This window comes from Rhizobium sp. R693 (genome assembly GCF_002211315.1).
In the GTDB taxonomy this organism is placed as follows: domain Bacteria; phylum Pseudomonadota; class Alphaproteobacteria; order Rhizobiales; family Rhizobiaceae; genus Rhizobium.
Genome location: NZ_LOKY01000001.1, coordinates 1 through 55,478, shown reverse-complemented (window position 1 = coordinate 55,478; position 55,478 = coordinate 1). Strand labels below are relative to the sequence as shown.

The window sequence follows — 55,478 nt, the reverse complement described above, 5'->3', positions numbered from 1 at the left end:
CCTAAGGGCCGATATTCCCAGCCGCAATTCTTCCAGCCCAGTAAGGACGGCAATGCGGAAGGCTTCGCTCTTGGATCGAAAGTGCCCGTAGAAGGCACCGTTCGTCACTCCTGCTGCCTTTGTCAGCGCGTCGATGCCCGCGCCACCATATCCTTCCTTACGAAACATCTGCCCAGCAGCTGCGATGACTTTCGCCTGGGTACGCTTCTTATGTTCAGCGGTGTAGCGCATTTAGACCTCATAAAGAGCAGGCACTCTTTTTATCTTGATTAGAGAGTTTTCACTCTCTATCAATAGAGAGCGTCCGGTATATATCGCACCCGGACATCTCTAAAACAAGGAGAGACCATGCCCATCACACTGACCATACCGGAAGGCCTGCTGTCGCCTGCCGCGCAGGCGGAGGCCTTTGCAGGGCTGACAGAGGCCGTTCTTGAGGTCTCCGGCCTCAACGGAAATGTGTTCATGACTTCGAATGTGGTCGGCTCGATAAACGTCCTTCCTAAAGAGCACGTGCTTGTGGCCGGGAAACCAGCAGAAGCAGCGTTCGTCGAACTGAAACTGCCAGAGATCGCACTGGCGGCGCCGGAAGCTAAGCGAGCCTTTATCGAGAAAGCAACCGATGTGGTCGAACGAGCCGCAGGCGGGCGGCTCCGACGCGAACATATTTGGTCGAACATTACCTATGCACCTGACGGAGCTTGGGGGATTGCTGGCCGCAGCTATGACAACGATGACCTTATACGCGCCATCACTGGGTCGGCTACGTAACCACATTGGACATTCAGAAGAAAAGCCGGGCCAGAAGGCCCGGCAGCAGTAGGAATTTGAACTATGCAACTGGCCAACTATCTCTTCTTCACCACGCAGTGTGATGCTGCGCTCGCCTTCTATGCGGAATGCGGTCTTGGTGGGGTAACCATGTTGATGCGCCACGGAGATCACGGCATTCCACTTGCCAGCGAGGGGATGAAGGGTAAGGTGATGCATGCCCGTTTCGAGGGCCCAGGAATTTTGTTCTTCGCCTCGGACAATCACGACGCCGAGCCGATGAGAGGCTCGGCTCATATTCTCATCATGGACGATCGCGGTCGGACTAACGACCTGTTTGCGAAGCTGGCGGCTGGCGGTAAGGTGACGACACCGCTCGCGATGCAGCCTTGGGGGAGCTACTATGGCAAGCTCACGGATAGGTACGGGGTTCAGTGGATGCTGGATTGCAAAGTTTAGAGTCTTCAAAGCGATAGCGCTGGACGATGCTGGTCACTGTATTCTTGCTGATGCCGAGATCGTGAGCGATCCAGCGGTAGCTGCGGCCTTCTGCGACTAGCGACAATCGGGATGCCAAGACGACATGTTCTCACCGAGCGACAGCGCTCAGCGCTGTTTGATATGCCGACCGATGAATTGTCACTATTTCGGCGTTACACAGTGGGCGACGATGATCCGGCTTACATCGCCGCGGGCCGGAAAACAGGTTGGGGTGCGCCCTGCAGCTTTTCGCATTGCGATATCCGGGGCGCGCGCCGGCTCCGGGCGAAGTGATCCCGCATGAGGTTCTGTGGTTCATCGGGGCTCAACTCGGCGTCTCGGCTGATGCGCTCCTCACCCATGCCGCCCGGCGGCAGACCCGCCAGGAGCATATGGAGGCGTTGCGTGACAACGGACATCAGGGCGGTGAGCACGCTGTGAAGAAAATGAGATGTCAGAACCCGTTTCCCTTAGTCGGCGGAATGAATAGATCCCGATATCCAAGTTTGGGTGGTTTCTTTTGCGATTGGGCACTGACGACCTGGCTTTGTCCACGCGTCTTTGCCACGACGGTATAATCAACAAGAACCGTCGCCGCGATCGCAAGGCATATCACAGAGATCTTTAGCATTGCCGGCTCCTTTCCTATTTCGCCAGGCATCCTTCATCCAATGAGAACTTTGTTCATTGCGCTGGGTCAAAATGGCTCGGGTATATTCGTGAAGCAGCGGGTTAAGACCGGGCGACTTTGCTGCACCATCGCCCAGTGCGAGACGAGCCCTATGTCCTTCAGCAGGTTATGCCGTCTGGAGATCCTCCTGTCCCATCCGGCACAGATCGATCCGAGTCGAAGCCGGTGTGAGTAATCTCAATATGACATGGATCGTGTGCAGGCCGCCCTTGCCGTTCTATTGTGATGATCCTTCAGGCGCGGAAATTAAGCGCGCCGCGACCATTGTTTGGTGAATTGGCCACCCAACGAGCGCGCGGCCTAAGTTGGTCAATGGCGCGGATTGACGTGGCGAGGTCATTGCTTTGAAGGCGGCCGGATGGGCGACATAGCCCGAATGATCACGATCAATGCAAGTCATTGTCGGCTTTTATCGCGCTTGTTCATCCAGGCTGATGAACAACGAGCAACAACACTTTGACGCATATCAAGGTAACCCTTTCAGAACGCGATAGCCTTGTCCCATATGACCGGGAGGTTAGTGCCATGAGCATCAAGACCGTCATGTGTGTCTTCAGCGTCGACCGCTGGGACCAGGACATCAAGTCTGCCATTGAGTTCTGCGAAGCGCAGGGAGCGCACATGACCGCGATGGTAATCTGTATGTGTTCCGTTCCGCCAGTCTCCGTCTACCCCGTGACGATCACCTGGCTCGACGAGCAGCAGAGCCAGATCGATCGTCTCGCCGAAGAAGCGGACGCCATTCAGAAGATACTGGAAAGCACAGAACTGTCCTTCGACATAGAGGAAGTCTACACGGAATTCGCGTGGGCAGACGATGACATTGCGCAGCATGCCTTCTACGCCGACCTCGTTCTGGTCGGAGCCCAAGCTGCCGGCGATGAGGATCTCCAACGTAGGATCATCGACGGGGCCCTGTTCCAATCTCCGACACCAATCCTCGTCAACCCCCGCATGCAGGCGGTCGCGTCATTTCCGAAGTCCATACTTCTCGCTTGGGATTCCAGCGGCGAGGCGGCGCGTGCCACCCGCCAATCCCTGGAATTTCTCAAAGGCTGCGACGCGGTGCACGTGACGCTCGTAGATCCTGTCGCCAGGAGCTATAAGAACGGCGAAGAGCCGGGCGCCGATATTGCGATGTTTCTCACTCGGCATGGCGTGAAAGTGGACGTCGACCAGCTGGCAAGCGGCGGGCGGCGTGTGGACGAGGCCCTGCTGCAACATGCGAAAGACGTCGCTGCCGACATGATCGTCATGGGTGCCTACAACCATCCACGGCTCCAGCAGCGGCTTTTCGGCGGCGTTACGCGCTTCATGCTGAAGAATTGCAATGTCCCCCTTTTCCTATCGCATTGACGAGGCAGCCGGACGCGAATTCTTTCGCGATCATTGAGAACGACATCAAGTTCCCTTCATCAGGGAGCAAACCTGCCGCGAGCCTCTCCGCTGCGCGAAGCGACCGCCATGAAACCGCCGATACGCATACGCCACCCACGAGCTACCGGAGCCATCGCAAGCGAGATCACCGAAGGCATATGCGGCGACGGCTTCTGATCGCCTCGCACCGCGCTCTTGGTGAACGCAACCAGCCTCGTCGAAAGTGGCGGCCTGAAAGCGGTTGTCAGCGATCTCGATCCTGCGTGAGGCAAATCGATACGACGTGAGAAGCACGACCTTTTACGCGTCAGCTAAACAGGATGAAGGCGAGGTGCTTTGCTAATGGTGCTGCGCCTTGATGTAGGCCACGAGATCAGCAATCTCTGAGCGTGTCAGTGAGAGGTTGGGCATTCGTGAGTGCTGGGGAGATGTCAAGAAGTCCGACAATCGCGTCTCGTTGAAGTGCTCGGATCCGCCAATCTGAGCGAAAGTTGGCACGGAATCCGAGCCACGAACCTGTCCGGGAGCAACGACGTGGCATTCACCACACCAGCGTAGAGCGATGCCGCGTCCGCGCTCAAGATCGGCCGTAACGCCCTCATCAAAGAACGCCAAAACGAGAGCAACGGCGAGCGCCCCTGATAAAATGCCTGTTCGGGTCATGGGTCGCGCTTTCCTCCGCTTGGCTCGTCGAGCGAGGCAATACTTCGTGAAACCAGCTATCCATCGGCACCTTGCTGGGCGCCGAGGACCGCTTGAACTCCCTGAAAACTTTACAGAGAGTTGGCCCAGACATCTTTGATGCTAATCAATGCATTTGCGCTCTTGTCCGGTTTCGGACCCGAACATCATAAAAAGGGGCCGCATACGGCTGGCTGCGCATTTCGGCGAGGCTGGAATCGATTGCCAGTTGATGCCGGCAGTCGGCCCCTCAGACTGCGAATTTTTGACCTGAAGCGCGCTAGCGCTAGCGCGAGCTTTGTCTGGTCCTGGGCCGCGGCTTTTCTATGTTCGCATACTCTGGCCGCTGAGCCCCAGGTGATGGGTATTTTGCACGTGGCATCGATGGTGTTGGCGATGACTGGATGAACGATCGCGGCGTACCAATGCTCCACGGGTATTGGCGCCGATCCTCAATCGCTTCTCGTATGTCCTTCGAAGATCGCGACGCTTATCGCCGTTGAGCTTCTCCCGGCCGCGGTCGATAGATCGGCAGGTCACCTCTGGCGAGCACTTGAGGGCCTTCGGACGTCGGCCCTTGCCGCGCGTCTGGGCAAGGGTGGCATGAACTTTGGGTCACGACGATAGGCAAGAAGCCCTTGCGACAGGCTTTGTGTCGGTCTCTGCCAAGTCGCCATCGCCTCGTCGACAGCAGCTGCAGCGTTGCAATCCGCGGCATGCCGCGGCGGGTCTGTCACAGACAGTCACAAACTGAGACCAATTGGCACGGAAGTGGCATCGGGATGTGACATTGCGATCGTCTACTGCAAACTTCATGATTGCAGGGAGCATATCATGTTCGCGAACAGTCTCAATGTCCGACCCCTGTATGCAGAAGCCAACCCGGTAGGCGAGCAACGCGGCCTCGGCGCGCTTTTCGACCATAGTCCGTTAGAGCGCGCGACGGCGGGACAGATCGTATTTTTTGAAGGCGACCCTGCCCTCCATGTTTTTGCCATCCGCGAGGGCAACCTGCGAATCTGTCGGCAGCTTCACGACGGACGTCGCGTAATTACGGGTTTTCTTGCGAAGGGCGACATCGTCGGGGTCTCCTTCAAGAATCGCTATCTCTATAGTGCCGAAGTATTGGACGATGTCGCGTTCCAGCGGCAGACTAAGGTGGCATTCGAGAAGCAACTTCTCGCCCGCCCGGATTTGCGACCCGTACTACTCTCCCAACTTTGCGACGAGGTGGCAGCAGCGCAAGATCAGATGGTGCTGTTGTCATGCAAGAGCGCCGAAGAACGTTTGTGCAGTTTCCTCTTGGCCCGGTTGCAGAAAAGCATGGCTCAAGGTGGTGAAGCAAACGTGGTCAATCTGCCCATGACCAGGCTTGATATCGCCGACTATCTGGGCCTGACGATCGAGACAGTCTCGCGCACGGTTACGAAGCTGGCGGGGCAGGGTATTTTATCGGCCGGCCGCAGGCATGAAATTCTGGTGCTGAAGAAGTCGGCACTTGTGCAGCGGGCCGGCGAAGACGAAACGGACGATGATGACAGCCTCGAGGGTATGCAAGAGTACTATCATCACTAGAAGGCAAGCCGCGACAAACATTGCGATACCCCCTTTGGCCGGATCAACCAGGGTCGCGGCAGCCTCAATGATTGTAAGCCTCCAACCGCGTTTCGATTTCATGGACAGGCATCTTCGTGAAGTCTTTGGCGATTTCTCCGACAATTACATTCTTGGGGGCGGACGTAAGGCTTGCTCGCAGAATGCCCAGCGCGCGAGGAGGGGCAACCAGTAGCAACCGCTGCAGGGCGCCCCGGGCAATGTCTTTCTCCACTTCCCTCGCCACGCCGAGGAGGAAATTCTGTTCATCGCGCTCGTGCAGGTCCGGCGTCTCGACAGCGCTCCGCGCGCCGCCGGCCGTTCCGTAGACGCGACCTGGCCGATCGTCTCCCAGGTCGCGCGTCGGTGCGCCCTCGTTGCTCGTCGTGCGGATTTCGACGAGGTTCAAGTTTTGCGCGTCTCCATCGTTGCATAAAAGGAGCGCCTTTGACCCATCGCAAACAAGGATCCAGTCCTTCGCGCGAATCCGTATTTTATTCATTTTCGTCGTCCTCCTTCACAAAGGCAGGCAAAAATGCGGGATCGCATGACCTGCCTCTTGACTTGACAGACCCAATCTATGGTTTGGCCGGACGGCCTGCATTGCACTGGATCAAACTTGCCTCCTTTGCTCGCGGTCGCCAGAAATCTTGATGCTTGCGCCTGCGGGCAGGCGGCGACCCGTCTCGATCGTCGTCGGCCACCGGTGACAGGTCCGGACGGTGCCGAGACAAGGGATGCTCCCTTTGGTGTCGCCAGTCTCCAAGGGTGATTTGGCATCCGACATCAAATCCGTCCGATGGTTTATCGCTTGACGACGAAGAAGCTTCTGTGACCGTCCCTGAAGATGCCGAGAAGCAGAAGGTCTGTCGAAGCCTTCGATAGCTCGACCACCATCTCGGGTGTCGTTGCGTTCGTCTGATTAACGCTGGTGACGATGTCGCCGGGCTGCAAGCCGGCAGCGGCAGCCGGGCTATTGTCTGAAATCGAGGATATCACGGCACCTTGGACCTTTCCGAACGCCTCGGATGCGGCATCAAGGGTTTGCAGCGTTACCAGATCGAGCAACCCCTTTCCTTCGACATAGTCGACAGTTTCGACCGGAGGCTCTGCCGCGGCGGCGGCGGCGAGCGTCGCTTCAACCTCGACATTGCCGCTACGTCGCAGAAGCGTGAGCTCGACGACCGTTTCTGGCGCAAGAGCCGATATGCGCGCCCGTAGCTGGGTTGATCCCGAGATTGGAACTTCGTCGAGCGCAGCGATGACGTCACCAACAACGATGCCGGCCTTGGCAGCGGGGGATTGAGGGCGCACTTCGTTTACCAAGGCTCCCGTCGAGGTGCTCACTCCAAGGGCCTTTGCAAAATCTGCACTGTTGTCTTGAACCTGCACTCCAAGCTGGCCGCGCCGGATCTCCCCCTGCGCAACGAGCTGCCGCATGATCGCGCTTGCCGTATTGATCGGGACTGCAAATCCGATCCCTATGTTTGCTCCCGATGGTCCAAGGATCGCGGTGTTGATGCCCACCACCTTGCCCTCAAGGTTGACGAGGGCGCCTCCGGAATTGCCAGGGTTCAAGGATGCATCGGTCTGGATGAAGCCCTCCTCGGACACCAACCCCAGCCCCGATCTGTCGAGCGCGCTGACGATGCCGAACGTCGCCGACTTCCCCAGGCCGTATGGAGTACCGATAGCGACCACATAGTCGCCGACTTTCAACGAAGCGGAATCTCCCAGCACTGCCTGGCTCAGTCCGACCGCCCTGATTCTTATGACAGCCAGATCGGTCTGGGCGTCGGCGCCGACAGCGATCGCGTCATAACTTTCACCACTGGCAATCGTCACTTTGATGGACGTTGCGCCCTCGATCACGTGATTGTTCGTGAGGATGTAGCCATTGCGCGCATCCGTTATGACCCCGGTTCCTGCCGTCTCCGAGATCTGACCTGCAACCGTATCGCTCGGGGACAATTTGTTTTGCGCGCCGGGCGTCAGGTAGAGGGTGTCGTCCTGCTCGTCGCTCGATTTTCCGCGCACGGATATGCTGACGACCGTTGGGATGACACGGCTGAGCATCGGTGCCAGCGACGGGGTTACCGATTGTCCTGCGTCGGCCGCCTCGAGGGACCCGATGGCGAGCCCGAGTGCGCCAATGACAAATGCCATGCTCCTCAAGCCATCAAGGAAATTGCTGCCAGCCATGCCTCGCCTCCTTTGTCACCAGCGTGTGCAGGACCAGATTGTGGAGAAGGAGTTTGAGCGCATTGATTAAGCGCAAATTTGCCGGAAATTGCGCAAGACTGGCGGCTCTACAAGAGGCGGGCGGGCCGCTCTGACAGAGCAGGAGTTACCATCTTGGTTCCGGCGGATGGTCACCATTTCAGGGCGCACACCGGAGAAAGCCCGCGACCGTCAAACTCGCCACAACACAGAACAGACGCGACACCACATTTCCTCGTGGAAAAAGTCCCGTCAGAGCAATCATTTGGCGATAAAATCTAAATTGCAATGTGAATGTATGGATTGCGATCTAGCGGTGGAGGGACACGGGTTTTGGGTGCTGATCGGCGAAAATTATCTCGAAGACGTGCCCCAGCCTGGAAGTGGATTGGCGAAGCGAGCCCCGGTGCAGTTCTGCTATCCGTCTGACGATCTTCAAACCGATGCCCAGACTGTCACTGCAAGAGGACGCGCTGGCTCGCCCCCGCAGACCACCTGGATGGCGATCCTCGACACGAACCATATTGCTGCCTGCATATACGACGATACCAGTGCCAGACGGCGTATGACGCACGGCATTTTCGACAAGATTGCGCAGGGCATCCTTCAGTAGCGTCGGTGCTCCCTGAATAAAGGCGGTTTCGACTTGGGGGCAGAACTCCAGAGAATGGTTGTTCTCATAGACCCATGGCGCAAGTTGTTCGACGACTGAGGACGAAAGTGCGACGAGGTCGACGGCCTCGAAGATCCCATGGTCGAAGCTGTCAAGTCGGGCCAGAGCCGTCAGCTCGGCGACGAATCGTACGAGGTCATCCAGATCGGCTTCGGCCTTTCGCGCCCGTGGATGGTCGATGTTTCCGAGCTCAAGCTTTATTGCCGCAAGTGGCGTGCGGATTTCGTGAGCTATGCCTGATGTAAGAACCTTCTGTGACGTCATCAGCTCACCGACGCGCTCGAAAGCGCGATTTATTGCAATGGCCAGATGGGCAACCTCGCGCGGCATCTCGTCGAAATTCAGGTGCGAACGTGCGTCCATCGGATCGATGTTGTCAGCCGCGTCAGCTGCGGCACGCACCGGCTTCAGTGCCTGTCGCACCGAGAGCAGGGTCGCACCGAGAACCAGGACAAGCAGGATGCTCATTGGCACCAGCATATGCTCGATGACTTCCTTCCAGAAGACTGAGGAAACGACATTTTGGGGATCGTCGATTGTTGCGACGTCGACGACGAACCGTCGATTTCCAACCGCGAACGCGCGGCCGCCGACCAGGGTCAACGGTTTTCCGGGCTTCAGCGATCTCAGCCAAAAATCCGGCGGATTGACATCGGCTGGGAGAAACCGGCTTTCGCAGGCGTCGTCGCAGGACTCAAACACAAGTGCACCAGTCGCATCGCGTATTCTCGCAACGTAGCCCGACGCTTTCTGCTGATAACGCTCCTTGACACTGTCAGGAAGCTGGTATCGGACGCCTTTCCCATCCACGGTTATGCCAGAGGCCAGACGCTCGGTTTCCTGCTCGACAAACAGACGCGATAGCTCGCCGACATTCCAGTAGTAGTCGGAGAAAATCACGAAGAGTTGCAGGACCATTGCGAGCACCGCAAAAAACGCAATCCGTCTGGTCAGGATTTTCCCGAGGGTAGGATGTGAGCGGCTCACGCGCTCTCCTCTCGCATCATGTAGCCGACGCCTCGGACGGTTTCGATCGAAGAGCCGGTCGGATGCCCTTCAAGCTTCTTGCGTAACCTCGAGATCGCCAGCTCGACAGCATTGCTGCTTCTTTCGTCGCCGAATTCCGAAAATGCATGTTCAATCCTGACCTTGGAGACCACCTTGCCGCCATTGCGCATCAGAAGTTCGAGCAGGTCCTTTTCCGAAGGGGCGAGCGCGATTTCGGCGCCGGCGCACGTCACACGTCGCGAAGCGATATTAAGTTGGAGGTCGGCGAACTCCAATGTCGGCATCATGGTGAGGGGAGCCCGTCGCATCAGCGCTCGAATGCGCGCGATGAGTTCGCCATTGTGGAAGGGCTTGGCAAGGTAGTCATCTGCGCCTGCATCCAGACCAACGATACGCTCATCGATCGCACCGCGCGCCGTCAGCACGAGAACGGGCGTCTGAACCTTTGCACTTCGCAGTGATTTTAGGACATCGATCCCGTCCTCATCGGGCAGGCCGAGATCAAGAAGGAGAAGATCGTAGTCTGCGCCCTTAAGCGCGAGACGTCCTTCCTGCGCGGTCGCGAAGGCGTCGATTTTCCAACCGGCGCTCCTGACGGCTTCGCAAAGCAGGTCGCGAAGCCGCGAGCTGTCCTCGATCAGCAGAATTCTCATGCTTTCTTCCGACCAGTAACCATCGACCAGACCAGATTTTCCCTGTGCCTCCAACTTTCGACGACGGCGGCACCGGCATGGATGGAAGCGAGGACCATGATGCTGTTGGCGATTGCGCCATGCAATTCTTCCAGCCACTTTTCTCCCCAGAAGGCGTCAAGCGTCGTCATCCAGCCCGTCAGCGCCGTTGCCGCCAGCAATGCCATTAGGCTGAGCATCATGACCGAAGCCAAAGGGTTGTGGCCGATGTAGCGCTTTTCGTTGCGATCAAGGATATCCTGGATGTGGTCCATTACCTTCGAAGGCGTTGGCAGGAAATCATCGAAGCGGGAGTGTTTCGTGCCGATGAATCCCCAGACAATACGGACGGCGATGGCGGTGACAACGACGTATCCTGTGACGCGGTGCCAATACTTTCCCTCCTCAAGCACGAAGAGATTGAGCATGCATGCCATAACCACCGTCCAGTGAAACAACCGGACGACAGGATCCCACACCTTGATCGTGCGCAGGGCAGTGGTGGAGGGCGCTAAGCCCTCCTTTTGCGATGAGACCATCGTCATCTCAATCTCCCTTCTGGACAACGGCGCCAGAAACGGGGTTGAAATAGACCTCGGCGCGAGCGCCGTCTTTGTCCTTGCCGTAGATTTCGTAGCAATTGCCCGTCACCTCGAACGTCTTGACCTTGTAGCCCATGGCGTCGATCTTCGCCTTCATGGCTTCTTCGCTCATCCATTTGGACTTCGGTTCACCGGTGCAGCTCGGGCTTGCGAGCGCCAGGGCGGGCGTTGCGGAGACAATAGCGATCGCGGCGATAAGTTTCAGCGTCATGAACAATATCCTCTGTTAGCACCCGTTGCGGGCGACAGCGACATCGATAAGGCTGCGAAGCTGTCGGTTTGCTGTCCGATGCTGATGATCTACCCAATACCGTATTGGCCTTTGCGCCAGTGCGGGCGATGCGGTCGCCAGCCCGCGAACGGCAATGCCAGGGCGGCGAGCTTGAAAATTCGACCGCCAGGCCAGGTTCGATCTCGTCGCCGATCTCAGGCCACCAACGTATAACTGAGGCTTCGATAAAGCATGTAGGCGGCAACAACGAAGATCAGGATGGCAAATAGGCTGTTCAAAAGCCCTTTGCGCGGCGAAAGATGGCGGGCGAGATTGGCGCCAACCAATCCTCCGATCACGCCGCCGGCGATGAAGACGGCTGCGAGCAACCAGTCTACATAACCGGACAGCGCATAGTTGAGCGCAGTCGTCAATCCGAATGCCGTGACGGCGACGAGTGATGATCCGATCGCCAAAAGGATCGGCATCCCGGTCGAAGCGATCAGGCCCGGAACGATCAGGAAGCCACCACCAATACCGAAGAAGCCGGAAAACACACCGGTCAGTCCGCCAAATCCGACGACCTTGTGAATGTTGTCTCGTGAGCATTGCGCTTGCTCGTCGCCTTCGTCCGTGCGCTTGCGCAGCATCAGGAAGCCGACGACGAGCATGAGAAATGCGAAGAATACAAGCAGCTTCTGTCCGTCGATCATCTTGCCCACCGTCGATCCGACGAAGGCGCCTGCGATGCCCGCGACACTGTAGAGGGCCGCGCATCGCCATTTGACATTGCCGAGCTTCGCATGCCCGAGGAGGTTTGCGAACGCATTTGCGGCCACTGCAAAGGCGCTCGTCCCGATTGCCAGGTGAGCGCTCGGAACGCCGACGAAGTAGACCATGAGGGGAACGGCAAGGATCGAGCCGCCCCCGCCGAACATCCCAAGCGTGAAGCCTACAAGTCCGCCGGAAACGGCCCCAAGTATATATTGCATTGGATCGAGGTACATGGCGATGGTTTCGGGCCGCCGCGCGGCCTCCTCATGCTCAATTAAGGCGAAGCGGCGCGCTTTGCCCGGATTGGGCTTTGCGGTAGGCGAACATGCCGGCAATCATGGCCACAGCGAACAGAACGGTCTCCCAACGGCCGATGACGAGTGATGCGATCGCTGGGCCGGGGCAGAGACCGACCAGGCCCCATCCCAAGCCGAAGAGAACTGCGCCGGAAACGAGCCTGGCGTCTATGGAGCGGCTGGTCGGAACATGAAATTCCGTATCGAAGACAGGGCGTGAGCGATATTGCTTGATCGCATAGGCTAACGACGACGGGATCAATGCGCCGCCCATGACGAAGGCGAGGGACGGATCCCAGTCTCCGGCGACGTCGAGGAAGGCGAGCACGCGAGCCGGGTTGATCATGTCCGATACGACCAAGCCAATGCCGAAGAGAATGCCGCAGAAGATCGAAGCAAGGATACGGTTGGTCATCACAGCCCTCCGATCAGATGGCGCATCAGGTAGACAGTCGCTGCCGCAACAGCCATGAAAGTCGCCGTGGCAACGAGCGAACGCGGCGACAATCTTGCCAGACCGCAGACGCCGTGACCGCTGGTACAGCCCGAGCCCAATCGTGTGCCGAAGCCGACGAGCAAGCCGCCGGCAATCAGAAGCATCGGCGACGATACGATCGTCAACTCGGCATGCCGAATATATGTGAATGCGATGGCGGCGCCGCCGACGATCCCGCCAATGAAGCCGATGCCCAGAGGACTGACGCCCGCACCCGTCCAGCCGAAGGCAGAGGCGGTCAAGCCGGATATGCCTGCGATGCGGCCGTCGAGTAGCAGGTAAAATGCTGCTGACAGGCCGATCAGAAGGCCGCCGGAAAGCGGCCAGATGTAGTTCAAGTGAGCCATGTGTGCCTACAGTGCGTTGATGGGAATCTTCAGATAGTGAATGCCATTGTCCTCGGCCGGCGGCAGCTTGCCCCCACGCATGTTCACCTGCACCGAGGGGAGGATCAGCTTCGGCATGGCCAGAGTGGCATCGCGATCGTTGCGCATCTTGACGAACTCGTCTTCGGTCACTCCCTCATGCACGTGGATGTTGCCTGCGCGTTCGGCGCCGATGGTCGTCTCCCAGGCGTAGTCGTCGCGATCCGATGCCTTGTAATCGTGGCAGATGAACATGCGCGCCTCGTCGGGAAGCTGGGTCAGGCGCTTGATGGAGCGATAGAGCACACGTGCGTCGCCGCCGGGAAAGTCGCAGCGCGCGGTTCCGTAGTCGGGCATGAACAGAGTGTCGCCGGGAAAGACGGCGTCACCGATGACGTAGGCCAGACAGGCGGGTGTGTGGCCGGGAACGTGAAGAACCGTCGCATCCAGCTTGCCAATCTTGAAGCGGTCGCCGTCCTGGAAAAGCTGGTCGAACTGGCTGCCGTCTCTTTGAAATTCCGTGCCGGCATTGAAGATTTTGCCGAAGACCTCCTGGACGCGAACGATCTCGCGGCCGATGGCGAGCTGGCCGCCGAGTTCAGCTTGCAGGAGCGGCGCCGCCGACAAGTGGTCGGCATGGGCATGTGTCTCGAGAAGCCAGTGAACTTCCAGACTTTGTGATCTTACGTAGTCGATAAGGGCGCGAGCAGATGAGTGCGTCGTTCGCCCGGATGCCGGATCATAGTCGAGCACACTGTCGATGATGGCACAGGCCTTCGAGTTCGGATCGCGGACGACATGGCTGACCGTAAAGGTCGCTGGGTCGAAGAACGATCGAACGGCAGGCCGCTTGGAATGATCCTGAAGAGCTTGTCGGACTATCCCGGAAGCGTGTGAAAGGTGGGTGTCGATAGCCAAACTAGGCATAATCTTCTCCGTTTGATATCGCTAAAATACATATTTACATTAAATGTGCAAGTGTGTATTTTGATGTCTGGCGGCTTTGCTATGTTTGCCGGCGGACAAAGTTTGGAAGGGACGCGATGACTGAAAATTTGGCGGCCGCGCCAGCGGCCTTGCGGATCAATGACAAGGCACCTGGTTTTGCCGCCCGCTCGACTGCCGGGGAAGTGTCCCTCTCGAGCTATCGAGGACGATGGCTCTTGTTCTTCTCTCACCCGGCTGACTTCACCTCGGTATGCACCAGCGAGTTCATCGCGCTCGCTCGCGCCCATGAGAGCTTTTCTAAACTGAACTGCGATCTGCTTGGTCTGTCGGTCGACAGCCTTTATGCGCACGTCGCCTGGCTGCGTGACATTGAACGGAGCTTCGGCGTCAAGGTGGCGTTCCCCCTGATCGAAGATTCGGCGATGGTGATCGCCAAAGCCTACGGGATGCTGGACAATTCTGCCGACAGTAGCGCGACGGTGCGCGCGACCTACGTGATCGATCCGAAAGGTGTCATTCGCGCAATCGTTTGGTATCCGATGAACGTCGGCAGATCGGTTGGCGAACTGTTGCGTCTTGTCGAGGCGTTGCAGACGTCGGAAAGGGAAGGGGCTCTCGCTCCGGAAGGGTGGACACATGGGGATGCGCTGCTTGAGCCGGCTGCCGCTTCAATGGAGGACGCCTGTAAACCTTACGAAGGCCAATCCTGGTACTATCGGGAACGGCGCGGATGAGTAGCGCTCTGTCTTTTGAAGAAATGCAGGACAAGGCGGTTGAGGCTGCCGATTTCATGCGGCTGTTTAGCACGCCGAGTCGGCTGATGCTCCTTTGCTTCATCGCGCAAAGAGAGCGCTCCGTCGGTGAAATCCAGGAGGAGCTGGGTTTCAAGCAGCCGGCGCTTTCGCAACAACTTGCCGACCTTCGCCAGGCGGGTCTGGTCGAGACCCGCCGCCAATCGCGCCAGGTCTACTACTCTATCTGCGATGGGCGCGTCGCGCTCGTCATGAACACGCTGATGCAGATCTTCTGCGAGGCTGCCCCGACAATTGACACGCCCATCGCTCTTACCGGTTCCGTCACACTGCAATCGGGCGGGGATGCTGGATCTGTTATGCTCGGAGAAATGGCGCGCTGGGCGCGACTGGACAAGATGGACTGAATTTGGAGGAAGGCCGGATGCAGAGACCTGTAGCCGATAGGTGTTGGCGCGCGGATCTCTTTTCGAAGCGTCACTCTCCCCTCTCCGGTCCCGTGCTGGCGGCCAAGGGTGCAATTTCGCAGCAGGACTGCAAAGGCATTCTGCACCCGATCCGCCGTTTGCGGCCTGTTCAGCGGCAATGATTCGGAACCGGTGATGACTATGGGCTCTCCAACAGAAACGCAAATCCTTGTTGTCGACGACGATCCGCGCATCCGGCAGATGCTGCAGCGGTACTTCGAACACGAAGGTTACAAGGTCACCTGCGTCGCAAACGGCAGTGAAACGAGATCGGCGCTGAGCGCCAAACCTTTTGACATCGTGCTTCTTGACCTCGTCCTTCCTGACCAGGACGGGATAGATCTGGCCCGAGAAATACGAAGGGTCTCCAACGTACCGATCATGATACTAACGGGACGCGGGGACGTCGTTGACTGCGTGGTCGGCCTTGAGGTCGGCGCCGACGACTATGTCGTAAAGCCCTTCCACCTGCGTGAGGTTCACGCGAGAGTGAAGTCGATCCTGCGCCGCTACCAGACACGCAACAAACCGGCCGCAAACCCAGATCGTGTCTTGGTGTTCGAAGGCTGGCGCCTCGACAGTGACAAGCGAAAGCTTCTTAACCCTGACAATGTCGAGGTGGAGCTTTCCACCGGGGAGTTCGAGATGCTGGACGTTCTTGTCCGGAACGCAGGCCGGGTTCTGAGCAGAGACCTATTGATGGATCTCACGCGACACCGGCAGCGTGGTCCTTTCGACCGCTCGATCGACACGCAGATTTCCCGGTTGAGACGAAAAATCGAAATCGATCCGGCACGACCGAAGCTCATCAAGTCCGTTCGTTCGGTCGGCTACGTCTTTACCGCCAGGCCGGCCTGATCGGTTTTGGACCCACCCGATAAATGAGTCCATGATCCCAGCGGCGAAAAAGATCGGGATCTTCCAGTTCTCGCAGGCTGCCGGGTAGGTTGTTCCAGACGCGCATGAACTGGCATGCAGTTGCCTGGGCCTCAAGCGATGAAAACAGGCTCTCGGCGATCTCATGGTGATCTGCAGCACTAAGGGCGATGAAGATCGGCACATCCATCAGCAAGCCCACCTCCGGGTGCCTCAGAAGCCTGAAGACGGCCAAGCCTCTCACGCGCCCGGCCAGATCGGTAGCGCTGATGCAACGCCAGTTCCGGCTGACGTCGAACACGGCCGCCCAGTCCTTTTCGTCGAAGGTCGGCGCCACGCTGCAGACAAGGGCGAAGGCCGCAAGCTCGTTATCTCGCCGCAATTCGCCGACGACATAGCCGTGTTGCATGGTGTCCTCCCGATACGGGGCAATCGAACGCTATTTGTCCCGCCGATGACATCCCTGTTCATTGTCATAGATCAATGACGACGACTTCGCTTATGCGACGTTTTCTACCAGCGCTGCTTTCAAGGAAGGAGAAGCGGCATGCAATCACTGGAAGCGGCACCGACCTACAAGAGGTCTGCGTCCACAGTCCGCGCGAAGTTCCTTGTCGAGCGCTATTGGCCGCTTGTGCTGTTTTGCGCTGCTCTCGCATTCTTGACGAGCGGCCTTATCCTTAAACAGCTGGACGTTCGCTTTGTCGCAAACAGTCTCCTTGTTTCAAGCAACGTCATCGTCCTCTGCAGCCTGCTGTTTGAAATCGTTTCGAAGCTTCGACGTCGCGAGTTTGGACTTGATCTCATCGCTGCCTTGGCCATGGCCACGGCGCTGTGGTTCGGCCAATACCTCGCTGGCGCGATCGTTTCGGTCATGTATGCCGGTGGCCATTTTCTCGAATTCTACGCGCATCGGCGCGCCGAAGGCGGTATGACTGACCTTCTTTCCCGAGTGCCCCGTAGCGCGCTGCGGATCAACGACGGCGAGTTCACAGAGGTGCCGATCGATGTGATCGCGCCCGGTGACCGCCTCCTCATTCGGCGTGGCGATGTCATTCCCGTCGACGGAACCGTGGATGGGCGTACAGCCGTCGTCGACCAGTCCGCACTGACGGGAGAGCCGCTGCCCGTCCGCTTTTTCCAGGGCGAGGTCGTCTCAAGTGGCGCATCCAACGCCGGCGACGCATTCGACCTGATTGCCTCGAAGACCGCCAAGGACAGCACTTATGCGCATGTTCTGCGGCTGGTCGAGCAGGCCAAGCAATCCAAGGCGCCAATTTACAGGCTCGCGGACCGGATGGGGCTTTGGTTTCTGGGGCTCACCCTCCTCGTCGCGGCAGCTGCGGTGGCTTTGTCGGGAGACAGCGTCAGGCTCCTGGCGGTCCTGGTCGTGGCGACGCCCTGTCCCCTCATCCTGGCCGTTCCTGTGGCGCTGGTAGCGGGAATATCGAAGGCGGCCCGCAAAGGAATTCTGATCAAGGGCGCGGGTGTGCTCGAAGCCCTGTCGACGATCGACATAATCGTTTTCGACAAAACGGGAACCTTGACGATCGGGCAGCCGATGGTTTCTGCCGTTCTCGGCACGCACGAGCCCGACGCGCTGTTGCGTCTGGCCGCATCGGCAGAGCTGGCATCGGCTCACCCCTTGGGCCGGGCGATCGTCAAGGAAGCGCAGGGCCGGCACCTTTCGCTCTGCAAGCCGGAGCAGGCGGCCGAGGTGGCGGGAGAGGGTGTCGAGGCGATGATCGAAGGGCGTCGTGTTCTCGTCGGAGGGCCGGCCTTCGTCAGGTCAAAGGGCATAAGAGCGCAGATGTCGGGCGCCGACGCCTGCGCCAGTGCGCTTGTCTGCGTGGATGAACAGGTTTTTGGGGCAATATGTTTCGAAGACCCACTGAGAGGGGATGCGGCTCATGCGATCGACGATCTGCGCAAGCTGGGCATAAAACATATTTCGCTCGCAAGCGGCGATCGGCTCGAGGTCGCAAAGGTAATCGCGGACCGTCTTGGAATGGACGCTGTCGAGGCAGATCTCAGTGCGGCAGACAAGGTCGAAATAGTTGGTAGGACGAAGGCGCTCGGAAGCGTGATGATGGTGGGCGACGGTGTCAATGACGCCCCGGCACTTGCAGCGGCAAATGTCGGACTGGCGATCGCCCGCGGCAATTTGGCCGCGGCAGCTGAGGCCGCGGATGTCGTGCTTTTGCAAAGCGGATTGAACGGTGTCGTGGCCGCGTTGGAAGTCGCCCGCCGGTCGAAGCTGATAGCACTCCAGAGCGTGGCAGTTGGCATTGGCCTTTCTACCGTCGCGATGGCGTTCGCCGCAGCAGGGCTTTTGCCTCCGGTTCAAGGCGCTCTGATACAGGAGGCGATTGATGTCGCAGTCGTCTTGAACGCGCTTCGAGCTCTCACCTAGTGGGATAGCAGGGTCGGAATTAGGAGGTTGTCGATCAGACCGCGTGTCACTCCGCCAAAAAGGGTTTCGCGCAGTTTGGCGTGCCCATAGGCACCAGCGATAAGAAGATCTGCATGGCCCTCGATGGCGGCGTCCTGGATGACGCTCGTAACGTCTTCCCCGTCGCTGTGCACAGCCGCCAACGCAACTTCGAGCCCCGAATGCTTCAGCGCCTCTACGTAGCGATCAAGCAGATTGTCGCTGCGCGGTGCCGCAACACGCGCACATATCACAGTCGCTTTCGTAGCCGATTGGATCATCGGATATGCGTTCGACGCGGCGCGAGCGGCCGTTGCACTCCCGTCCCATGCGATTGCGATATTGTCGATGCGACCGTAGAAATCCCCAGGCGGCAGCAAGAGCACGGGACGGCCACTGTCAAAGAAGAGACTTTCAATGAGCGGCCTCGCAAGCTCGGTGTTTTCCAGGATCGTAACATCGTAGGCGCGGGCAAGCTCTGCTGGCTTGATTGTGGCCGACATTGCCTCGGCGTCGGCCGCGACAAGCCTTACATCAAGACAGACCCGTTCGGCGCGCTCGCGCAAATGTCTCACAAGCTGGGCGGCGACGTCCCGGTCAAAGCGCTCCGCCTGGAACACGTCGTCGTCTGAATAGGTCTCGCCCGCTTCGTGACCATGGCGCCGCCCGGCATAGAGGCTGGCGACAAGATCGGCGCCCTGATGCAACGAAAACTGGATGGCGTTCTCGATTATCGCGAACGAACTCGCTTCCGGATGCGTGGTCAATGGCAGATGGAACTGTGGCTTCATGACGTCCTCCGAAGGCAAAAACGCGACGCGGTCGTTGCTTCCAGCGGCCAGGCCGAACGGCGGTGCCGCTGGACGTTTGCATTTATCGTGACAGGAGGAGCGGAACCTGGCTGTCCTTCAGCATCGAACGGGTGACGCCCCCAAACAGGCGTTGCTGTATACGCGGGTGGTTGTAGGCACCCATCACGACCATGTCGGCTGCCACGTCCATCGCATGCTGACGCAAGGTTTCGTCCACGCGGCGCCCGCCGCTGGCCACCCGATCGACCTCGACCTTCACACCGTGCCGAGAGAGGAACATGGCGATGTCGGATCCGGGCTCTTCGCCGTTCTCCCAACTTCTGGCGACAGGGTCCACAATCGTGACATGCACGCAATCGCAGCCCTTCAGGAATTCTATCGACTGGCGGGTGGCCCGCGCTGCCTCGTCGCTCGAATCCCAGGCGAGCAGGATAGACTTTGGAAAGGCGCTGACCGCCTGCGTACGCGGGTTGATCAGGATCGGCGTCGGAGATTGGAACAGCGCGCCATCGATGATACGTCGCTGAAGATTCTCGTTGCCAGCAGCTTGGGCGCCAACAAGGACGATATCTGCGTAAAGAGCATGCTGAGCGATGTCTCCCTCAGCCCATGCGAACTCGGTATAGATCTCCTGGACGTCGAAGGAGAGCTCGGTCCTTTCCAGGATCTCTTGTACTGCCTTCGTCTCCTCCGCGAGACGGTCGATTTCCCTTTGTTGGCCTTCGAGCCAGGTGGTGGAAATCGCTTCGTATGTGGCGATGGCCGGAACGGCCCCCATACAGATAACAAGCGCGGTCATATGGGCGCCCTGTGTTTGGCAAAACTCTATTGCCGACTTGACGTCCTGGTCCCAGCGCTCGACGTCAAAGACGCACATGACGGTTTTGATGCTCATCGCACTGCCCTCCTTGTTGATGGCCGCGATTGTATCGCGTTCCTGGAAGGTTTGTTTGATGTTCGTCAAAGTCGAGGCGATCCGTATTCGGATTGATCGGTGCCCGAACGTCGTTCCCAAATATGCGCTAAAACTCGCGGTTTGAGGGAGCAAGCAGCATCGCGTGAAGGACTATGCGTATCCTGCAGCGAGGCGGTGCACTATCTCGAATGGTTGCGGATGTCCGCAGACTGTCCGACGAGGGCGATCAGCATGCGCTGACCCTGGGGTGGGCATGGGATGGACGAATTCGGGCGCGGCCGAACCTGCCCCAGCTCTTGGTGAAGTACCGAGCATGCGCGAGCGCGGTCAGGCGCTAAAAGACATCCATTCCGCCAAGACCGGCGAACTCCGTCCTGAACCCCTGGGCGCGAGCCTGCTTTAACAGCCGGTCGGCGCTCATGATGTCGAGCCGCATGCTTCCGGCAAAGCAGGGACGAAGCGGACAGCAGAGCTCTCTTGTCGCCCAGTCGAGAGCCCGCGGCGAAATCATCGTGACGACCCAGTGGTCGTTATCCACGCGTTCGAGCAGGACGTCGCCTTCGTTTCTTCTGGCGGGAGGCAAGGATGTGCAGGCTGCAAACGCCGATCCGTCCTTGTCCTTGGCGCTGGTGACTATATGGTTCATCCTGCTACCCTCCTCGTTGTTGCGGCCACCATGACGTGGGAACCGAGCTGAGCTTATCTGACAAGGTGGTCAAGGTTGTTGATCCAGGTCAAGGCGGCAAGCTTTGCCTTGCTGATTGATCGGGGCGATCAAATTGGGTGTCTGGAGGAGTGCATGAAGGCGATGGTCCTGGAAAGGGTTGGCACTGCGCTGCGTCTTGTGGAGACGCCAGACCCGCGTCCCTCCTCAGGGCAGGCCGTGATAGCGGTGGAAGCCTGCGGGGTCTGTCGCACGGACCTTCATGTCTTCGATGGCGAGCTTCCAAATCCGAAGCTGCCTCTGGTGCTCGGACACGAGGTCGTCGGTCGCGTGGTTGCCGTCGGCCCCGGTGTTTCGAAAAGTCTTAAGGGCTGGAGGGTGGGTGTGCCATGGCTCGGCCATACGTGCGGCTGCTGCTCGTTTTGTCTGGCCGGAAGCGAGAACCTTTGCGACGCTGCCGGCTTCACCGGATATACGCTCGACGGTGGATTTGCCACGCACGTCGTGGCAGACGCGAATTATGCGTTCGCTTTGCCACAGGGTTTGGACCCAGTCGCAGCCGCGCCTCTTCTTTGCGCCGGTCTAATTGGGTGGCGGTCGCTGAAGACGGCGGGAGAGGGCCGCACGATCGGTCTTTATGGCTTCGGCGCAGCGGCGCACATTCTTGCGCAGGTCTGCCGGTGGCGAAAACAGGATGTTTACGCTTTTGTCCGTCCGGGGGATGAAGCGGCAAAAGGCTTCGCGCGGGAATTGGGCGCCACCTGGGCGGGCTTTTCCGACGAACCTCCCCCTGTGCAACTGGATGCGGCCATCATTTTTGCACCGGCAGGCGAGCTCGTCCCCAAAGCTCTGGCCGCGGTCCGTAAAGGTGGCACCGTCGTTTGCGGGGGCATCCACATGAGCGATATACCGCCGATGCCCTATCGACTCCTGTGGGGAGAGCGCCGCATCGTATCGGTCGCCAATCTGACACGCGAGGATGCTCGAGAATTCTTCGAGCTCGTGGAGCAGGCCAGCATCCGAACAATCACCACCGCATATCCATTGCAGCGTGCCAATGAGGCGTTGGCCGACTTGCGTGCAGGGCGGATCAATGGGGCAGCCGTCCTGGTGCCCTGACCAGTCGTGCCTTTGGGGCTGTCTGCGAAGGCGTGACCAGATTGCGTGGATCCCGGGTATTCTCAAGTTTGCGCCTGATACGGCGTCTCTCCTCCATCCGATGGCGACCCTTGCAGCATCTCTGACCGCGTTGCGTCGATCATCGTATCGCCCGCCAGAATCCGGTGCCATTTGACCAGGGTCAATGTGGGAGCCGACGGTCAGGTTCAACATTCGTGTGTGATGGTCACATCCAGGGTGCCGCGGAGAATTGCTCGAAGGCGCAGACCAACCTGGTGGTCCAGCATACCAAATCGACGCCATAGCAGGTTTGCGGAACCTGAACGCTGGCGCTCCCATCTCGACTGAAGGGACTGTCAAACCTTGTTTTGGAACCGCCGCCGGTGCGGCTCGATTTGTGGTCGTCGATCCATCCGACGCCTGCACTGAAAACCGTGCGTAATTTCAATCGTCAAGAGGAGAAACGAAATGAAAACGGTACGACCTTCGAAAGTGGCACTGTTTGCTGCAGTGATAAGCATTTGCACTGCGGGATTGGCGCTCGCACAGACGAGCCCACAAGGGGCTCCCCACCCTGAGCAATCGCAGGCGGCTCCATCATGGGACATGCATACGCCCGGTTCCGATATGGTGAGAATGATGGGTTCGGATATGATGAAGCCAGGAATGATGGGGGACAGCTATCCCATCAACATGCGAGGACAGATGATGAAGATCATGTTCGTTATCGCCGATACCGATGGGGATGGCGCGCTGTCTTTCGAGGAAGTAACGGCCATCCATAAGCGGATCTTCGACCGCGTGGACGCAAACAAGGATTCCAAGGTCACGCTCGAGGAGATGCAGGCGTTCTGGGAGCGGTAAAATTACAGACGATTATCGGTGCCGACATCGGTTCGGGACGACAAAAGGCGCAGAAGAGAATGTCAAGAACGCCTCTTCGATCTCAGGCCTCGCAGCCGTCGCGGGCTGCGAGCCCTGAACTGGCGCGCACAGGAGCTTCGTCCTCTAGGAGGCCATCAACGGGTCGTCCCTGACCGTCTCAGCCAGGAATTCGAGGACGGTTCGGACCCGCAATGGCAGGTTCTTGCGCGAGGGGTAAACGACATTGATCGGCAGGCGCGCGGGGGGGAATTCAGGCATCAGCTTGATCAATCTGCCAGCCTCGATGTCGGGGCAGGCAAGGAGATGTGAAAGCACCGCAAGACCGCCCCCGGTCAAGACCGCGCGGTGTACCGCCACCGCATTGTTTGCGACCAGGCGCGGTGCAATGCGCACGCAAATCTCATCGGACCCATTGGAAAACGACCATGACCGTCCATCTCCGGCGCGGCTGTAGCAGATGCATTCATGACCACTGATCTCATCGGGCGTATTGGGCGTACCATGTTGTGCCAGGTAGCGGGGTGCGGCGACCAGGAAGGCGGTCGTCCAGCCGATCCGGCGGCACATCAAGCTGCTGTCTGACACTGGACCGAGCCGCACTTCGAGATCGATGCCATCGCCGATCAGATCGGACGGCTCCTCCCGAAAGATCAATTCGACCGACAGCGCGGGATGGCTTTCGAGCAGTCGCGCAAGACGCTCGCTGACACAAAGGCCGAGAGGCGCGGGAAGCGTAAGCCGCACCCGGCCCGACGCCATGGCGGTGTCGATGCAGGAGGCCTCGGCAAGCGCGTCCACTGCCTCCACCACCCGTAGTGCCATCGCGATCATTTGTTCGCCTTCCACGGTCAGGGCAAGCGCATTTGTGGTACGATGTAGCAGGCGCGTGTTGAGATGGCCTTCGAGTGCGGAAATCTGCCTGGAGACTGCTGGCTGTGTGAGATCGAGATCGATTGCGGCTGCAGAAAACGAGCCTGTCTCTGCCACGCGCAGAAAGGCCCTGAGCGCAGATACGATGTCCATCCTGTCCCCCATACGTTTCGACATAAGCCTTATGTCGGAGTTTAGGTCGGAAGGGCTTTACTGTCCAGCTATTGCGGATATCTTATGTCCATAAGGATATTGGATATCCGTAATAAGGAGAAAGACATGACACAGCGCCTCAACTACGCACAGCATTCACCCGAGTTCTTCAAGAAGCTTTCAGACCTGAGCATGGGCCTGAAGGACAGCGTCATCGAACAGAAAGTCCGTGACCTCGTGAATATCCGTGCGTCACAGATCAATGGCTGCGGCTTCTGCCTCGACATGCATGTCAAGGAAGCCAAGATCCATGGCGAAAGCGAACTGCGGCTCTATCACGTCGCAATCTGGCGTGAATCGAACCTCTTTGTCCCGCGCGAGCGGGCGGCGCTTGCGTGGACCGAGGCGGTCACGAAGCTTTCCGAAGGCGGCGTTCCCGACGAGCTCTACGAGCGGGTGCGCGGCCAGCTTTCCGAGAAGGAAGTCTCCGACCTGACATTCTCGATCATGGTGATCAATGCCTGGAACCGCGCCAGCATTGCCTTCAAGGCAGTCCCGGGTTCTGCAGACAAGGCCTACGGCCTCGACAAAGCCGGTCTCAACTAAGCTTACGACCTCAAAGCCATCAACACCGCGGCCGATGGCCGCCTTAAAGGGAGAAGTCCTATGAAGATCGTCATTATCGGCGGGACCGGCCTGATCGGCTCCAAGACAGTCGACCGCCTGCGCAAGCAGGGCCATGAGGTGATTGCCGCCTCTCCAAACACTGGCGTCAACACGATCACGGGGGAGGGGCTGGCCGCAGCACTTAGCGGCGCTGCCGTCGTCGTCGATCTCGCCAACTCGCCGTCCTTCGAAGACAAGGCGGTACTGGAATTCTTCGAGACCTCGGGCCGTAATCTGATTGCGGCTGAAAAGGCCGCTGGCGTCAAACACCATATCGCGCTTTCGGTGGTTGGAACCGAGCGACTGCAGGAAAGCGGCTACTTTCGCGGCAAGCTCGCCCAGGAAAAGCTGATCAAGACCTCCGGCATTCCCTACACGATCGTTCATTCCACCCAGTTCATGGAGTTTTTGAACGGCATCGCGCAATCTGGCACGGTCGGCGACAAAGTTCATCTGTCACCGGCCTATGTGCAGCCGATCGCCTCCGATGATGTCGCTGACGCAATGGCAGATGCGACCCTTGCTCCCCCGGTCAATGGAACGATCGAAATTGCTGGCCCCGAGCGCTTCCGGCTCAATGAAATCGTCGCTCGCTACCTTAAGGCGACGGGTGATGTCCGCAAGGTCGAAGCGGATCCCGAAGCGCGCTATTTCGGCATTCGGCTAAACGATGGTTCGCTGGTCTCGGACAACAACCCGCGCCTGGGGCGGATCACCTTTGAGCAATGGTTTGCGACCTCCGCACGGCAATGACAGCGCACCGCCTGTGCCCCAGCTTTTAGGCCAAGTGCCCACCCATGGAAGGAATCTTGATATGATGAAGTCGATCCTTGTCACAACTGCCCTTATAGCAATCTCCTTCAACGCACCGCTCGCCGCCGACGCCGGCAGCAAGGCCGCCAAGGTCACGCTCGTCTACGAGCACGAGCTGCCGAACGTTCCGGGCAAGAGCATCAAGGGTGTCCTGGTTGAATATGGTCCAGGTGGCTTTTCCGATGGTCACACCCACCCGGACACAGCCTTCATCTATGCAACGGTCCTTGAAGGCTCCATCCGCAGCCAGGTCAATGACGGGCCAGTGAAAACCTACAAAGCCGGGGAGAGCTTTTCGGAGATGCCAGGCGACCGTCATGGCGTCAGCGCTAACGGCAGCAAGACAAAGCCCGCCAAGCTGCTCGCGGTCTTCGTCGTTGACAGCAATCAAAAGGAACTGACCTTTCCTCTGAAGAAGTAAGTGAGCGGCGGGGCCGGGTGCTGACGCACACGGGCCCGCCCGCATGCGTAGGGTTGCAACCGATCGCGATGGGAGCCTGCCATGTTTAATGTCCAACTCTCGTTACCGCTTGTTCTGATCAATCTTCTCGGCGTTGCCGGCATAGTCATATGGCATCTCCAGGGTCGCAACCGCCCGACTGCTCGCCTGGTCGTCCAGATCCTGTTTTTCGCAGGCATGACCGCTGTCCTTATCTTTGCAGGCATCTTGCCGCATCGCGTTGACGAGACGCAGTTTTCGGGCCTCATGGACGTTCTGTCCATCTCAGCGCGAGTGCTGTGGTGGACACATCTGGCATGGACCCTGATCGGCTTCGTTCGCATCTACATTGTTCTGGAGCGAAGGCCGCGCGAGGCGCGGTTGCTGCAGGATCTGATCGTTGCCGTCGTCTATCTCGGAGTGGCACTGTCCATCCTGGGCTTCGTCTTCAAAGCGCCGATCGGCACGCTGGTCGCAACCTCCGGCGTCGTCGCCATCATCTTCGGCCTTGCGCTGCAAAATACGCTCGGTGACGTATTCTCGGGCATCGCACTCACATTGGGACGGCCCTTTGCCATCGGCGATTGGATCGTGATGAGCGACGGAACCGAGGGACGCGTCATTGAAAACAACTGGCGCTCCACGTTTTTGCTCACCGGTGCTCATAACGTCGTCGTTCTGCCGAATAGCGTGCTAGCGAAGGTCGGATTGACGAATCTCTCTCGCCCCGATGAAACGCACCAGATCACGCTACTTGTCCGGATTGATGCAAGCCATCGCCCACAATTGGTCGAAGAGGCGATGCGGACCGCCTTGCGAGGCAGCACGCGCATTGTCCAAGACCCACCGCCGATCGTTGCCCTGAAAGGGATCGACGCCATGACCATCGAGACCGAATTACAGTTTCGAGTGACCAGTCCGGCAAACAGGACGCCGGCGAGGAATGAAGTGATCGACCTTGTCCACAATTACTGCCGACAAAGCGGCCTTTCCCTTGCGATGCCGCCCCGGAGCTACCTCTACGCGTCGCCTGAAGCAGACGAAGTCAAGCTGCGTTCATCCGGCGCGCTCTAGGACCCATTCGAAACTGCTCTTCCAAAGCTCCGCCGGAATATCCTTGGATAGCGTCTCTATCAGATCAGATAGCCTGACGTCGCGCAGTTTCTGGCGCCACGCCTCGTCGGCATCCCACATGATGCGCGCCACTGCGCATGGATCGCTTTCGCAGTAACCGAGCGGTCGGCAGGGGTTGTTTGCTCTAATATTGTTGCAGACAAAGGTTCGCGCCTTGCCTTCGACCGCCTCGACGATATCAAGAAACGTCAGCTCAACGGGTGCCTTTGCCAAGCGATATCCACCTGATGGGCCAAGTGTCGTATCGACGAGACCGGCTTGCGAAAGGCTCTGCAACGCCTTTGAAAGATATTCCTTGGGAAGTCCGTGGAACTCGGCCAACGCCTTGGTAGACAGATAACGGCCTTCGGGCAGACCGGCGAGTATGGCACAGCAATGGAGCGCCCATTCGACTTGGCTTTTCAGGATCATCAATTCGGTCCAGGTCTGATGCTGTGCCACATCTATTAAGGATATAGGCTATCCCTATTTCCTGACGATGTAAACGGAGGCTAACGCGGCAGCGTTGTCGAGAAGCTCCGCAGCTTTTAGCCCCCATTTCTAGGCATAGACTGATAAGCGCAACCACGACCGCAACGAGGCGAACGTTGGCGGCGAGCTTGTCATGGCGTGCGGCGACGCGGTGGAAGTACTTCGTCCACCGATAGTGCGCGGGCCAAGATGGTCAAGCAGTGCGGCGGCGATTTGCCCGTCATGCGTCTGTCCTGCCGTCAGCCGAGCCTGATCGGGAGGCCTTGCGCGTCGACAACGACATGGATCTTGGTCGCGAGCCCGCCCGCGTGATCGACCGAGACAATGATCTGCACCCCTTTTTTGCAGTCGCGGCCTCATGCTTTGCTAGATCACGTCGCGTAGCTTTCGACCCGTCTCCTGAAGCAGCTGGAAGGCCCGATAGCGCCGATCATGTCTGTCGCGCGCAGCACCTGATAAAGGATGATAGACTTTTTCGATCCGCGACATAACAGCCATCGCTCTTGAGACGTCGGGGTAAGAGCCACCAGCAACCGCTCCGAGCATAGCGGCCCCAAGGAGCACAGGTTCGGGGCTAGTCACGCTGGCAACCTTGGTCGACGTCGTATCGGCAATCATCTGCAAAACGAGAGGGCTGTTTGCCGCACCGCCACTCGCCATGATCAGATCAATATCGATCGCCTTGCGGGCCAGTGCGTCGAGCAGTTGGCGCAGCCCATAGCCGAGCCCGGCAAGACCAGCGACATAAAGCGCAACGAGCGATGTCTCGTCGTCCCCAAGCGTCAGCCCGGCAATCAGTGCGCGCGCATCTGGATCGGCAAAAGGCGCGCGGTTGCCAAGGAATTCGGGTACGACAATGATGCTCCCGGCGAGATCGGCAGCGTTCTCACCGGCGGAAGCGGCTGCGCGCTCCAGATAGGCAACGAGCGACAGCCCCTCAGCCTTGGCGCGCGCCGCGATTTCGGGGGCTGCCGGATGCATCGTCACCAGATGGTCGATTGCGGCTCCTGCCGCCGATTGTCCACCCTCGTTCAGCCACAGGCCGGGCACCATAGCTGAATAATATGGACCCCAGACGCCGTCGACAAAGGTCGGTTGCCTGGTGGTCGCCATCGAGCACGCCGACGTGCCGAAGATATAGGCCAACCGGCGGCCAATGTCGGCGCAGCCCGACGCTCGATTTTCGACCGCGCCAAGTGTCCCGATCCCTCCGGCATGCGCGTCGATGAGGGCTGCGCCAACCGGAGTGCCGACCAACAGACCGAAATCTGCCGCTGCCTGGCTGGAAAGCCCCGTGCCAAGTGCCGCTCCCGGCGCGACAATATCCGTCCCAATCCGCTTGAAACCATCCGTGTCCAGTTCCTCAAGGCCAATGGCACGAAAATAGTCACCGTCCCAGCGCCCTTCATGGGCGAGATAGGTCCATTTGCATGTCACCGTGCAGACCGATCGCGAAAAACTGCCGGTCGCACGCCAGGTCAGATAGTCGGAAAGGTCGAAGAAATGGGAGGCCGCCTGGTATTGCTCGGGGAGGTGCCGCTTCAGCCACAGGAGCTTTGGCGTTTCCATTTCCGGCGAGATGCGGCCGCCGACATAGCGCAGCACGGCGTGCCCGCCACTGTTGATTGCATCTGCTTCCGCAACAGCCCGATGATCCATCCAGACAATGATGTTCCTTTCGGCATCGCCGGACGTGCTGACACTGACCGGACGTCCCTCCCTGGAGACTGCGACCAGCGAACAGGTAGCGGTAAAGCCAATGCCGGCGATGGAGGCCGGATCGATTCCAGCATCCATGACGGCCTGTCGGACAGTGCGGGACACTGCCCGCCAGATGTCCTCGCTGGACTGCTCGACGATGCCGCCAGCCTCGTGCCAGATGGCGATTGGGTGCTTTGCCGATGATAGCAAATCACCGCTCTCGTTGAACACTCCGGTCCGAGCGCTCCCGGTGCCGACGTCTATTCCGAGAAAGTGGCGTGTCATATCTAGAGATCCGTGCTGTGAGGCAGAATGACGAGGTCGCGGATTGTCACGTTACGTGGCCGCGACAGCATGAATATCACGGCATCGGCGACTTCACTCGCCTCCATCAAGCCGCCCGCGGCAATGGTCTCTTCGAGCTTGGCCTTCGGCCAGTCGCTGATCAGCGCAGTCACAACAGGGCCCGGTGCGACTGCGCCGACACGAATGCCGTGCTTCATCACTTGTCGGCGTACCGTGTGCACGAACGCCTGTACCGCGAATTTGGAGGCAGTATAGATCGGCTCCCAAACGACCGGAACCAGACCGGCAATCGAACTCGTCATGATGATGTCGCCGGTCTGCCGCTCGACCATATGCGGCAACACTGCCTGAACGGAACGGAAGGCCGCATTGATATTCAGGTTCAGCATGCGATCCCAAGCATCCGGATCACCCTCGACCACGTCTCCGCCGATATAGGCACCCGCATTGGCGTGAAAGATGTCGAGCTTGCCGAACTTTTCCAGGATATGCGGCATCATCGTCGCAACATCTTCCGGCTTGGTGAGGTCGACAACCAGCGGGAATGCCTGCGGTCCCAGTTCGGTGCAGATCTGCTTCAATGATACTTCTGCCCGGTCGATGAGAGCAACGGCGACGCCCTCGCTGATCAATGCTCTTGCGCATTCAAGGCCGATCCCCGAGGCCGCGCCGGTGATTGCAGCGACCTTTCCAGAAAGTTTCTGTTTCATAGCATTCCTTACCTTTTGTCCGGGGTTTACGCGCGTCCGTGGGACACTCTCGAACGGCGTGCGAGGGAATCGACGATGACCGCAATGGCAAGGACGGCGCCCGTGATCATGTAGCGAAGCGACGATGATAGATCGAGCAGCGTCAGGCCGTTGGCGATCGACTGGATGACGATGATACCAAGCAGTGCCGAATAGGCGCTGCCGCGACCACCAAAGAGACTGGTTCCACCGATGACGGCAGCTGCGATAGCATTGAGGTTGACGTCGCCCGTTCCAGCCTGCTGGCTGGCCGATGCAAGACGCGCTGCAGACAACACGCCGCCCAAGGCAGCCAGCATCGAGCAGAGCATGAAGGCGCTCGTATAGATCATGCGAACATTGATGCCGGCACGGCGCGCAGCCTCACGATTGCCTCCGACCGCTGTCATCGAACGGCCCCATTTTGTGCGGGTCAGCGCATAGCTCATCGCAACAACCAGGCCGACAAAGAGACCAAACATCCACGGAATGCCGCGGTCCTGGTTAAGATAAAAGACGATCGCCTCGAGTACTGCGGTAATCACAACCGCGCGGAAAACGAGGCTGCCAAGCGACTGCGATGACAAGCCCGCCTCCCGCCGGCGCTGGACGGTCCGGTAGCCGGTCACAAACAGCACGATCCCGGGAATGGCAGCGAGACCGTAGGAAACGGGATCCGGCATGACCAGCAGCTGGCCGAAGTTCACGACCGGCGAACCGTATGGCAGGTTGATCGAGCCGGTCGCGCCAAGCAGGTAAAGCTGCATGCCGAGGACCGCGAGAAGGCCAGCCAGTGTCGAAACGAAGCTCGGCATTCCGAGACGGTTAAAGAGCAAGGCATAGAGCGCACCGATGATACCACCGGCCACGAGTGCCGCGACGATCGCCAGGCCAACCGGCCAGCCTTCATTGACCCACAGCATGCCGACCAGCGCCGAAGCAAAGCCGCTGATCGAGCCGACGGACAGGTCGATCTCGCCAACCATCAGGATGCAGACGATTCCAAGCGAAATGACGCCGACGGTCGATGCATCGAAAAGCAGATTGACGAGGTTGTTGGCTGAAAGGAAGATCGGATTGAGAGATGCAAACACCGTCCAGATAAGAACAAGACCGACGACGACTGGCAGGGATCCAAGATCGCCTGATTTCACCCGATCTGCAAAGGCACGGATCGCGCCGCTGATGCCCGTTTCGTGCTTGACCCGAACGTCGCTTCTATCCAGCAGCGGTGCAGATGGCGCGTTTTGATTGGCGTTGCTGCTCATTGGCTTTTCCCCTCTGTGATCTCCCGCGGCGCCTGGCGTCGGCTTGCCCTGCGGGAGACGGAATTGTCTGCGGCCCCGGTGATGGCGCTGACCAGTTCCTGGTTGGTTGCGTCGGGATAGAATATTCCGTTGTTGCGACCGAGACGCAGAACCACGATGCGGTCTGCCACGGCCCGGACGTCTTCCATATTGTGGCTGATCATGATCACCCCGAGACCGCGGTCACGGACGCGTTCGATAAGGTTCAAGACTTCCGCAGTCTGTGCCACGCCGAGGGCGGCCGTCGGCTCGTCGAGCATGATGAGCTTCGGCTCCAGGAGCAGCGATCTCGCAATCGCCACCGTTTGACGCTGGCCGCCGGAAAGCGAGGCGATCGGAATTCGGACGCTGGGGATGCGGGCCGACAACTCGTTCAAGAGCTTCCAGGAGCGCACCTCCATCGACACCTCGTCGAGTTTTAAGGGGCTGGTCTCCCGGCCGAGGAAGATGTTGGCCACCACGTCAAGATTTTCGCAAAGCGCCAGATCCTGAAAAACCGTCGCAATGCCGAGATCAAGGGCGGTACTGGGATCAGCCAGCGTAACCGGTTTGCCGGCAAAGGTGATCGTGCCTGATGTCGGCTGATGGACGCCGGCAAGGATCTTGACAAGCGTCGACTTGCCCGCCCCGTTGTCGCCGACCAACGCCACGACCTCGCCCGCATGCACGTCGAGGTCAATATCCGTCAGGGCTGATACAGCGCCGAAATTCTTGGAGACGCCACGCAGGCTGAGCACCAGTTCGCCGGTCGGGGGCGCGTCATGTTGGTTGTCCGTCATTAAGGCAAGCCTTTCCCTGTGACTTCGTGATGCCTGCAGTGAGCCCCCCGACGACATGCGCCGGAGGGCCCTCGGGAGGAGTTCTTAGCTGCCGATGCCGAGCTTCTTGCAACCATCGGCGTAGCGATCGCCGCACAACTGCTCAGGCGTCTGGATCGGCTTGCCGTTGACCGTCTTGTCGATGATCTCGGCCTTGAGATTTTCTGTTGTCACCAGTGCCGGCGTAAAGAGCTGGGTCGGCGTGTCGAAGAGCTTCGTGTCAGCCTTCGGGGTCTCGCCGGAAAGCAGCTGGATGGCGACGTTGGCCGCCGCGGCGGCAACAATCTCGCTCGGCTTGGAGATCGTGTTGTACTGGTCGCCAGCAATGATCAGTTGCAGGCCGGCAATCGTCGCGTCATTGCCTGTCACCGGTGGGACCGGATCCACGCCGGCAGCCTTGAAGGCAGCCACTGCCGCACCACCCGTACCGTCGTTGGCGGCGACTACACCAATGATCTTCTTGCTGAAGCGGGTAATCTGTCCACTTGCCCACTGCTGCGCCTTCGGCGGCGCCCACTCCGGCGTATCGTATTCGGCGAGAACCTGATAACCGCCTTCAGCGATGCCGGCATGGATACCCTTCTTGATCAGTCCGGCGGCAGCGTCGGTGGGCGAGCCGTTGATCTCGAGCAGGCCACCATCCTCTGGCTTGACATTATTCTTCTTCAAATGCTGGACGAGCGATGCGGCAATCATCTTGCCGATCTCCTCATTGTTGAAGGAGACGTAATAGTCGGCAGCTGCCGACGGAATCGGGCGGTCATAGGCGATGACCTTGACGCCCTGGCTTTGTGCCATCTTTACCAGCGAGGCCGCTGCGGTCGAGTCGACCGGGTCGAGGATGATCGCCTTGGCACCTTGCGAAATCGCCGAGTTGAATTGCTGCTGCTGGCGCGATGCGTCGCCATTGGCGTTCTGATAGATCACCTTGCAGCCGGCGCAGAGCTTTGCCATTTCGGCCTGGAAGCCCGGGAAGTCATGCTCTTCGTAACGCGTCGAACTCTGGTCGGGCATAAGGAAGGCAACAGTTGCATCCGTGACCTTGGCCGATTGTGCAAAAACGGACGTTCCGCTGAGAAGGCAGAAGGCCAGGATTGCAGCGCCTTGAAGTTTCGTTGAAAGTTGCGTCATTTCGGTTTCTCCATTGAGAGATCGATTGTTGCGGTTACCGTCTCGGGCGTGGCTAGCCTGAGTTCAAAGCGCACAAAGCCGCCACCGGAAAACGGTCCAGGACCATCGCCGGCCGCGCTGCCAGGGGCGCAGCTGTTTGAATTTGAAGACAAGCATTCCCTTACGAAGGCCGTCTACGGGCTTCGTTCGAACGCGCCATCAATGTGTGGTTTCTCCTCCCTGTCCTCCCTGGTTAGGCGGCCTCCACCGCTTTTTCATTTTGTGCCCGCAAGGCTCTGAACCTGGAGGGCGGCATCCCTTTTTGTGCGAGAAAGTGTCTGTTGAAATTCGAAAGGTTGTTGAACCCGGACGCGTAGCAGATATCGATCACCGGCATGTCCTCGCTGCTCATCAACAGCTGGCAGGCAAGGTTGATGCGCAAGCGGTTCACATATTGAACCACTGAAAATCCGGTATGTTTCCTAAACGACCTCGAAAACGCACTTGGCGTCTGACCGGCGATCGCTGCGAGGTCGGTTTCGGCAAAAGGCTCCGTCAGTCTTTCGCGGATAAATGCCAATGCCTTGTTCGTGCCGATCGACATGTAACCGGACGGGTCGGGCTGATAGTCGGATGCAGTCAGCGCGATGCGATCGTTCACAGCCGTCAGAAGTTCGACGAGCTGCATGAAGAGCGCGATGCGACGCGCACCGGTGGCGTCCAGCATCTCCTGCATGACCGGCTTGGCGAGCGCGGCAGTCTCGACAGAAAAGAGGACACCTCTACGGCTGTCGGCGAGCACCGGGCGAAACCCTTTGAGTTCAGGCAGCATGGCAAGCAGGCCATCGATGAATTGTTCGGAGAACTGCAAGACAAGGCAACGCTGCTCGATGCGTCTGTTGCCTGGCACCTCGCTCACCCAATTGTGCGGCAGGTTCGGACCGGTCATCACAAAATTCCCCGGTTGGAAATCGCCGATGAAGTCGCCGACGAAATAGCAGCCGGAGGTTTCGGTGATGAGGTGGATTTCATACTCGGGGTGAAAGTGCCACCGCACCGTATGATAGGGATATCCGTGCGACCACATCTTGAAGGATTCGCCGGAACGTATCTGGACGACTTCCAGATCGGGCTCTGATGCATCCTTCATGCGACTACCCTCCCAGGGTCCCACTCTCTCAAAAGGCCAAAGCAGGTGAAGCTCTCCCGGTTCCATCCCTCGACCATGAAAGAAGTTTAGCCGGACATGACAGGCCGCTCCACCACATTTGCCCCCGCTTACTGATACATTTTTGTCATCCGATTCATGCTTGCCTGGGATGCTCGACGGTGCAGTTCCCGGCAAATCTGGATCAAAAGTGCCAACGTCGGGGCTCATCAAGGGAGTAAAAGATGGATCGGCTCGAAAAACGCATCGTGATTACCGGCGCGGGCGCACGGGGATCGGACGCGGAAGCCAGTCACCCTTGCGAGCCGGCGCTACAGTCGTGGAGTTGGTGCATGATTGAGACGAGTTGAGGTCGCGGGCGCAGAAGATCGCGTGCAAGTCGGTCCGCCTCAACCTCCGGAGAGCTGAGGCGTGCGGTCTATTCGAAACGAGGCGTCGATGGTCACGGGGCATACCGATTCCGTTCGATGCTGGCCTCGCCATCCTGGTCGGCGAAACCCGATCCAGCCCGCAAGAGGCTAGGCTTGGGCCTCCGCACGGGCAGGGGGGGCGCTGATCGTCGTGGTGCTGCCTTCGAGCAGCCGATCCACGATCATGCGGCCGATCGGGATGGCCGAAGTCGCTGCGGGAGAGGGAGCGTTGCAGACATGCAGCATTCGCTCGGTCTGCTTGAAGAGGAAGTCATGCACCAGGCTTCCGTCGGCCATCACCGCCTGCGCGCGAATGCCAGCCTGTGGCTTTTGCAGGTCGTCAATCGTCAGCGAGGGGCAATATTTGCGGCATTCCTCGAGATAGCGTGCCCGCGATGCGGAATTGGCAAATTCCGACAGCGCCGAGCGCCAGTTTTTCCGCGCCATTTTCCAGAAGCCGGGAAATGCGGCCATGCTGAAGACGTCCTTGAGTGCAAAACTTCCCTTGGCGTAGCCTTCGCGCGCAAAGCCAAGCACGGCGTTCGGTCCAACCGTCATGCCACCATCGATGGTTCGCGTCAGGTGGATGCCGAGGAACGGCAAGTCTGGATCGGGGATCGGATAGATGAGGCGCTGCGTCACCTTCGCCCTTGATGCTGGCAATGTGTAATATTCGCCGCGGAACGGCACGATCCGATGATCGATCTTCATGCCGGCCATCAAGGCAACGCGGTCGGACTGAAGGCCGGCGCAGGCAATCAGCCTGCGGGCTTTGATGGAACCGGACGCGCTTTCAATGCGGACGCCTTCGTCTTGCTCGTCAATCGCCCGGACCGCCACACCGCGCCTGATTTCGCCGCCACCTTCCTCGATCTTTCGTGCCATGGCACCGCACACTGCAGCGTAGTCGACTATCCCCGTGGAGTGAACGAGAAGGGCACCGAGTCCGGCGATATTGGGCTCGTCGGCTCGCAGCCTTGCGGTCGACAATCTGGTATGGTCGATACCATTTTCTCGCGCTCTTTCCTCGAGCGCTTCCATCCGCCGCATCTCCGCATCATTGGTCGCAACCAACAGCTTCCCGCAGGTTTCGAAGGGGATGCGATTTTCGCTGCAGAAGCGCTTGGTCGCCTGCGCGCCCTCGCGGCAGAGTTTCGCCTTCAGTGAGCCTGGAGCATAATAGATGCCGGCATGGATGACACCGCTGTTGTGAACTGTCTGGTGTCTTGCAAGTTCAGTCTCCTTTTCCAGGACGACAATACTGGCGCCAGGTGTTTTTTCCTGAAGCGCCATGGCGACCGCCAAGCCGACGATGCCGCCTCCAATGATGCAATGGTCATACATTCTGTTACCCGAATCCGACTGGTCCAGGCTCAGGCTAGCATTCACGCGGCTCGTCGTCTTGCGATCCTTATGGCGTATGGCACTCCAAGAGGCTTACGCCAGCTCCGCCTCAAGCCCTCAGCCTCTATTTTTGACGCGCCGATAGAACATTGCGGATGGAGAAACTGGAATTGATGCGCAGCACACCCGGCAGGACGGACAGGATTTCCTTGTGGATCCTTTCGAAAGCACCGGCGCTCTCGACGTCGATGCGCAGGAGATAATCCGAGCCGCCGGTCATCAGGAAGCACTCGCGTATTTCCGGGTATTTGCGCACGGCCGCTTCAAAGCGGTTCAGATATTCCTCCGTCTGACGCTCCAGCGTGATCTGGATAATGACGGCAATCGCTTCCTCACCAAGGACATCAATAAGCGCTGTATAACCCTTGATGATGCCTGCCTTTTCCATGAGCGCAATACGGCGCAGGCAAGCCGAGGCGGACAGGCCGACCTCCTTGCCGAGATCGACATTGGATATGCGGGAGTTCAGGCGTAACTGCCGGATGATTTTCCGGTCGAGGGCATCAATCTCATACATTATCGCCTCATCTATTCGCGCCGCAGGCAACCGTCACTCACCACCGATTGCATCGGCCATCCATCGCATAGGATGCTCCCCGCGAATAGAAGAGAATCGCTTCGTCTGGCAACGGCATGAGAAACCGGAGACCATTGCCTCCTCTTCGCCCTGCAACTGCCCGGTCCAGGAAAGGTCAAACGTGCGCCTGCTGAGTGCCTGGTGTCGCTCTTGATGACCGAACAACCCGGCCATGCCGCAGCATCCGGTTGCAGCAATTTCGACCGGCGCGCCGAGTGCGGCAAAGACCGTCTTCCAGGCCGCCGCTCCGGCGCCGGTGCTTTCGCTGCAATGAAGGAACAGTTTGCGCGGCAGCCGTGCCGTGGCCAGTTTCGGCAGGGCACGCCCGCTTTTGATTTCCTTGTCCAGGAACTCCTGAACCAACATTACCGGCTGGCCCTTGAGATCGGCCTTTGCATATTCCTGGCGGATCATCATGACGAAGGCCGGATCGACCCCCACCATCGGTCGTCCGGATGCGGCAACCAAGTCGATTGCCGATCTCAGCCTCCGCGCCTGCCTGATAAAGCGGTCCCTGTCGCCGAGCACGTGGGCTGCCTTTCCGCCCGGGCGCATGGCCACGAAAACGGGGCGATAGCCGAAACCACACAGGCCGTCTGCAACCGCCAGCGCGGCCTTGGTGTCGAAAAGGGCCGTAAACGGATCCTGCCATATAAAGATCGTGTCCTCGTGCCATTGACGCTGCGCGATCGCTTTGGCGCCAAACGTCTGATACCCCCCGTTGCCCACATCGTGAAAGGCGAGGCGGGGTAGATCACGTAGCCCCGTGAACTTCTCGATCAGCGGGTTTGCCAGCCATGCGAAAACAGCCGCGGGCCTCCGACAGCGGACCAAAACCGGTGAATATTCCTCCAGCAACAGCGCTGCCTTATCGGCAAGCGCACGCCGACGTTTCCGATAAAGGCGGTTGAGGAAATGCGATTTCATCTCCGGTATGTCGACCTCTACCGGACAACTCGTGGCGCACGCCTTACAGCCAAGGCATCCGTCGAGTGCGGACAGGACATCGCGCTCCAGCTCTTCACTCGCAATGCCTTGCCGATGCGCTTGGTGCCAGTGCCTCAGCGCGTCGGCGCGGCCCTTTGGCGAGTGGCGGAGATCCCGTGTCGCCTTGAACGAGGGGCACATGACGTTGCTGCGTTGATAGCTCAAACATTGCGCATTGCCATTGCACCTGAAGGCAAGGCTTAGAGGATCGTTGTCCTCGGTGTTGACGCTGCGAAACGAGGTTGTCTCGATGCCCATGAGAGACCCCGGATCACCGACGAGCTTGCCCGGATTGAAGCGATATTCCGGATCGAACGCCCGTTTGATACGGCGAAACGCATCATATGCGACAGCGCCGACGAATTCCGCCAGGTAGGCGCCACGCACGCCCTTGCCGTGCTCTCCCCAGAAAATGCCACCGTGCCGGCGTGTCAGTTCGAAGACGCCATCCGAAATCGCTTTCATGATTGCCCGGTCCTCGTCGCGGTCGATATCGAGTGCGGGACGGATATGCAGACAGCCGACATCGACGTGTCCGTACATGCCATAGGTCAAGCCGTTGTCGCTCAACAGGGCCGTGAAATCCCTGACAAAGGCTGCAAGATTTGCGACAGGAACCACGCAGTCCTCGACAAAGGCAATCGGTCGGCGAGTGCCACTGACCTTGCCGAGCAAGCCAACACTTGCCGCCCTGACCTGCCAGAGTGATGCCATTTCGATATCGTCAATGGCGACATGGCTTGCGATTGCCCCGGCAAGCGTCACCGCGCTCTTTCGCAGGGCTTCGACCCGCCGCATGAGATCTGCCTCGTCGTCTCCGACGAACTCGACGAAATTGTAGGCGATCGGCTGGCTGTCGCGGGCGCGCAGGCTGGCCGGCAGGGCTTGCAGAATTCCGGCCTTGTCGGCGAGACCCTGAACCCATTCATCCATGACTTCGATTGCCAGGGGATCATGCGCAAGGAGGGCGCTTCCGGCATCCAGCGCCGCGGCGAAAGTCTTAAAGCCAATGACGACCAACCGCTTGAATTTCGGCTTGCGCAGCAGGCGTAGGCGCACCCGCGTGACGAGGCCGAGCGTGCCCTCCGCACCGATCGGTAGACGCCACCATTCGACATCGCGTTCCGGCGTTTTTGCCCGTTCGAGATCATATCCGGTAAATCTGCGCGAAAGTGCCGGGACATGGTCGAGCAGAGCGTCGCGGCCCGAATTGCAAGCCGCTTCGATCTCCGACAGCATGGTCTTTGCCCAGTCAGGTGCCGGCGCTGCACTATCCAGTGTTCGACCGCCATTAAGGACGATCTCCATTCCAAGCACGTTGTCGCTGGTCTTGCCGTAGTGCCTCGATCCTTTTCCCGATGCATCCGTACTCACCATGCCGCCGATCGTACAGCGGCTTGCCGTCGAGGTCGTCGGCGCAAAGAACAGACCGGTCGCGGCCAGTTGTGCGTTCAACTCGTCAAGCACGATGCCCGGTTCAACCTCGACCCATTGCTCCTCGACGTTTACGTTCAGGAGGCGGTTCATGTACTTTTGAAAATCGATGATGATGCCGGTGTTCAGGCTCTGGCCGTTTGTACCGGTGCCGCCGCCGCGTGCTGTCACGGGAACACCACGCAGATGCTCGGCGTCGAGGACACGCATCAGCCGTCGAACGTCTTCGCCATCGCGTGGAGCAACAACGATGTCCGGCATAACGGTGTAAATGCTGTTGTCCGTCGACATGGCTGCAAGCAGTGCGGCATCGGCTGCGATGTCGCCTCGAAATCCCATGTCGGTCAGCAAGGAAGGAAGTCCTGCAAGAGCAATGTGATAGGGCGTTGTATTGACAGTCTGGTGCAGCATCGTTGTGGATCCGGGGAAATCGCAGGAACCAGTATTGAAGCACAGACGAGTACTTCGTATAATTAGAAAGTTATGAAGATCTTTTCGGAAAATACGAACATAGGTCTGCGCCATCTTCGCGCGGCTTTGACGGTCATGGAAGAAGGATCCTTCAGCCGGGCGGCGCAACGGCTTGGCGTCGTGCCCTCGGCTCTGACCGAGACGATCCGGATGCTCGAGGCCGAGTGCGCAACGGCCATCTTCGATCGAAAGACGCGTCCTATAAGAGCCACGGAAGCCGGCGAAGCGTTCCTCGAGGGTGCTCGCGACCTTCTCGATCGCTTCGAGCTTTCGCTGACAAACGCCAGACAGGTCGGCGGCCTCAAACGCGGCCGTGTGGCGATTGGTGCAGCGCCCTCAGCCGTCCTCACCCCATTATCGGAGGCGATCGCGAAGTTTCGTGCCGACCACCCGGGAATTGACATCGTTGTCCATGATGACGTGGCCGAGCGGTTGGCCGGCATGGTGATCAACAAAACGCTCGATTTCGCGCTGGCTGGGCCGGGCTTTGAATCGGCTGAATTGGAGGGAAGAAAGATCAGCGAGGACCCTTTCGGTCTCGTCTGCCACAGGGATCATCAACTTGCACGGCCATCGCGTCCGATTGTCCTGGCCGATATCAATCCGGAAGATGTGATCGCGCTCGACGGACAGGCCGGGATTGCAAGGATGCTTGCCGATTGCCCCGAATTGCCACCGAGCCTGACCATGGGCCGCATACAGACTTTCAGCACCATTGCCCAGTTGACCCTGGTCAGCCGCAACGCCGGCGTGGCACTGTTGCCTGAGCACGCGGCAAAGGTCATCCAGAGCGATGATATTGTTTTCCGCCCAATTGCCGATTTTAGACTCGTGCGCTCCCTTTATCTGTTGACCCGCAGCCGCTCCAGCCTGCCTCCAGCGGCAGAGCGGTTCATTCGTTATTTCTAATAACGCATCGCTCGGGAGTTCCTGGATATGCTTTCGAAGTGTCGCGATGGGGTTGCGTTCCTTCGGAACCTGACTGCGATCATTGCGAAACAGATTTGCTTCCTTCGGTCTCGATGAGGGCAATATGATGGGCAGATGGCAGCCGCCGTCGCAGATGCCAGTATGGCTATGCTTGCCTTACCCAGTCGATTGCGCTTGGTCCTTTGGTCCTTGGAGCAGCCCAACTGGGCATGACCGCCATTTATGACGTCTGACAAACAGCATACCACGAAAGTGACGCCGACTTCAGAGCACCTTTGTCTGCGCGCCGATATTTCCGATCTGGCATCAAGGATGCCAGCACAGCGAGATGGATGGGGACAATACGACGTGCAGCACGAAAAAATGGGATGCGACGTGGGTTCTTGTCAGCTCTTGCATCTGCACCGACCGGTTCTCCATCGTATACTGATCTACCAAGCAGTTGGTGGGGAACGGCCTTCCAAATTTCGGAGCTAGAAACGCTGCATGTAACCCTTGACGCTGAGGAACGCGCCCAGCGCCCCGGTTGTCAGTGCGGCCACGATCACGGAGGCGCGACCGCTATAGATGGTCGAACCTACCGCAATCGCAACTTGCGGCAAGACAATCCGGACGGTGCCACCAATTGTCATCAGCCAGCCCAGCACCGTGATCACCACGCGCCAGTCCATCTGCCACCTGTTGTGCAGGTTGACGATCGCCAGGCCAGCAAGCAACGACAGAAAACCGGACAGATAGAGCAGGATGCCGGCATGCAGCCCCTCGGCGATGATAGTCTCGTACATGCTGAGATTGACCAGCATCCCGAGCGCGACTGCGAGGAATGTCGGCCCCAGGAGCCGGGCGAGAAAAAGCGATCGTTCCACCTTGCACCTCCGCTAGGCGCAGATCGATGAGTATATAAGCAGAATAACTGCCACCAGCCAATGGGAGTGAAAAGTCCGCAGCACGCTCATCCGCCGGGTTAGGCTTTCTTCTCGCAGCGGCTGCCTGCTTCAGGCAAATCTGGCATCACTTCAGGCTCAAAACGTCGCTTTCCGATATCCGATACCAGCGGTGCTGAGGTCATAGGCCTCTAACCGAACACCCGCAGTGTCTATGGCCAATATCTCAGCGCCCGCCTCCTAGCTGGATGATCATTCCTCGTCCCATTGCATAAGCTCGCGCATCACCGCGCTCCATAAGGGCATTGGCGACAACTCGCGCCTTCTGCGGAAGATCGTTCAGCTTTTCGATGTCGATGTTACCGAAAACTCTCAGCCCATACCTCTCGGTGGCAATCCTGATAAGCATCGCCAGACTGCGCGAAGGAATTCCTCCTGATGCTGACTGACGGTATCGACACGATCGCACTACTCTCTAATTCTTTCTGCATGGGATTACCTGCTGTGAAGGAATAGGGCATGGCCACTGATAAGCACGAGCAGATCCGGCGCCGCGCCTACGAGATCTGGGAGAGCGAGGGCCGGCCGGAAGGCGCGGCGTTGCGCCATTGGCAACAAGCCTGCGACGAACTGGATGGCGACGGCGCGGATAAGACGTCACAAGAGCTGGTGCCCAGGGACGATCGGGACGATGCGGCGCTGCTTCAAGGCGCAGGCGAGAGCGGCGATTTCGATCGGCTCCGCGGAAAATCTCCACGGTCAAGGAAAACGTCGAAAAGCCCGCAATCATCAGCATCCGCCATGCCGGAGGTCGAGATAACAACGGGCGAAACGCCCTCCCGGCAGAAGATCAAGAAGACCGAGGGACCATGACGTCATGCAGCACCTCGATCATGCCATCCAGATCGCTCTTGCGGCCCATGACGGACAGGTAGACAAGATTGGCCGACCATACTTTGAGCATTGTCAACGCGTCGCGCTTCTCGTTTCCGGCGCGGAGGCGCAAACGGTCGCCTATCTTCATGACGTCGCCGAGAAGGGAAAGGGGTGGACGCTCGACCGCCTGAGAGAGGAAGGCTTTCCGGCGCCGATCATTTCCGCCGTGGATGCCTTGACACGACGGCCGGACGAACCAGACGACGCGTTTGTCCGGCGGGCGGCGTCCAATCCTTTTGCCCTACCTGTCAAGCAAACCGACCTTGAGGACAATCTGTGGCAGGTCGATCAAGCCGGCGAGGATGCCGAAAGGTATCGGCGTGGCTTGGAGGCGCTGCTTGAAAGCAGGAACAGACGTTAGAGATACTTCGCCACATCAGCCCGGTCACGGAGAGAAAGTTGATGCGGGAGTGATCGTGGCGGCGCTGGTATTTGCGGGTCTTTTCCGGGCCACCTTGACCGAGTTGCTTCTGGACATGGCGCTCGTCGACCTCGGCCGGGGACGCAAGGGCCAGCGCGCAACGTATGGCCGGAGAATCTTTGGTTAGCTCGCCTCGCTGAGGTCGCCGCGAACACTGGCGGCCAAACCGCCTTGTTGATGAGACGGGTCACCTGTCTGTCGTTCAATCAGACCGCTCGAACATCCTTGCCCTGGCCGTGGACGTGGCCAAACAGGGATCCTTGTCGATCCGAGCTTGCATCCGACGAGCCGGGCCCTCCGATCTGTCGGCAGCGGCAGCATCCTCCTCCAGAAGGCAATGGCCACACCCAAACCCGATGAGTTTAAAATCTTTGCGGCCGTGCGGAACAGGTAGCGTCAAGGGACATTAACTGCTCGAGGTGATGGGTTCGCCTCCTTCGACCGCGATTCTGCTGATGACTCCGAAGGCAGAGAAGCAAGCAGGTGGACCACATGGCCCCTGCGCGTTCGCGAATGGAGGAAGCAATGGCCTATAGAGATATCGTTGTCTATTTGGACGTCGGGGAAGATTGCGCAGCGCGTGTGCGCACGGCCATTGATGTCGCTGTCAAGCATCACGCCAGGCTGATCGGCGTCGACGTCAGCACGAGAGAAGCACTGGAGGGAGAGAGCCGCGATCTTGCGCGAGCGATTGAAGCTGAATTCGCCGCCGCAGTTCGCAAGGCCGGGCTTGATTTCCAATATCACGCGGCACGGCCAGAGGCTCGTACCGCAGAGCAGCTCTTCTCCCATTGCGCAGACCTTCTGGTAACGACACAGCCGCATCCGGACCATCGCCATCTCTCCAATCCTGCAATCCCGAAAGAAATTTTGACGACAGCAGGGGTTCCCATGTTGGTACTTCCAACGGGCTGGACAGGACAAAAGGCAATCGGTGAGCACGTGGTCATTGCCTGGAATTTCAGCCGGGAGTCAACGAGGGCCGTTCACGACTCAATGCCGATCCTCAAGGCAGCAAGCAAGGTTTTCCTCTTCGTGTTCGCAAGCAACTACCGCGACACAAATCAAGATGTTCAAGAGATAAAGGCGCATCTTGAGCACCATGGGGTAGAGGTAGTCCTGGCGGGATGGCGCAATACGGGCGAAAATGATTTCACGAGTGCGTTGTTTGCCGGCCTCGACCGAGAGAACGCAGATCTTATCGTTTGCGGCGCGTATGGCCACTCGCCGCTTTTCGAAGATATGTTCGGCGGTGCGACGCGTGATTTGCTAAAAAACATTTCAATGCCAGTCCTGATGTCGCACTAATCGCCTTGCGGCGGCTATCTGCTCGAAGAGCTCTTTAAGCATGTGAAGCCGGCACCAAACACTTCTCGCCAGTATGTGGCATTGTAACGAACCTCTTGCCGGGAGGCGATACGATCAGATCGGACTGCCGGTCGTCCGTGTCGCCTCTTCGATGTTCACACGCTCGATCTTCCTGGGGAATTCTTTTCGTGGCGCTTGGCGGCTTGGTGTTGCGGAGAGGAGGGTATACGCGACGCAGGATACGTTGCTTAAGGTGCTCGTCGCTCCGTGGTTGGTCGCTAGACGAAACGTTGGTCGCGCTGACAGCTCGCCCGCGTGTTGTGCCGGGGCAGCTTATGCGTCAGGAATATGCGCGGAACAAGTTCTGCGGCACTTGCCAATAGGCGCGAAGGCGCGAGCCGCGGTTTTCGCCGTCTTCCATGCAGTGCAGACACTCGAGCTGGTCGCCGGTGCGAGGAGCATCTCCTTGCCAACCCTTAATATGCCGCGACAGGCTCAAGATAAAGGCCCCGTACCGCCGCCAAGAGGCCGCTGCACTGCGGCTGGCACTTATTCCTCGGAAGCGGCAGGCCGCGCTGGCGCAACAGTCCGAACGGGAGCTTGCCGCCGTCGGGCGGGCCGATGCCCGTGTAAATCCCGTTACCGCGCATGATGACGATTTGCTCGCCATGATTGGCGCGTTCGAGCACCTCGGCGAAAGCTGGGGAAAGGAGCCTGCGGCCGGCCCTGACTACACTGCCGCAAGATCCCTGCGGTCAGCACGGGTTTACAGGTCTGGACCATAAGCCATCCACCTCTTAAGCTCGCGTAAAATCTGCGCAGGAGGGCAGGATGAGGAATGAAGCAGAAGCGTTCGCAAAGGTGGCCAGAGTGGCTTTCTGAATGCTGGGTGCAGGCCTTGCCTTTTGTCCTGTCCTTGCTCAGGAGACCGAACCGCCTGCTCCATGGTCAAGCTCTCGGGTTCTCATGCCGGGGAAGTCGGGACCTGCTCGACAGACGAGCCAACCGACAACGAAGTCTGCTACATGGTGCGCTGCGACATCAAAGATGGTCTTGTTTTCGAGATTAGTGATGCCACGCTCGGTGATTTTGGCTTGCGGTCGGCGCGATTTGAAATCGGAAAGTACAGGGAAACGATCCGGCTCGACGGAAAGAGTTCCAATCGGCGATCGACCTCTCTATCGAAGCATCCGAAACTGCTTGGCGCCCTGACGTCAGATGCCGCGTTTGCCACAATGTACTCGGTCGAGGCAGACATTGAATATAGTACCGGGTCTGAGCTCACCGGGGCTCGAAAGGAAATTGCTGCCATCGCAAAGACCTGTCCTTCGAGTGCAAGTCGGTAGCCGGCCTCAATTCCCCGGTAGTGCTGTTCATTCTCATTATTAAAACATAGGTTCAAATGCGCATGCACGCTCTGCGTCCGTCTGGCACGCCGCGCTATGGTGGAGATTGCTCTGGGGCAGCGGGAGTGGAGACCAGCCTGATCGTGAAAGACGAAGCGGCCGCGTTTACCGCAACATTGATTTTAAAGGCATGCATGTCGCGGTTTACTGGTTTGTTCGAAGCTTGGTGCATTGACATTAGTGGCGCCTGAACGATCTCCTGTACCGCTGGCGGATCGGCGCGCTGCCGGTCGACATCGTCGGCGTGATCTCGAACCACATGGACTACGAGCGGATTGTCGTGAACCATGACATCCCATTCCATTGCATCAGGGTCACCAAGGAGAACAAGCTGGAAGCCGAGGCAAAGCAGATGCAGATCGTCCAGGACTCAGCCGCCGAGCTGGTCGTGCTCGCCCGCTACATGCAGGTCCTCTCCGATGAGATGTGCTGGAGGATGTCGGGCCGAATCATCAACATCCATCACTCGTTCCTGCCCAGCTTCAAGGGCGCGAACCCCTATAAGCAGGCGTTCGAGCGAGGTGTGAAACTCGTTGGTGCGACCTCGCACTATGTTACGGCCGACCTCGACGAAGGCCCAATCATCGAGCAGGACATTGTGCGTGTCACGCATGCCCAGAGCGGCGAGGACTATGTCAGCCTCGGACGCGACGTCGAGAGCCAGGTGCTCGCCCGGGCGGTCCACGCTCACATCCACCGACGGGTGTTCATCAACGGGAACAAGACCGTCGTGTTCCCGGCTTCTCCAGGCTCCTATGCCTCCGAGCGCATGGGCTGATCGAGATGAAGGTCGTCGTCCTTAGGCTGGTATCGTCGACGTCGCATCAGCCGATCAGCTTTATGGCCTGCTTACGAGTTTCATTGGAAATACCTTAACTCGGTGTCCGAAAAACCGGCAGCAGGCCACTTCGGAGGTTTCATGGAAGGTCAGCTCCTGGGCAAAGACAAGGTTTCATGCTGCTTTGGATGAGCCGGCGCGCGTCAGCCAATGGAGGACGTCCGGCGACTGCGTTCCGTCGGCCAGCGTCGAAAAAGCGCACTGGCATTGACGCCGCCAAAACCGAAGCCGTTCGATATCGCGTATTCAGCGTCCAGGTGGCGCGCTTCATTTGCAACGAAATCGATTCCAGCCGCTTCCGGATCCGGTGTATCCAAGTTCAGGGTCGGTGGTGCGACCTGGTTCTTGAGTGCCAAAATCGTGAAGATGGCCTCCAGACCTCCGGCCGCGCCGAGCAGATGTCCGGTTGCTGACTTTGTTGCACTTACGGCGATGGAGTTCCCGTCGCCAAATAGACCCTTGATAGCTCTGATTTCTCCGAGATCTCCCACCGGAGTCGAGGTGGCATGCGCGTTCAGATGACCGACGTCATGAGGGGCGACGTCAGCTTGCGCGATGGCAAGCTCCATTGCTCTACGCGCTCCACTTCCATCTTCGGGACCGGAGGTGATGTGGTGGGCGTCAGCCGTCGTGCCGTATCCGACGAGCTCGGCAATTGGAGTGGCACCGCGAGCAAGGGCGTGGCTCAGTGCTTCGATGACGAGTATGCCCGCCCCTTCGCCCATGACGAAGCCGTCACGCGACGTGTCGAAGGGACGCGACGCCTTGCCAGGCGTTTCGTTGAAACCGCTCGACAGCGATCTTGCTGCGGCAAAACCACCCAGGCTGACGATGTTCATGCAGGCTTCTGTTCCGCCACAAATGGCAATGTCGGCTTCATTGGATCGAATAAGCCTGGCGGCATCGCCGATGGCCTGAACGCCAGCAGCGCATGCCGTCACGGGCGCGCCGAGGGGACCTTTGAAGCCGTGGCGGATTGAGACTTGCCCGGCTGCGAGATTGACGAGGAAGGAGGGAATGGTGAAGGGCGAAAGGCGGCGCACACCGCGTTGATCGACGGTGCGGACGGCTTCGGTTATTGCCGGAAAGCCACCGATGCCGGACGCGATGATCGTCGCGGTTCTCAGCCTGTCTTCATTCGAGGTCGGCCTCCAGTTCGCTTGCGCTAGCGCCTCTTCCGCGGCAGCCAGCGCGAAGATGATGAACCGGTCGACCTTGCGCTGATCCTTTGGCGGAATGATCGTATCCGGATCGAACCCCCCTTCAGGGGATTCGGCTACAGAGGGGACCACGCCTCCGACTTTCGAAGGCAGATCCCCGACCATATCGTCACCTAGTCGACGAATGCCGCTTTGAGCCGAGAGCAGGCGCGACCACGAAATATCAACGTTTGCTCCAAGGGGGCTGACAGCTCCCATACCTGTAACAACAATACGACGCATCTGTTTTCCACCTGCCTTCGCTATGAGAATAGACATGCAACCGGCGTCCCACCCGACAATCGGTCAGGGCCTATTCTCAAAACTTGTAATTTCCCTAAGGCCTGAGAACGCTCTCACCCGACACGAGCGGCAGCTAAATCTCGGCCCATGTCAGCGCCGGGCCTGGGCCCGGCATAGCCCTCAGGCAACACCGTCGCGATGCGCAATACGCCTGACTTCACCAGTGGCAGCGTCGAGCACACCTTGGGACAACCTCTCATCCTCGATGATGCGTGATAGCGTGACGGCCCCGACCATCAGAGACAGTATCGCCATCGCCTTTTCGCTCGGACTTGCGCTGTTGTCATCACCCATCAGTTCATCCAACACCTCGAAGTGAGCTCGAATACCATCCTCAAACGGGCGCCTGACCTCTCTGCCTTGTCGAGCAGCATCGGCTCCAAGCGCCACTAAGGGGCAACCTTCCGCCTTCTCTCCTCTGTGATCCTTGGAGAGATAGAATGCCATGACTGCTTCCAAGGGATCGGAGGCGTCTGCGGCCGCGGTTGACCATCTTCTTGTGGCGCTTTCCAGCGCGCGCCTTGATGCAAGTGCGGCAAGATCGTCCTTCGACGTGAATTGTTTGTAGAACGCGCCCTGAGTGAGGCCGGCCCCTTTCATCAGGTCCTTCAGCCCGATCCCATCGAATCCATGCTCCCGGAAGAGCCGGCTGGCCACGTTGATTACCGTTTCACGATTTGCCTCTGCCTGAGCGCGACTGACTCTCATATCGGCCTCCAATTAGATTTCACTTGACATCTATAACGCATTTAGAGTTAGATCGCAATCTAAATTAGTTGCTGCGCCCGTCAAGAAGGGTTAATGACATGAGCCGCAAAATTCTCCTCGCCTCCGTCGGCATACTGGCGGCCGTCGGCGCCACAGCGTTCGTCTTGGTCGCCGAGTCCTCGGAAGGAAAGGCACAGGCCGCCGATCCCCGCAGTGCGCCACCACTCGTCAGGTTGGTGGAGGCAAAGAGGCCGGACACAGCCGGGCGGAGCTTCACGGGCACCATCGCCGCACGAGTACAAAGTAACCTTGGATTCCGCGTGCCCGGCAAGATCATGCAGCGTTATGTGGACGTTGGTCAGCAGGTCAAGGCCGGCCAGCCCCTCATGCGCATCGATGAGACCGATTTGCGCCTTGCGCTTGCAGCGAAGCGCAATGCGGTCGCATCGGCTCAGGCGGTGCTCACCCAGGCTCAAGCAGACGAAAGACGCTACGCGGCCTTGGCCAAGAGTGGATTGGCAGCAGCTTCTCCGCAGCGCTATGAACAGGCAAAGGCTGCGCTCGATACTGCAACTGCTCAGCTTGCTGCGGCAGAAGCGGATGCCAGGGTCGCCGAAAACGCCGCAACTTATTCCCTGCTGGTTGCCGATGCTGACGGCACTATTGTCGAAACGCTCGCAGAGCCGGGTCAAGTCGTGACAGCGGGGCAAACGGTGGTTCGTCTCGCACAGGCCGGCCCGCGTGAAGCGCTGGTCTGGCTCCCGGAATCCCTGCGGCCGCAGATCGGCGACATAGCCGACGCCAGCATCTACGGAAATGAGAGCCGGGCAGACAAGGCGCGGCTCAGGCAGATCTCTGATGCCGCCGATCCACAGACCCGCACCTATGAAGCACGCTGGGTTCTGGACGGTGCTGCGGCATCAGCCCCGCTTGGTGCGACAGTTACGATCAGAATCGCCAATAGCGAAGCCCAGTCGCACGCAGCGGTGCCTGTTGGCGCCGTTTTGGATGACGGCAGCCGGACCGGCGTCTGGGTTTTTGATGAGAAATCTTCGACCGTTCATTTCCGGGAGGTCAAAATAGAACAGATGGGCGAGGAGTCTGCAGTGGTTTCGAGCCTGAAGGCGGGTGAGCCGGTCGTCGCGCTTGGAGCCCATTTGCTTCAGGACGGTGCGAGCGTGCGTACCAGCGTCGAAAAAGCAGAGGCTGCGAACCAATGACCTTCAATCTTTCCGCGCTCGCGGTTCGTGAGCGAGCCGTTACCCTATTCTTCATCGTCCTTTTGGCCGCGGCTGGCGTCTACGCGTTCGTCAAACTCGGACGCGCGGAGGACCCATCGTTCACCATTAAAACGCTGACTGTAACGTCCGTGTGGCCGGGCGCGACGGCGCGCGAAATGCAGGACCTTGTCGCCGAGCCGCTCGAGAAGCGCCTCCAGGAGCTTACCTGGTACGACCGCGTCGAGACGACGACGCGTCCTGGCTACGCATTCTTGACGGTCACGCTGAAGGACAATACGCCGGCCACCGCAGTCGAGGAAGAATTCTACCAGGCCCGGAAGAAGCTTGGAGACGAGGCGCGCAACCTGCCTCAGGGCGTTCTCGGTCCCTTCGTCAACGACGAATACTCCGACGTCAGCTTCGCCCTTTATGCGCTGAAGGCCAAGGGCATGCCGATGCGCGAGCTTGTGCGGCAGGCCGAGGTGATCCGTCAGGATCTTCTGCATGTGCCAGGCGTCAAGAAGATCAACATTCTCGGAGAGCGGCCCGAGCAGATCTTTGTCGAGTTCTCCTATGCGAAGCTCGCCACTCTTGGGATTTCGGCACAGGACATAGCGGCCGCATTACAGCGGCAAAACACCGTGACACCGGCAGGCTCGATCGATACGCGCGGCCCGCAGGTCTTCATTCGGTTCGATGGCGCTTATGACAGTATCCAGGCGATCGCCGATACGCCGATCGTGGCAGCAGGACGCACGCTGAAGCTCTCGGATTTTGCCCAAGTGCGGCGCGGTTATGAAGATCCGGCCACCTACCTCATTCGCCATGAGGGCGAGCCTGCCATCATGCTCGGCGTGGTAATGCAACAGGGCTGGAACGGCCTGGAACTCGGCAAGGCGCTGGAAGAAAGATCCGCTACGATCGCGCAGACCTTGCCGCTCGGCATGACGCTTGCCAAGGTCAGCGATCAGGCCGTCAACATCCAGGAAGCCGTCGGCGAGTTCATGCTGAAATTTGCCATGGCGCTCGGCGTGGTGTTGTTCGTGAGTCTCATCAGCCTCGGTTGGCGTGTCGGCATCGTCGTTGCTCTGGCCGTTCCGCTGACGCTTGCCGTCGTCTTCCTCATCATGCTGGAGACCGGCCGGTTCTTCGATCGCATCACGCTTGGTGCCCTCATTCTGGCGCTCGGCCTTCTTGTCGATGATGCCATCATCGCCATCGAGGTGATGGTGGTGAAGATGGAAGAGGGGATGGATCGCATCAAGGCGGCCGCCTATGCCTGGAGTCATACGGCGGCGCCCATGCTGTCGGGCACGCTTGTGACGATCATCGGCCTCATGCCGGTTGGCTTTGCGAGGTCGACCGCCGGCGAGTATGCCGGCAACATCTTCTGGGTCGTCGGCTTTGCCCTGATCGTCTCCTGGATCGTCGCCGTGATCTTCACGCCTTACCTCGGCGTCAAGATGCTGCCGACGATCAAGCCGGTCGAGGGTGGCCATCACGCCATCTACGACACGCCGAATTATCGTCGTCTTCGGGGGATGATCGAATTTGCCGTGCGCCACAAGTTCGTCACATGTGCTGTGGTCGGGATCGCTATGGGAATCTCCGTCGTTGGAATGGGAGCGGTCAAGCAGCAGTTCTTCCCGACGTCGGACCGTCCCGAAGTATTGGTGGAGGTCCGCTTACCTGAGGGCACCAGTATCGAGACGACGACGGCGACGGTCGAAAAGCTCGAAGGATGGCTACAGAAACAGCCCGAGGCAAAGACCGTCACGAGCTATGTGGGTCAGGGCGCTCCCCGTTTCTTCTTTGCTATGGCGCCGGAACTGCCGGACCCATCCTTCGCCAAGATCGTCGTGTTGACCCCGGACGCCGAAGCCCGCGAGGCTTTGAAGGAACGTCTCCGGACCGCCGTGTCAGGCGGGCTCGCTCCGGAAGCCTATGTCCGGGTTACGCAGCTCGTATTCGGTCCTTACACACCGTTTCCAGTCGAATTCCGCGTCATGGGCCCAGACCCCAAGCAATTATACCAAATCTCCGAAAAGGCTCTCGACATCATGAAGAGCGTGCCGGATGTCCGCCAAGCAAACCGTGATTGGGGCAATCGCACGCCGGTACTGCGCTTCGTCCCTGATCAGGATCGGCTCAATCTGATTGGTCTTTCGTCGGCGGAGGCCGCCCAGCAGATGCAATTGCTCCTGAGCGGGATCCCGATCACTGAGGTGCGCGAGAATATCCGCAACGTGCCTGTGATCGCCCGCAGTGCTGGTGAAAACCGGCTCGATCCCTCAAGACTGGCAGACTTCTCGCTGATGAGCCGTGACGGCCGTCAGGTTCCCCTCGATCAGATCGGTCACTCCGAGATCCGGTTTGAGGAGCCGATCCTGAAGCGTCGTGATCGAACGCCTGTTATCACGATCCGTTCGGATATCAACGAGGCGACACAGCCCCCGGAAGTCTCACAGCAGGTTATGAAGGCGCTTCAGCCGCTGATCACCGCACTTCCTGTGGGATATCGTATCGAGATGGGAGGAAACATCGAGGAATCGTTGAAGGCCAATGTCGCCCTCGTCCAGATCTTCCCGGCAATGATTGCCGCCATGTTGATCGTTATCGTTCTGCAGGTCCGTAGCCTGTCGACGATGACCATGGTCATGCTGACGGGGCCGCTCGGGCTTGCTGGCGTTGTTCCCGTTTTGCTCGTCTTTCATCAGCCCTTCGGTTTCAATGCCATTCTCGGACTGATCGGGCTTGCGGGAATCCTGATGCGCAATACTTTGATCCTCACCGAGCAGATCAAGGAGAATAAGGCCGCCGGTCTTGACGACTATTACGCCGTCATAGAGGCGACCGTGCAGCGCACACGTCCCGTCATCCTGACAGCACTTGCGGCCGTCCTTGCCTTCATTCCTCTCACCCATTCGGTGTTCTGGGGGTCAATGGCCTACACGCTGATCGGCGGAACGGCGGTCGGGACCATAATGATCCTGCTCTTCCTTCCGGCTCTTTATGCCACCTGGTTCCGCATTAAGCCGACGAAAAACGAAAACCATCAAAATTTGCCGAAAGAATTGGACTTACAAACACCAATGGCAGCCGAATGACGTTCGTTCGTCGAAAGCCGTCAACTCGGATTTCTGGTGGGCATCCTCAATGCCCGCCTTCTGGCCTTTGTCACGATAATCAGACGATTGTTCGGGGAGCATATCGAGGTTTGGCTCACTCACCCTGGAGGCGCTGATAATGTCTGCGGATCCGATAGGGATCGACCTTGAGCAGTCGCGCACTCGGATTCTCAAGGCGGCGGAAAAGTATTTTCGGCGCATTGGCTATCATAAGACTTCCGTGGAAGACATCGCCTCGGAACTCGGTATGAGCCGCGCGAATGTTTATCGCTTCTTTCCTTCCAGGACGGCTATAAACAGCTCCGTGTGCGAACTTATTGTTCGGGACGTTGCGCAAACGGCCCTTACGATTGCACAGATGGTCGCGCCGGCGAGTGACAGGCTTGCTGAACTTTTGAACACCATACACTGGCACAGCATGACGATGCTTGTGAAGGACAGGCCCATGCACGAGCTGCTCGTCACTGCCGTGAACGAAAGTTGGCCAATCATCAACGCCCATAACGAGCAGATGTTGGTGATCCTCAAAACGCTTATTCGCGAGGGTCTGGAAGCGGGCGAATTCAAGGTCGAGGACGCCGACGATGCCGCATGGGGAGCGATCACGGCGTTCCTGCCGTTCTTCCATCCAATTTTGCTTGAGCAACGTGTCAAGGACGGAGAAGACACCGCGGCGGCTGTGAATGCCCAAATCCGCTTTATCATGCGAGCCCTCGGTAAATCTGAAAATTGCCCGTCGAGTGCACGCCCGGGAGGGGTGAATGAATTTCGTCCGAGTCAACTTGTGCTGTGAATAGAGTGGCTTCCACACGCATCCTGCAGCCGTTGCGGCAACCGGCCGAACCACCTGGTCAAACGCCCCATTTCAATGAAAATGCTGGAAAACCCTGCGCACCAAATTTTATATGTTGATCGACATCTAAAATCACGTTAGATTGCGAGCGAAATCTAACGGAACGTTGGGCGAAGCAAAATGCGGAATCCCCACCTGATAGAGGTCTGATCCCGCTGAAAGCTTCCTGGCACTCGTTCGCACAAACCTCAGGAGCATGCATGTCCAATCAGAAAGTCGTCATTATCACCGGGGCATCATCCGGAATAGGCGAGGCCTCGGCGCGCCTTCTTGCGCAGAATGGCTTCAAGGTGTTTGGGGGCGTACGCAACCCAGACCGCGCCAATTCAATCCCCGGCGTGCGCTTCGGAACAGTTGACGTCAACGATGACACATCGGTTACGAACTTTGTGGAATGGGTTCTGTCCGAAGCAGGTAAGATCGACATCCTGATCAACAATGCCGGCGTTTCGCTGGTCGGCCCCGTTGAGAATACCTCAACCGCGGAAGCTCAAAGAGTATTCGATACCAACGTGTTCGGCCCGTTGCGCATGATCCGTGCCGCCCTGCCATCCATGCGAGCCGCCCGCAGCGGGCTCATCATCAATGTTAGCTCGGTTTTGGGCTTCCTGCCTGCACCGTTCATGGGACTATATGCCAGCAGCAAGCATGCGCTTGAAGGGTTGTCGGAGTCGCTGGACCACGAAATCCGTGAGTTCAACGTCAGGGTCGTGCTACTCGAACCCACCTTCACCAACACGAAGCTCGACGTCAACGCAGCACATACAGAGGCTCCCTTGGGTGTCTACGAAACGCAGGCGTATGCGACCATCGAAACGGTACAGGCGCAGATCAAGTCAGCGCCTTCGCCGCAGGCGGTAGCCACGAAAATTCTGGCTGCGATCAACGGTCCATACCGGATGCGTCAACCGGCGGGCGGGCAAGCGACGCTTCTAAGCCGCTTGCGCAGATTCATGCCGGCGAACGCCGTCGACAAAAGTCTGCGCAAGACATTCGGCTTCGGTAAGTGAAGGGCGCGCCTCCAGGCGCTTGCTGAAGCCACCAGATATTGTCACCTCTGGCCTCGCTTCGCACCTTCGCAACGGGCGGCAAGTGGCTGACGTTGACATATCCGAGGTGTCGCGACACCTCGCTGCAAATAATCCATCATTTGACAAAGGGCGCTGAGGTCGAAATTCGGATGACCAATTTACCAGGCAATGTGATTGTCTCGGCTTCAACGGTTCCGAGGATCATGGCGATGATCGCCCGAACCCTTTCCTGTCGGGCCTGTTTGCAGGTGGTGAGGCTGTAGGCCTGCGACGCAGCGAGCCCGCAATTGTCGAAGCCGACGATCGCGATCTCTTCGGGGATGCGGAGGCCGAATTTTCCTCGTGCGACAACAAAGGCGGTGCGAGTAGCGGTCAAAACTAGCTACGTTTCTGCTTTTCGGGTCGCTCTGGTCTACCTCGGCTCGTTTTGACATGTGACAGTTGTCTAATCGCCACCTGTCCGTCAAGAGAATTCCTGCCATTGCGCATCCTTGCGGGTTGCGGAATAGCAACCCGATTCAAATTGATTGGCGCCAGCGATCGTGGCCGGCTGGCTGGGCCCGGTAG

General features: G+C 58.8%; 55 protein-coding genes and 4 pseudogenes (1 of these 59 running past the window's edge). 24 read left to right on the top strand and 35 right to left on the bottom strand.

The genetic code is table 11. The annotated features are described in order from the left end of the window. On the bottom strand, positions 1-231 hold the 5' end (the start) of the coding sequence (locus ATY79_RS00305) for a TetR/AcrR family transcriptional regulator (protein ID WP_088702560.1). The gene continues 369 nt to the left of window position 1, outside the view; 231 of the gene's 600 nt are visible here — the first part of the coding sequence; its start codon is at positions 229-231; its stop codon lies beyond the left edge, outside the window. Positions 232-348: 117 nt separating this feature from the next. Here ATY79_RS00305 and ATY79_RS00300 point away from each other — a divergent pair, with 117 nt between their 5' ends. Further along, positions 349-771 carry a Tautomerase enzyme gene (locus ATY79_RS00300; protein ID WP_088702559.1) on the top strand — a complete coding sequence of 141 codons (423 nt, stop codon included), beginning with the start codon at positions 349-351 and terminating at the stop codon, positions 769-771. A gap of 63 nt (positions 772-834) precedes the next feature. Then, complete coding sequence (locus ATY79_RS00295; RefSeq protein ID WP_088702558.1) at positions 835-1,230, top strand: VOC family protein; 396 nt, start codon at positions 835-837, stop codon at positions 1,228-1,230. On the opposite strand, the gene ATY79_RS00290 is transcribed toward ATY79_RS00295, so the two are convergent. Beyond that, positions 1,184-1,336 (bottom strand): helix-turn-helix domain-containing protein, encoded by a 153-nt coding sequence (locus tag ATY79_RS00290; protein ID WP_245312281.1) that lies wholly within the window; start codon positions 1,334-1,336, stop codon positions 1,184-1,186. The genes ATY79_RS00295 and ATY79_RS00290 overlap by 47 nt on opposite strands. Positions 1,337-1,341: 5 nt before the next feature. Between ATY79_RS00290 and ATY79_RS00285 the strand changes: the two are divergent. Both ATY79_RS00285 and ATY79_RS00280 read left to right on the top strand, forming a co-directional pair. After that, positions 1,342-1,661 (top strand): annotated as a pseudogene (locus ATY79_RS00285) (DUF4158 domain-containing protein); the annotation flags it as partial. An 806-nt stretch (positions 1,662-2,467) separates the two neighbouring features. Continuing rightward, positions 2,468-3,298: a universal stress protein gene (locus ATY79_RS00280; RefSeq protein ID WP_088702557.1), complete on the top strand. Its 831-nt coding sequence runs from the start codon at positions 2,468-2,470 to the stop codon at positions 3,296-3,298. 360 nt (positions 3,299-3,658) lie between these two features. Here ATY79_RS00280 and ATY79_RS00275 read toward each other — a convergent pair whose 3' ends face one another. Then, complete coding sequence (locus ATY79_RS00275) at positions 3,659-3,982, bottom strand: cytochrome c (RefSeq protein ID WP_088702556.1); 324 nt, start codon at positions 3,980-3,982, stop codon at positions 3,659-3,661. An 852-nt stretch (positions 3,983-4,834) separates the two neighbouring features. On the opposite strand from ATY79_RS00275, the gene ATY79_RS00270 reads away from it, so the two are divergent. After that, a complete protein-coding gene (locus ATY79_RS00270; RefSeq protein WP_088702555.1) occupies positions 4,835-5,575 on the top strand; it encodes a Crp/Fnr family transcriptional regulator in 741 nt (246 codons plus the stop codon). Positions 5,576-5,639: 64 nt separating this feature from the next. Here the strand turns inward: ATY79_RS00270 and ATY79_RS00265 are convergent, their stop codons facing one another. The 10 genes from ATY79_RS00265 to ATY79_RS00220 all read right to left on the bottom strand — a co-directional run bounded on the left by ATY79_RS00265 (position 5,640) and on the right by ATY79_RS00220 (position 13,836). Beyond that, the gene (locus ATY79_RS00265; RefSeq protein WP_088702554.1) at positions 5,640-6,095 is read right to left on the bottom strand and encodes a host attachment protein; all 456 of its coding nucleotides are present in this window, start codon (positions 6,093-6,095) and stop codon (positions 5,640-5,642) included. Positions 6,096-6,397: 302 nt separating this feature from the next. Further along, complete coding sequence (locus tag ATY79_RS00260) at positions 6,398-7,795, bottom strand: trypsin-like peptidase domain-containing protein (protein ID WP_088702553.1); 1,398 nt, start codon at positions 7,793-7,795, stop codon at positions 6,398-6,400. Between the two features lie 328 nt (positions 7,796-8,123). Then, positions 8,124-9,473, bottom strand: a complete 1,350-nt coding sequence (locus tag ATY79_RS00255) for a HAMP domain-containing sensor histidine kinase (protein ID WP_088702552.1) — start codon at positions 9,471-9,473, stop codon at positions 8,124-8,126. Then, positions 9,470-10,147 (bottom strand): response regulator transcription factor, encoded by a 678-nt coding sequence (locus tag ATY79_RS00250; RefSeq protein WP_088702551.1) that lies wholly within the window; start codon positions 10,145-10,147, stop codon positions 9,470-9,472. The genes ATY79_RS00255 and ATY79_RS00250 overlap by 4 nt, the downstream gene beginning before the upstream one ends. Beyond that, on the bottom strand, positions 10,144-10,710 hold the full coding sequence (locus tag ATY79_RS00245; RefSeq protein WP_088702550.1) for a cytochrome b/b6 domain-containing protein: 567 nt from the start codon (positions 10,708-10,710) through the stop codon (positions 10,144-10,146). Before ATY79_RS00245 ends, ATY79_RS00250 begins: the two co-directional genes overlap by 4 nt. A gap of 1 nt (position 10,711) precedes the next feature. After that, entirely contained in the window at positions 10,712-10,978 is a 267-nt protein-coding gene (locus tag ATY79_RS00240) for a PepSY domain-containing protein (RefSeq protein ID WP_088702549.1), read from the bottom strand. Between the two features lie 215 nt (positions 10,979-11,193). Further along, positions 11,194-11,985 (bottom strand): sulfite exporter TauE/SafE family protein, encoded by a 792-nt coding sequence (locus ATY79_RS00235; RefSeq protein WP_088702548.1) that lies wholly within the window; start codon positions 11,983-11,985, stop codon positions 11,194-11,196. A 37-nt stretch (positions 11,986-12,022) separates the two neighbouring features. Then, the gene (locus ATY79_RS00230) at positions 12,023-12,463 is read right to left on the bottom strand and encodes a YeeE/YedE family protein (RefSeq protein ID WP_088702547.1); all 441 of its coding nucleotides are present in this window, start codon (positions 12,461-12,463) and stop codon (positions 12,023-12,025) included. Further along, positions 12,463-12,891 carry a YeeE/YedE thiosulfate transporter family protein gene (locus tag ATY79_RS00225; protein ID WP_088702546.1) on the bottom strand — a complete coding sequence of 143 codons (429 nt, stop codon included), beginning with the start codon at positions 12,889-12,891 and terminating at the stop codon, positions 12,463-12,465. Before ATY79_RS00225 ends, ATY79_RS00230 begins: the two co-directional genes overlap by 1 nt. 6 nt (positions 12,892-12,897) lie before the next feature. Next, positions 12,898-13,836, bottom strand: coding sequence for an MBL fold metallo-hydrolase (locus ATY79_RS00220; RefSeq protein WP_088702545.1), 939 nt, complete (start codon positions 13,834-13,836; stop codon positions 12,898-12,900). A 116-nt stretch (positions 13,837-13,952) separates the two neighbouring features. Here ATY79_RS00220 and ATY79_RS00215 point away from each other — a divergent pair, with 116 nt between their 5' ends. From ATY79_RS00215 to ATY79_RS00205, 3 genes are all read left to right on the top strand, one after another. After that, the gene (locus tag ATY79_RS00215; protein ID WP_088702544.1) at positions 13,953-14,591 is read left to right on the top strand and encodes a peroxiredoxin; all 639 of its coding nucleotides are present in this window, start codon (positions 13,953-13,955) and stop codon (positions 14,589-14,591) included. Continuing rightward, positions 14,588-15,016 carry a metalloregulator ArsR/SmtB family transcription factor gene (locus ATY79_RS00210; RefSeq protein ID WP_088702543.1) on the top strand — a complete coding sequence of 143 codons (429 nt, stop codon included), beginning with the start codon at positions 14,588-14,590 and terminating at the stop codon, positions 15,014-15,016. Before ATY79_RS00215 ends, ATY79_RS00210 begins: the two co-directional genes overlap by 4 nt. A gap of 201 nt (positions 15,017-15,217) precedes the next feature. Further along, positions 15,218-15,934 (top strand): response regulator, encoded by a 717-nt coding sequence (locus ATY79_RS00205; protein ID WP_088702542.1) that lies wholly within the window; start codon positions 15,218-15,220, stop codon positions 15,932-15,934. Here ATY79_RS00205 and ATY79_RS00200 read toward each other — a convergent pair. Then, positions 15,915-16,361: a hypothetical protein gene (locus ATY79_RS00200; RefSeq protein WP_088702541.1), complete on the bottom strand. Its 447-nt coding sequence runs from the start codon at positions 16,359-16,361 to the stop codon at positions 15,915-15,917. The genes ATY79_RS00205 and ATY79_RS00200 overlap by 20 nt on opposite strands. A 138-nt stretch (positions 16,362-16,499) precedes the next feature. Between ATY79_RS00200 and ATY79_RS00195 the strand changes: the two genes are divergently transcribed. Next, positions 16,500-18,365, top strand: a complete 1,866-nt coding sequence (locus ATY79_RS00195) for a heavy metal translocating P-type ATPase (protein WP_088702540.1) — start codon at positions 16,500-16,502, stop codon at positions 18,363-18,365. Here the strand turns inward: ATY79_RS00195 and ATY79_RS00190 are convergent. From ATY79_RS00190 to ATY79_RS00180, 3 genes are all read right to left on the bottom strand, one after another. Then, positions 18,362-19,174: a universal stress protein gene (locus ATY79_RS00190; RefSeq protein ID WP_088702539.1), complete on the bottom strand. Its 813-nt coding sequence runs from the start codon at positions 19,172-19,174 to the stop codon at positions 18,362-18,364. The two genes, ATY79_RS00195 and ATY79_RS00190, sit on opposite strands and share 4 nt — an antisense overlap. A gap of 82 nt (positions 19,175-19,256) precedes the next feature. Next, a complete protein-coding gene (locus tag ATY79_RS00185) occupies positions 19,257-20,090 on the bottom strand; it encodes a universal stress protein (protein WP_088702984.1) in 834 nt (277 codons plus the stop codon). 355 nt (positions 20,091-20,445) lie between these two features. Further along, a complete protein-coding gene (locus tag ATY79_RS00180; RefSeq protein ID WP_088702538.1) occupies positions 20,446-20,757 on the bottom strand; it encodes a hypothetical protein in 312 nt (103 codons plus the stop codon). 153 nt (positions 20,758-20,910) lie between these two features. On the opposite strand from ATY79_RS00180, the gene ATY79_RS00175 reads away from it, so the two are divergent. Together ATY79_RS00175 and ATY79_RS00170 are read left to right on the top strand one after the other, a co-directional pair. Further along, positions 20,911-21,894: a zinc-dependent alcohol dehydrogenase family protein gene (locus tag ATY79_RS00175; RefSeq protein WP_088702537.1), complete on the top strand. Its 984-nt coding sequence runs from the start codon at positions 20,911-20,913 to the stop codon at positions 21,892-21,894. A gap of 468 nt (positions 21,895-22,362) precedes the next feature. Next, positions 22,363-22,758, top strand: coding sequence for an EF-hand domain-containing protein (locus tag ATY79_RS00170; protein WP_088702536.1), 396 nt, complete (start codon positions 22,363-22,365; stop codon positions 22,756-22,758). Positions 22,759-22,902: 144 nt separating this feature from the next. On the opposite strand, the gene ATY79_RS00165 is transcribed toward ATY79_RS00170, so the two are convergent. Continuing rightward, positions 22,903-23,802, bottom strand: coding sequence for a LysR family transcriptional regulator (locus ATY79_RS00165; RefSeq protein ID WP_088702535.1), 900 nt, complete (start codon positions 23,800-23,802; stop codon positions 22,903-22,905). Positions 23,803-23,928: 126 nt separating this feature from the next. Between ATY79_RS00165 and ATY79_RS00160 the strand changes: the two genes are divergently transcribed. The 4 genes from ATY79_RS00160 to ATY79_RS00145 all read left to right on the top strand — a co-directional run bounded on the left by ATY79_RS00160 (position 23,929) and on the right by ATY79_RS00145 (position 26,794). After that, entirely contained in the window at positions 23,929-24,408 is a 480-nt protein-coding gene (locus ATY79_RS00160; protein WP_088702534.1) for a carboxymuconolactone decarboxylase family protein, read from the top strand. 60 nt (positions 24,409-24,468) lie between these two features. Beyond that, positions 24,469-25,221: an SDR family oxidoreductase gene (locus tag ATY79_RS00155; protein ID WP_088702533.1), complete on the top strand. Its 753-nt coding sequence runs from the start codon at positions 24,469-24,471 to the stop codon at positions 25,219-25,221. Positions 25,222-25,282: 61 nt separating this feature from the next. Next, positions 25,283-25,702 carry a cupin domain-containing protein gene (locus ATY79_RS00150; protein WP_088702532.1) on the top strand — a complete coding sequence of 140 codons (420 nt, stop codon included), beginning with the start codon at positions 25,283-25,285 and terminating at the stop codon, positions 25,700-25,702. Positions 25,703-25,783: 81 nt separating this feature from the next. Beyond that, positions 25,784-26,794 carry a mechanosensitive ion channel family protein gene (locus ATY79_RS00145; RefSeq protein WP_088702531.1) on the top strand — a complete coding sequence of 337 codons (1,011 nt, stop codon included), beginning with the start codon at positions 25,784-25,786 and terminating at the stop codon, positions 26,792-26,794. On the opposite strand, the gene ATY79_RS00140 is transcribed toward ATY79_RS00145, so the two are convergent. From ATY79_RS00140 to ATY79_RS00090, 11 genes and pseudogenes are all read right to left on the bottom strand, one after another. Beyond that, positions 26,777-27,265 (bottom strand): Rrf2 family transcriptional regulator, encoded by a 489-nt coding sequence (locus ATY79_RS00140; RefSeq protein ID WP_088702983.1) that lies wholly within the window; start codon positions 27,263-27,265, stop codon positions 26,777-26,779. The two genes, ATY79_RS00145 and ATY79_RS00140, sit on opposite strands and share 18 nt — an antisense overlap. Positions 27,266-27,496: 231 nt before the next feature. Then, a pseudogene (locus ATY79_RS00135) lies at positions 27,497-27,669 on the bottom strand (transposase); the annotation flags it as partial. Positions 27,670-27,691: 22 nt separating this feature from the next. After that, complete coding sequence (locus tag ATY79_RS00130) at positions 27,692-29,311, bottom strand: FGGY-family carbohydrate kinase (RefSeq protein WP_088702530.1); 1,620 nt, start codon at positions 29,309-29,311, stop codon at positions 27,692-27,694. A 2-nt stretch (positions 29,312-29,313) separates the two neighbouring features. After that, a complete protein-coding gene (locus ATY79_RS00125; RefSeq protein ID WP_088702529.1) occupies positions 29,314-30,042 on the bottom strand; it encodes an SDR family oxidoreductase in 729 nt (242 codons plus the stop codon). Between the two features lie 26 nt (positions 30,043-30,068). Next, complete coding sequence (locus ATY79_RS00120; RefSeq protein WP_088702528.1) at positions 30,069-31,328, bottom strand: ABC transporter permease; 1,260 nt, start codon at positions 31,326-31,328, stop codon at positions 30,069-30,071. After that, the gene (locus ATY79_RS00115) at positions 31,325-32,146 is read right to left on the bottom strand and encodes an ATP-binding cassette domain-containing protein (protein WP_088702527.1); all 822 of its coding nucleotides are present in this window, start codon (positions 32,144-32,146) and stop codon (positions 31,325-31,327) included. The genes ATY79_RS00120 and ATY79_RS00115 overlap by 4 nt, the downstream gene beginning before the upstream one ends. A gap of 84 nt (positions 32,147-32,230) precedes the next feature. Then, positions 32,231-33,316, bottom strand: a complete 1,086-nt coding sequence (locus ATY79_RS00110) for a sugar ABC transporter substrate-binding protein (protein ID WP_088702526.1) — start codon at positions 33,314-33,316, stop codon at positions 32,231-32,233. Positions 33,317-33,548: 232 nt separating this feature from the next. Further along, on the bottom strand, positions 33,549-34,445 hold the full coding sequence (locus ATY79_RS00105) for a helix-turn-helix domain-containing protein (protein WP_088702525.1): 897 nt from the start codon (positions 34,443-34,445) through the stop codon (positions 33,549-33,551). A gap of 536 nt (positions 34,446-34,981) precedes the next feature. After that, entirely contained in the window at positions 34,982-36,217 is a 1,236-nt protein-coding gene (gene lhgO / locus ATY79_RS00100; RefSeq protein ID WP_088702524.1) for an L-2-hydroxyglutarate oxidase, read from the bottom strand. Positions 36,218-36,341: 124 nt separating this feature from the next. Continuing rightward, positions 36,342-36,794 carry an Lrp/AsnC family transcriptional regulator gene (locus ATY79_RS00095; protein WP_007538163.1) on the bottom strand — a complete coding sequence of 151 codons (453 nt, stop codon included), beginning with the start codon at positions 36,792-36,794 and terminating at the stop codon, positions 36,342-36,344. A 33-nt stretch (positions 36,795-36,827) separates the two neighbouring features. Next, positions 36,828-39,686, bottom strand: coding sequence for an FAD-binding and (Fe-S)-binding domain-containing protein (locus tag ATY79_RS00090; RefSeq protein WP_088702523.1), 2,859 nt, complete (start codon positions 39,684-39,686; stop codon positions 36,828-36,830). Between the two features lie 72 nt (positions 39,687-39,758). Between ATY79_RS00090 and ATY79_RS00085 the strand changes: the two genes are divergently transcribed. Further along, on the top strand, positions 39,759-40,655 hold the full coding sequence (locus tag ATY79_RS00085; RefSeq protein ID WP_088702522.1) for a LysR family transcriptional regulator: 897 nt from the start codon (positions 39,759-39,761) through the stop codon (positions 40,653-40,655). A 494-nt stretch (positions 40,656-41,149) separates the two neighbouring features. Here the strand turns inward: ATY79_RS00085 and ATY79_RS00080 are convergent, their stop codons facing one another. Both ATY79_RS00080 and ATY79_RS00075 read right to left on the bottom strand, forming a co-directional pair. Further along, a complete protein-coding gene (locus tag ATY79_RS00080; protein ID WP_088702521.1) occupies positions 41,150-41,542 on the bottom strand; it encodes a hypothetical protein in 393 nt (130 codons plus the stop codon). Positions 41,543-41,786: 244 nt separating this feature from the next. Then, on the bottom strand, positions 41,787-41,969 hold the full coding sequence (locus tag ATY79_RS00075) for a hypothetical protein (protein WP_088702520.1): 183 nt from the start codon (positions 41,967-41,969) through the stop codon (positions 41,787-41,789). A gap of 110 nt (positions 41,970-42,079) precedes the next feature. On the opposite strand from ATY79_RS00075, the gene ATY79_RS00070 reads away from it, so the two are divergent. The 3 genes from ATY79_RS00070 (at position 42,080) to ATY79_RS00055 (ending at position 44,225) form a co-directional block, all read left to right on the top strand. Beyond that, positions 42,080-42,433 (top strand): DUF2934 domain-containing protein, encoded by a 354-nt coding sequence (locus tag ATY79_RS00070; RefSeq protein WP_088702519.1) that lies wholly within the window; start codon positions 42,080-42,082, stop codon positions 42,431-42,433. A gap of 4 nt (positions 42,434-42,437) precedes the next feature. Next, positions 42,438-42,857, top strand: coding sequence for an HD domain-containing protein (locus ATY79_RS00065; RefSeq protein WP_088702518.1), 420 nt, complete (start codon positions 42,438-42,440; stop codon positions 42,855-42,857). A 573-nt stretch (positions 42,858-43,430) separates the two neighbouring features. After that, a complete protein-coding gene (locus ATY79_RS00055; protein ID WP_245312280.1) occupies positions 43,431-44,225 on the top strand; it encodes a universal stress protein in 795 nt (264 codons plus the stop codon). A gap of 563 nt (positions 44,226-44,788) precedes the next feature. On the opposite strand, the pseudogene ATY79_RS31190 reads toward ATY79_RS00055, so the two are convergent. Beyond that, positions 44,789-44,914: pseudogene (locus ATY79_RS31190) on the bottom strand (prevent-host-death protein); the annotation flags it as partial. Between the two features lie 904 nt (positions 44,915-45,818). Here ATY79_RS31190 and ATY79_RS00040 point away from each other — a divergent pair. Then, positions 45,819-46,409, top strand: a pseudogene (locus ATY79_RS00040) (formyltetrahydrofolate deformylase); the annotation flags it as partial. A 203-nt stretch (positions 46,410-46,612) separates the two neighbouring features. On the opposite strand, the gene fabF reads toward ATY79_RS00040, so the two are convergent. Beyond that, positions 46,613-47,911 (bottom strand): beta-ketoacyl-ACP synthase II, encoded by a 1,299-nt coding sequence (fabF, locus tag ATY79_RS00035; protein ID WP_088702516.1) that lies wholly within the window; start codon positions 47,909-47,911, stop codon positions 46,613-46,615. A gap of 180 nt (positions 47,912-48,091) precedes the next feature. Next, positions 48,092-48,679: a TetR/AcrR family transcriptional regulator gene (locus ATY79_RS00030; RefSeq protein WP_088702515.1), complete on the bottom strand. Its 588-nt coding sequence runs from the start codon at positions 48,677-48,679 to the stop codon at positions 48,092-48,094. Positions 48,680-48,777: 98 nt separating this feature from the next. On the opposite strand from ATY79_RS00030, the gene ATY79_RS00025 reads away from it, so the two are divergent. The 4 genes from ATY79_RS00025 (at position 48,778) to ATY79_RS00010 (ending at position 54,890) form a co-directional block, all read left to right on the top strand. Then, positions 48,778-49,899, top strand: coding sequence for an efflux RND transporter periplasmic adaptor subunit (locus tag ATY79_RS00025; protein WP_088702514.1), 1,122 nt, complete (start codon positions 48,778-48,780; stop codon positions 49,897-49,899). Next, positions 49,896-53,006, top strand: coding sequence for an efflux RND transporter permease subunit (locus tag ATY79_RS00020; RefSeq protein WP_088702513.1), 3,111 nt, complete (start codon positions 49,896-49,898; stop codon positions 53,004-53,006). The genes ATY79_RS00025 and ATY79_RS00020 overlap by 4 nt, the downstream gene beginning before the upstream one ends. A gap of 139 nt (positions 53,007-53,145) precedes the next feature. Further along, positions 53,146-53,820 (top strand): TetR/AcrR family transcriptional regulator, encoded by a 675-nt coding sequence (locus tag ATY79_RS00015; RefSeq protein ID WP_189637929.1) that lies wholly within the window; start codon positions 53,146-53,148, stop codon positions 53,818-53,820. Between the two features lie 260 nt (positions 53,821-54,080). Next, on the top strand, positions 54,081-54,890 hold the full coding sequence (locus tag ATY79_RS00010; protein ID WP_088702511.1) for an oxidoreductase: 810 nt from the start codon (positions 54,081-54,083) through the stop codon (positions 54,888-54,890). 136 nt (positions 54,891-55,026) lie between these two features. On the opposite strand, the gene ATY79_RS00005 is transcribed toward ATY79_RS00010, so the two are convergent. Further along, positions 55,027-55,287, bottom strand: coding sequence for a substrate-binding domain-containing protein (locus tag ATY79_RS00005; RefSeq protein WP_088702510.1), 261 nt, complete (start codon positions 55,285-55,287; stop codon positions 55,027-55,029). Positions 55,288-55,478: the final 191 nt, after the last annotated feature.

Excerpts from the sequence above, each read along its gene's own strand:
- ATY79_RS00265 (WP_088702554.1), bottom strand. The coding sequence starts at position 6,095 with ATGAATAAAATACGGATTCGCGCGAAGGACTGGATCCTTGTTTGCGAT.
- ATY79_RS00260 (WP_088702553.1), bottom strand. The coding sequence starts at position 7,795 with ATGGCTGGCAGCAATTTCCTTGATGGCTTGAGGAGCATGGCATTTGTC.
- ATY79_RS00180 (WP_088702538.1), bottom strand. The coding sequence starts at position 20,757 with ATGAACCATATAGTCACCAGCGCCAAGGACAAGGACGGATCGGCGTTT.
- ATY79_RS00225 (WP_088702546.1), bottom strand. The coding sequence starts at position 12,891 with ATGGCTCACTTGAACTACATCTGGCCGCTTTCCGGCGGCCTTCTGATC.
- ATY79_RS00010 (WP_088702511.1), top strand. The coding sequence starts at position 54,081 with ATGTCCAATCAGAAAGTCGTCATTATCACCGGGGCATCATCCGGAATA.
- ATY79_RS00105 (WP_088702525.1), bottom strand. The coding sequence starts at position 34,445 with ATGAAGGATGCATCAGAGCCCGATCTGGAAGTCGTCCAGATACGTTCC.
- ATY79_RS00240 (WP_088702549.1), bottom strand. The coding sequence starts at position 10,978 with ATGACGCTGAAACTTATCGCCGCGATCGCTATTGTCTCCGCAACGCCC.
- ATY79_RS00215 (WP_088702544.1), top strand. The coding sequence starts at position 13,953 with ATGACTGAAAATTTGGCGGCCGCGCCAGCGGCCTTGCGGATCAATGAC.
- ATY79_RS00205 (WP_088702542.1), top strand. The coding sequence starts at position 15,218 with ATGGGCTCTCCAACAGAAACGCAAATCCTTGTTGTCGACGACGATCCG.
- ATY79_RS00055 (WP_245312280.1), top strand. The coding sequence starts at position 43,431 with ATGGAGGAAGCAATGGCCTATAGAGATATCGTTGTCTATTTGGACGTC.
- ATY79_RS00125 (WP_088702529.1), bottom strand. The coding sequence starts at position 30,042 with ATGAAACAGAAACTTTCTGGAAAGGTCGCTGCAATCACCGGCGCGGCC.
- ATY79_RS00245 (WP_088702550.1), bottom strand. The coding sequence starts at position 10,710 with ATGACGATGGTCTCATCGCAAAAGGAGGGCTTAGCGCCCTCCACCACT.
- fabF (WP_088702516.1), bottom strand. The coding sequence starts at position 47,911 with ATGCGTCGTATTGTTGTTACAGGTATGGGAGCTGTCAGCCCCCTTGGA.
- ATY79_RS00015 (WP_189637929.1), top strand. The coding sequence starts at position 53,146 with ATGTCTGCGGATCCGATAGGGATCGACCTTGAGCAGTCGCGCACTCGG.
- ATY79_RS00170 (WP_088702536.1), top strand. The coding sequence starts at position 22,363 with ATGAAAACGGTACGACCTTCGAAAGTGGCACTGTTTGCTGCAGTGATA.
- ATY79_RS00140 (WP_088702983.1), bottom strand. The coding sequence starts at position 27,265 with ATGATCCTGAAAAGCCAAGTCGAATGGGCGCTCCATTGCTGTGCCATA.
- ATY79_RS00280 (WP_088702557.1), top strand. The coding sequence starts at position 2,468 with ATGAGCATCAAGACCGTCATGTGTGTCTTCAGCGTCGACCGCTGGGAC.
- ATY79_RS00155 (WP_088702533.1), top strand. The coding sequence starts at position 24,469 with ATGAAGATCGTCATTATCGGCGGGACCGGCCTGATCGGCTCCAAGACA.
- ATY79_RS00130 (WP_088702530.1), bottom strand. The coding sequence starts at position 29,311 with ATGACACGCCACTTTCTCGGAATAGACGTCGGCACCGGGAGCGCTCGG.
- ATY79_RS00275 (WP_088702556.1), bottom strand. The coding sequence starts at position 3,982 with ATGACCCGAACAGGCATTTTATCAGGGGCGCTCGCCGTTGCTCTCGTT.
- ATY79_RS00145 (WP_088702531.1), top strand. The coding sequence starts at position 25,784 with ATGTTTAATGTCCAACTCTCGTTACCGCTTGTTCTGATCAATCTTCTC.
- ATY79_RS00090 (WP_088702523.1), bottom strand. The coding sequence starts at position 39,686 with ATGCTGCACCAGACTGTCAATACAACGCCCTATCACATTGCTCTTGCA.
- ATY79_RS00065 (WP_088702518.1), top strand. The coding sequence starts at position 42,438 with ATGCAGCACCTCGATCATGCCATCCAGATCGCTCTTGCGGCCCATGAC.
- ATY79_RS00210 (WP_088702543.1), top strand. The coding sequence starts at position 14,588 with ATGAGTAGCGCTCTGTCTTTTGAAGAAATGCAGGACAAGGCGGTTGAG.
- ATY79_RS00235 (WP_088702548.1), bottom strand. The coding sequence starts at position 11,985 with ATGTACCTCGATCCAATGCAATATATACTTGGGGCCGTTTCCGGCGGA.
- ATY79_RS00165 (WP_088702535.1), bottom strand. The coding sequence starts at position 23,802 with ATGGACATCGTATCTGCGCTCAGGGCCTTTCTGCGCGTGGCAGAGACA.
- ATY79_RS00085 (WP_088702522.1), top strand. The coding sequence starts at position 39,759 with ATGAAGATCTTTTCGGAAAATACGAACATAGGTCTGCGCCATCTTCGC.
- ATY79_RS00075 (WP_088702520.1), bottom strand. The coding sequence starts at position 41,969 with ATGCTTATCAGGATTGCCACCGAGAGGTATGGGCTGAGAGTTTTCGGT.
- ATY79_RS00300 (WP_088702559.1), top strand. The coding sequence starts at position 349 with ATGCCCATCACACTGACCATACCGGAAGGCCTGCTGTCGCCTGCCGCG.
- ATY79_RS00115 (WP_088702527.1), bottom strand. The coding sequence starts at position 32,146 with ATGACGGACAACCAACATGACGCGCCCCCGACCGGCGAACTGGTGCTC.
- ATY79_RS00250 (WP_088702551.1), bottom strand. The coding sequence starts at position 10,147 with ATGAGAATTCTGCTGATCGAGGACAGCTCGCGGCTTCGCGACCTGCTT.
- ATY79_RS00270 (WP_088702555.1), top strand. The coding sequence starts at position 4,835 with ATGTTCGCGAACAGTCTCAATGTCCGACCCCTGTATGCAGAAGCCAAC.
- ATY79_RS00070 (WP_088702519.1), top strand. The coding sequence starts at position 42,080 with ATGGCCACTGATAAGCACGAGCAGATCCGGCGCCGCGCCTACGAGATC.
- ATY79_RS00110 (WP_088702526.1), bottom strand. The coding sequence starts at position 33,316 with ATGACGCAACTTTCAACGAAACTTCAAGGCGCTGCAATCCTGGCCTTC.
- ATY79_RS00220 (WP_088702545.1), bottom strand. The coding sequence starts at position 13,836 with ATGCCTAGTTTGGCTATCGACACCCACCTTTCACACGCTTCCGGGATA.
- ATY79_RS00030 (WP_088702515.1), bottom strand. The coding sequence starts at position 48,679 with ATGAGAGTCAGTCGCGCTCAGGCAGAGGCAAATCGTGAAACGGTAATC.
- ATY79_RS00120 (WP_088702528.1), bottom strand. The coding sequence starts at position 31,328 with ATGAGCAGCAACGCCAATCAAAACGCGCCATCTGCACCGCTGCTGGAT.
- ATY79_RS00025 (WP_088702514.1), top strand. The coding sequence starts at position 48,778 with ATGAGCCGCAAAATTCTCCTCGCCTCCGTCGGCATACTGGCGGCCGTC.
- ATY79_RS00020 (WP_088702513.1), top strand. The coding sequence starts at position 49,896 with ATGACCTTCAATCTTTCCGCGCTCGCGGTTCGTGAGCGAGCCGTTACC.
- ATY79_RS00185 (WP_088702984.1), bottom strand. The coding sequence starts at position 20,090 with ATGAGCATCAAAACCGTCATGTGCGTCTTTGACGTCGAGCGCTGGGAC.
- ATY79_RS00230 (WP_088702547.1), bottom strand. The coding sequence starts at position 12,463 with ATGACCAACCGTATCCTTGCTTCGATCTTCTGCGGCATTCTCTTCGGC.
- ATY79_RS00190 (WP_088702539.1), bottom strand. The coding sequence starts at position 19,174 with ATGAAGCCACAGTTCCATCTGCCATTGACCACGCATCCGGAAGCGAGT.
- lhgO (WP_088702524.1), bottom strand. The coding sequence starts at position 36,217 with ATGTATGACCATTGCATCATTGGAGGCGGCATCGTCGGCTTGGCGGTC.
- ATY79_RS00160 (WP_088702534.1), top strand. The coding sequence starts at position 23,929 with ATGACACAGCGCCTCAACTACGCACAGCATTCACCCGAGTTCTTCAAG.
- ATY79_RS00295 (WP_088702558.1), top strand. The coding sequence starts at position 835 with ATGCAACTGGCCAACTATCTCTTCTTCACCACGCAGTGTGATGCTGCG.
- ATY79_RS00095 (WP_007538163.1), bottom strand. The coding sequence starts at position 36,794 with ATGTATGAGATTGATGCCCTCGACCGGAAAATCATCCGGCAGTTACGC.
- ATY79_RS00195 (WP_088702540.1), top strand. The coding sequence starts at position 16,500 with ATGCAATCACTGGAAGCGGCACCGACCTACAAGAGGTCTGCGTCCACA.
- ATY79_RS00150 (WP_088702532.1), top strand. The coding sequence starts at position 25,283 with ATGATGAAGTCGATCCTTGTCACAACTGCCCTTATAGCAATCTCCTTC.
- ATY79_RS00175 (WP_088702537.1), top strand. The coding sequence starts at position 20,911 with ATGAAGGCGATGGTCCTGGAAAGGGTTGGCACTGCGCTGCGTCTTGTG.
- ATY79_RS00200 (WP_088702541.1), bottom strand. The coding sequence starts at position 16,361 with ATGCAACACGGCTATGTCGTCGGCGAATTGCGGCGAGATAACGAGCTT.